Source organism: Rufibacter immobilis (genome assembly GCF_003721565.1).
In the GTDB taxonomy this organism is placed as follows: Bacteria; Bacteroidota; Bacteroidia; order Cytophagales; family Hymenobacteraceae; genus Nibribacter; species Nibribacter immobilis.
On the sequence record NZ_RJJE01000017.1, the window covers coordinates 1,471,887 to 1,529,557 of the forward strand.

General features: G+C 52.0%; 47 protein-coding genes (2 of these 47 cut by a window edge). 18 read left to right on the plus strand and 29 right to left on the minus strand.

Annotated features, from left to right (window positions below):
* The 6 genes from kdpA to EFA69_RS19160 form a co-directional block, all read right to left on the minus strand.
* A protein-coding gene (kdpA, locus tag EFA69_RS19135; protein ID WP_123134656.1) for a potassium-transporting ATPase subunit KdpA crosses the window boundary here: on the minus strand, positions 1-660 show its 5' end (the start). It extends 1,056 nt beyond the left edge of the window; only the first 660 of its 1,716 coding nucleotides appear in the window; it begins with the start codon at positions 658-660; its stop codon lies beyond the left edge, outside the window.
* 49 nt (positions 661-709) lie between these two features.
* Complete coding sequence (gene kdpF / locus EFA69_RS20720) at positions 710-790, minus strand: K(+)-transporting ATPase subunit F (RefSeq protein ID WP_074987983.1); 81 nt, start codon at positions 788-790, stop codon at positions 710-712.
* A gap of 27 nt (positions 791-817) precedes the next feature.
* Complete coding sequence (locus EFA69_RS19145) at positions 818-1,195, minus strand: DUF7674 family protein (RefSeq protein WP_148041419.1); 378 nt, start codon at positions 1,193-1,195, stop codon at positions 818-820.
* Between the two features lie 607 nt (positions 1,196-1,802).
* On the minus strand, positions 1,803-2,555 hold the full coding sequence (locus EFA69_RS19150; RefSeq protein ID WP_123134658.1) for a DUF3800 domain-containing protein: 753 nt from the start codon (positions 2,553-2,555) through the stop codon (positions 1,803-1,805).
* A 247-nt stretch (positions 2,556-2,802) separates the two neighbouring features.
* Positions 2,803-4,176, minus strand: a complete 1,374-nt coding sequence (locus EFA69_RS19155; protein WP_123134659.1) for a sigma-54-dependent transcriptional regulator — start codon at positions 4,174-4,176, stop codon at positions 2,803-2,805.
* Positions 4,177-4,534: 358 nt separating this feature from the next.
* Complete coding sequence (locus EFA69_RS19160; protein WP_123134660.1) at positions 4,535-5,926, minus strand: aspartate kinase; 1,392 nt, start codon at positions 5,924-5,926, stop codon at positions 4,535-4,537.
* A gap of 849 nt (positions 5,927-6,775) precedes the next feature.
* On the opposite strand from EFA69_RS19160, the gene EFA69_RS19165 reads away from it, so the two are divergent.
* The 5 genes from EFA69_RS19165 to EFA69_RS19185 all read left to right on the plus strand — a co-directional run bounded on the left by EFA69_RS19165 (position 6,776) and on the right by EFA69_RS19185 (position 10,517).
* Positions 6,776-7,192, plus strand: coding sequence for a hypothetical protein (locus tag EFA69_RS19165; RefSeq protein WP_123134661.1), 417 nt, complete (start codon positions 6,776-6,778; stop codon positions 7,190-7,192).
* A gap of 51 nt (positions 7,193-7,243) precedes the next feature.
* The gene (locus tag EFA69_RS19170) at positions 7,244-7,915 is read left to right on the plus strand and encodes a hypothetical protein (RefSeq protein ID WP_123134662.1); all 672 of its coding nucleotides are present in this window, start codon (positions 7,244-7,246) and stop codon (positions 7,913-7,915) included.
* A 4-nt stretch (positions 7,916-7,919) separates the two neighbouring features.
* Positions 7,920-8,705, plus strand: a complete 786-nt coding sequence (locus EFA69_RS19175) for a sensor histidine kinase (RefSeq protein WP_123134663.1) — start codon at positions 7,920-7,922, stop codon at positions 8,703-8,705.
* A 5-nt stretch (positions 8,706-8,710) separates the two neighbouring features.
* Positions 8,711-9,361, plus strand: a complete 651-nt coding sequence (locus EFA69_RS19180; protein WP_123134664.1) for a response regulator transcription factor — start codon at positions 8,711-8,713, stop codon at positions 9,359-9,361.
* A gap of 811 nt (positions 9,362-10,172) precedes the next feature.
* The gene (locus EFA69_RS19185; protein WP_123134665.1) at positions 10,173-10,517 is read left to right on the plus strand and encodes a hypothetical protein; all 345 of its coding nucleotides are present in this window, start codon (positions 10,173-10,175) and stop codon (positions 10,515-10,517) included.
* 125 nt (positions 10,518-10,642) lie between these two features.
* Here EFA69_RS19185 and hemA read toward each other — a convergent pair whose 3' ends face one another.
* From hemA to EFA69_RS19210, 5 genes are all read right to left on the minus strand, one after another.
* Positions 10,643-11,905 carry a glutamyl-tRNA reductase gene (gene hemA / locus EFA69_RS19190; RefSeq protein WP_123134666.1) on the minus strand — a complete coding sequence of 421 codons (1,263 nt, stop codon included), beginning with the start codon at positions 11,903-11,905 and terminating at the stop codon, positions 10,643-10,645.
* Between the two features lie 261 nt (positions 11,906-12,166).
* Entirely contained in the window at positions 12,167-13,228 is a 1,062-nt protein-coding gene (locus EFA69_RS19195; protein WP_123134667.1) for a response regulator, read from the minus strand.
* Entirely contained in the window at positions 13,225-14,457 is a 1,233-nt protein-coding gene (locus tag EFA69_RS19200) for a hybrid sensor histidine kinase/response regulator (RefSeq protein WP_123134668.1), read from the minus strand. Before EFA69_RS19200 ends, EFA69_RS19195 begins: the two co-directional genes overlap by 4 nt.
* 14 nt (positions 14,458-14,471) lie before the next feature.
* A complete protein-coding gene (locus EFA69_RS19205; RefSeq protein ID WP_123134669.1) occupies positions 14,472-14,927 on the minus strand; it encodes a response regulator in 456 nt (151 codons plus the stop codon).
* Positions 14,914-16,488, minus strand: coding sequence for a sensor histidine kinase (locus EFA69_RS19210; RefSeq protein ID WP_123134922.1), 1,575 nt, complete (start codon positions 16,486-16,488; stop codon positions 14,914-14,916). The genes EFA69_RS19205 and EFA69_RS19210 overlap by 14 nt, the downstream gene beginning before the upstream one ends.
* Positions 16,489-16,651: 163 nt before the next feature.
* Here EFA69_RS19210 and EFA69_RS20165 point away from each other — a divergent pair, with 163 nt between their 5' ends.
* From EFA69_RS20165 to EFA69_RS19230, 3 genes are all read left to right on the plus strand, one after another.
* Complete coding sequence (locus EFA69_RS20165) at positions 16,652-17,527, plus strand: universal stress protein (protein ID WP_183906869.1); 876 nt, start codon at positions 16,652-16,654, stop codon at positions 17,525-17,527.
* A 206-nt stretch (positions 17,528-17,733) separates the two neighbouring features.
* Entirely contained in the window at positions 17,734-18,714 is a 981-nt protein-coding gene (locus tag EFA69_RS19225) for a 2-hydroxyacid dehydrogenase (RefSeq protein ID WP_123134671.1), read from the plus strand.
* 20 nt (positions 18,715-18,734) lie between these two features.
* On the plus strand, positions 18,735-19,925 hold the full coding sequence (locus tag EFA69_RS19230; protein WP_123134672.1) for a L,D-transpeptidase family protein: 1,191 nt from the start codon (positions 18,735-18,737) through the stop codon (positions 19,923-19,925).
* A 103-nt stretch (positions 19,926-20,028) separates the two neighbouring features.
* On the opposite strand, the gene hemN is transcribed toward EFA69_RS19230, so the two are convergent.
* The 8 genes from hemN to ccoN all read right to left on the minus strand — a co-directional run bounded on the left by hemN (position 20,029) and on the right by ccoN (position 29,428).
* Positions 20,029-21,489 carry an oxygen-independent coproporphyrinogen III oxidase gene (gene hemN, locus EFA69_RS19235; RefSeq protein ID WP_317125638.1) on the minus strand — a complete coding sequence of 487 codons (1,461 nt, stop codon included), beginning with the start codon at positions 21,487-21,489 and terminating at the stop codon, positions 20,029-20,031.
* A gap of 154 nt (positions 21,490-21,643) precedes the next feature.
* Positions 21,644-22,513 (minus strand): universal stress protein, encoded by an 870-nt coding sequence (locus tag EFA69_RS19240; protein ID WP_148041421.1) that lies wholly within the window; start codon positions 22,511-22,513, stop codon positions 21,644-21,646.
* Positions 22,514-22,552: 39 nt separating this feature from the next.
* A complete protein-coding gene (locus EFA69_RS19245) occupies positions 22,553-23,260 on the minus strand; it encodes a sulfite exporter TauE/SafE family protein (protein ID WP_123134674.1) in 708 nt (235 codons plus the stop codon).
* 1 nt (position 23,261) lies between these two features.
* Complete coding sequence (locus EFA69_RS19250; protein WP_123134675.1) at positions 23,262-23,735, minus strand: FixH family protein; 474 nt, start codon at positions 23,733-23,735, stop codon at positions 23,262-23,264.
* A 56-nt stretch (positions 23,736-23,791) separates the two neighbouring features.
* Positions 23,792-25,192 (minus strand): cytochrome c oxidase accessory protein CcoG, encoded by a 1,401-nt coding sequence (gene ccoG, locus EFA69_RS19255; RefSeq protein ID WP_123134676.1) that lies wholly within the window; start codon positions 25,190-25,192, stop codon positions 23,792-23,794.
* A gap of 540 nt (positions 25,193-25,732) precedes the next feature.
* Positions 25,733-26,926, minus strand: coding sequence for a c-type cytochrome (locus EFA69_RS19260; RefSeq protein WP_123134677.1), 1,194 nt, complete (start codon positions 26,924-26,926; stop codon positions 25,733-25,735).
* The gene (locus EFA69_RS19265) at positions 26,923-27,117 is read right to left on the minus strand and encodes a hypothetical protein (protein ID WP_123134678.1); all 195 of its coding nucleotides are present in this window, start codon (positions 27,115-27,117) and stop codon (positions 26,923-26,925) included. The genes EFA69_RS19260 and EFA69_RS19265 overlap by 4 nt, the downstream gene beginning before the upstream one ends.
* A gap of 127 nt (positions 27,118-27,244) precedes the next feature.
* Positions 27,245-29,428: a cytochrome-c oxidase, cbb3-type subunit I gene (gene ccoN / locus EFA69_RS19270; protein WP_123134679.1), complete on the minus strand. Its 2,184-nt coding sequence runs from the start codon at positions 29,426-29,428 to the stop codon at positions 27,245-27,247.
* A 184-nt stretch (positions 29,429-29,612) separates the two neighbouring features.
* On the opposite strand from ccoN, the gene EFA69_RS19275 reads away from it, so the two are divergent.
* From EFA69_RS19275 to tyrS, 4 genes are all read left to right on the plus strand, one after another.
* Positions 29,613-30,035: a DUF5655 domain-containing protein gene (locus EFA69_RS19275; RefSeq protein ID WP_123134680.1), complete on the plus strand. Its 423-nt coding sequence runs from the start codon at positions 29,613-29,615 to the stop codon at positions 30,033-30,035.
* 390 nt (positions 30,036-30,425) lie between these two features.
* Positions 30,426-31,085, plus strand: coding sequence for a hypothetical protein (locus EFA69_RS19280; RefSeq protein WP_148041422.1), 660 nt, complete (start codon positions 30,426-30,428; stop codon positions 31,083-31,085).
* A gap of 267 nt (positions 31,086-31,352) precedes the next feature.
* Positions 31,353-32,660 carry a hypothetical protein gene (locus EFA69_RS19285; RefSeq protein WP_148041423.1) on the plus strand — a complete coding sequence of 436 codons (1,308 nt, stop codon included), beginning with the start codon at positions 31,353-31,355 and terminating at the stop codon, positions 32,658-32,660.
* A 326-nt stretch (positions 32,661-32,986) separates the two neighbouring features.
* The gene (gene tyrS, locus EFA69_RS19290) at positions 32,987-34,213 is read left to right on the plus strand and encodes a tyrosine--tRNA ligase (protein ID WP_123134683.1); all 1,227 of its coding nucleotides are present in this window, start codon (positions 32,987-32,989) and stop codon (positions 34,211-34,213) included.
* Between the two features lie 68 nt (positions 34,214-34,281).
* Here tyrS and EFA69_RS19295 read toward each other — a convergent pair whose 3' ends face one another.
* Positions 34,282-35,739 carry a potassium/proton antiporter gene (locus EFA69_RS19295; RefSeq protein ID WP_123134684.1) on the minus strand — a complete coding sequence of 486 codons (1,458 nt, stop codon included), beginning with the start codon at positions 35,737-35,739 and terminating at the stop codon, positions 34,282-34,284.
* Between the two features lie 331 nt (positions 35,740-36,070).
* Between EFA69_RS19295 and EFA69_RS19300 the strand changes: the two genes are divergently transcribed.
* A complete protein-coding gene (locus tag EFA69_RS19300; protein ID WP_123134685.1) occupies positions 36,071-36,466 on the plus strand; it encodes a hypothetical protein in 396 nt (131 codons plus the stop codon).
* 350 nt (positions 36,467-36,816) lie between these two features.
* Here EFA69_RS19300 and ccoS read toward each other — a convergent pair whose 3' ends face one another.
* Both ccoS and EFA69_RS19310 read right to left on the minus strand, forming a co-directional pair.
* On the minus strand, positions 36,817-36,987 hold the full coding sequence (ccoS, locus tag EFA69_RS19305; RefSeq protein ID WP_123134686.1) for a cbb3-type cytochrome oxidase assembly protein CcoS: 171 nt from the start codon (positions 36,985-36,987) through the stop codon (positions 36,817-36,819).
* Between the two features lie 7 nt (positions 36,988-36,994).
* Positions 36,995-39,463, minus strand: a complete 2,469-nt coding sequence (locus EFA69_RS19310) for a heavy metal translocating P-type ATPase (RefSeq protein WP_245964638.1) — start codon at positions 39,461-39,463, stop codon at positions 36,995-36,997.
* 149 nt (positions 39,464-39,612) lie between these two features.
* Between EFA69_RS19310 and EFA69_RS19315 the strand changes: the two genes are divergently transcribed.
* Positions 39,613-40,086 (plus strand): hypothetical protein, encoded by a 474-nt coding sequence (locus EFA69_RS19315; protein ID WP_183906872.1) that lies wholly within the window; start codon positions 39,613-39,615, stop codon positions 40,084-40,086.
* Positions 40,087-40,103: 17 nt separating this feature from the next.
* On the opposite strand, the gene EFA69_RS19320 is transcribed toward EFA69_RS19315, so the two are convergent.
* Both EFA69_RS19320 and EFA69_RS19325 read right to left on the minus strand, forming a co-directional pair.
* Positions 40,104-41,189 carry an FUSC family protein gene (locus EFA69_RS19320; RefSeq protein ID WP_123134688.1) on the minus strand — a complete coding sequence of 362 codons (1,086 nt, stop codon included), beginning with the start codon at positions 41,187-41,189 and terminating at the stop codon, positions 40,104-40,106.
* A 99-nt stretch (positions 41,190-41,288) separates the two neighbouring features.
* Positions 41,289-41,939 carry a hypothetical protein gene (locus tag EFA69_RS19325; RefSeq protein ID WP_148041424.1) on the minus strand — a complete coding sequence of 217 codons (651 nt, stop codon included), beginning with the start codon at positions 41,937-41,939 and terminating at the stop codon, positions 41,289-41,291.
* A 242-nt stretch (positions 41,940-42,181) separates the two neighbouring features.
* Here EFA69_RS19325 and EFA69_RS19330 point away from each other — a divergent pair, with 242 nt between their 5' ends.
* Positions 42,182-43,111: an alpha/beta hydrolase gene (locus EFA69_RS19330; RefSeq protein WP_123134690.1), complete on the plus strand. Its 930-nt coding sequence runs from the start codon at positions 42,182-42,184 to the stop codon at positions 43,109-43,111.
* Positions 43,112-43,220: 109 nt separating this feature from the next.
* Here the strand turns inward: EFA69_RS19330 and EFA69_RS19335 are convergent, their stop codons facing one another.
* The 5 genes from EFA69_RS19335 to EFA69_RS19355 all read right to left on the minus strand — a co-directional run bounded on the left by EFA69_RS19335 (position 43,221) and on the right by EFA69_RS19355 (position 53,927).
* The gene (locus tag EFA69_RS19335; RefSeq protein ID WP_183906873.1) at positions 43,221-46,190 is read right to left on the minus strand and encodes a PAS domain-containing sensor histidine kinase; all 2,970 of its coding nucleotides are present in this window, start codon (positions 46,188-46,190) and stop codon (positions 43,221-43,223) included.
* A gap of 771 nt (positions 46,191-46,961) precedes the next feature.
* On the minus strand, positions 46,962-48,269 hold the full coding sequence (locus tag EFA69_RS19340; protein WP_123134924.1) for an amidohydrolase family protein: 1,308 nt from the start codon (positions 48,267-48,269) through the stop codon (positions 46,962-46,964).
* Between the two features lie 57 nt (positions 48,270-48,326).
* The gene (locus EFA69_RS19345; protein WP_123134692.1) at positions 48,327-51,380 is read right to left on the minus strand and encodes an amidohydrolase family protein; all 3,054 of its coding nucleotides are present in this window, start codon (positions 51,378-51,380) and stop codon (positions 48,327-48,329) included.
* 198 nt (positions 51,381-51,578) lie between these two features.
* The gene (locus EFA69_RS19350; protein ID WP_123134693.1) at positions 51,579-53,039 is read right to left on the minus strand and encodes an amino acid permease; all 1,461 of its coding nucleotides are present in this window, start codon (positions 53,037-53,039) and stop codon (positions 51,579-51,581) included.
* A gap of 303 nt (positions 53,040-53,342) precedes the next feature.
* Positions 53,343-53,927: a hypothetical protein gene (locus EFA69_RS19355; protein WP_148041425.1), complete on the minus strand. Its 585-nt coding sequence runs from the start codon at positions 53,925-53,927 to the stop codon at positions 53,343-53,345.
* Between the two features lie 220 nt (positions 53,928-54,147).
* Here EFA69_RS19355 and sbcD point away from each other — a divergent pair, with 220 nt between their 5' ends.
* The 3 genes from sbcD to EFA69_RS19370 form a co-directional block, all read left to right on the plus strand.
* The gene (gene sbcD, locus EFA69_RS19360; protein WP_245964639.1) at positions 54,148-55,401 is read left to right on the plus strand and encodes an exonuclease subunit SbcD; all 1,254 of its coding nucleotides are present in this window, start codon (positions 54,148-54,150) and stop codon (positions 55,399-55,401) included.
* A gap of 335 nt (positions 55,402-55,736) precedes the next feature.
* The gene (locus tag EFA69_RS19365) at positions 55,737-57,344 is read left to right on the plus strand and encodes a catalase (protein ID WP_123134696.1); all 1,608 of its coding nucleotides are present in this window, start codon (positions 55,737-55,739) and stop codon (positions 57,342-57,344) included.
* Between the two features lie 154 nt (positions 57,345-57,498).
* Positions 57,499-57,671, plus strand: the start of a protein-coding gene (locus EFA69_RS19370) for a threonine ammonia-lyase (RefSeq protein WP_123134697.1). The gene runs 763 nt beyond the window's last position; only the first 173 of its 936 coding nucleotides appear in the window; its start codon is at positions 57,499-57,501; the stop codon falls past the right edge of the window.

The following is a 57,671-nucleotide window of genomic DNA, read 5'->3' on the forward strand; positions in this document are numbered from 1 at the left end:
CGGACCTCGGGACACTTGCACCGAGTCGCCTTGCAGCGTCACGATATCGGCTTTGCCGTCAAAACTGGTGGGCGTGCCGTTGAAGGCCAGAATAGCGGCAATGACCAAACAAATGGGCAGCAGAATGCGGGTGCAGCTCAAGACCAGGTACCGGAAGAAGTTGCCCAGTTTCTCAGAGCTTTTCTCCTTGAAGGCGTTGAACAGCACCACCACGGCCGCCATACCCGTCGCCGCCGACACGAACTGCAGGAAGGTGATGACGGTGAGCTGGGAAAAGTACGTGAGGCCAGACTCGCCGGAGTAGTGCTGTAGGTTACAGTTCACCAGAAAGGAGATGGCGGTGTTGAAGGCCAAATCTGGGGACATGGAAGGATTGCCGTCGGGGTTGAGCGGCAGGCTGCCCTGGGTAAGCAGAATCACAAACGCCAGTACAAACCACACCAGGTTAATGGTGAGCAAAGCCAGCAGGTGCTGTTTCCAGTTCATTTCGCGGTTGGGGTCAATGCCCGAGACGCGGTAGAGCCCGCGCTCTAGCGGCGCCAGAAAGTCCAGCAGGGTTTTCTGACCCTGGTACACGCGGGCAATGTATTTCCCCAGCGGAATGGCCAGCGCCAGGGTGAGCAGGTACGTCACCAGGACGCCTAGTAGTTCAGTTGACATGAATTGATTTGTCTTTTTATTTCAGTGGATAAGGAAAGGACCGGCACGGTTAGAATTTCTCTGGCCGCAGGAGCACGTAGCACAGATACCCGAAGGTGGCCAGGCTCAAAAGGAAAAGAAGGAGCATCATAGCGTTGAATTAAATAGCTAGAAATGGTTAAGGCAGCTGGGCATAGGTGAGCTGCTGGGCACAACGTGTTAAGGCCGGCCCCAGCAGAATCCTGAGCTGCATGGAAAGTTGGGAGTTCTGGTACAGGTGCAGCGCATAGAGATAGCTGTTCTGCAGGGCCGCCTGCACGCGCTGGTCGACGTGTTGCCACAGGTGGTTGGCATGCTGAAAACACCGCCGCACCTGCGCCAGGTCCTGTTGGTCAATAAACCGGTTGGTGAACCGCGCGAAGCAGGACAGTTGCCGGTACATGTTGCGTTTGCACTCGGTGTCTTCCAGCTCCGGCGTGAGCTCGGGGAACTCCCGCTCCAGCTCGGCCAGTACTTGGTAATGCTCAATCATGGCCGCCGGATTAGACGTGGTCAAAGAAATCAACCGCCCTGAAGAAGAGCCAGAAGCACAGCAGCCCGGAGGCCAGCAAAAGAGAGATAAGCAGTAAAGGGTCCATAGAAATTTTTAAATGGTTCTGCTCCCCTATTGCCAAGCCGTGTGCCAAAACCAACTGTTGCTTAGGTGTTCTATGTAAACCCTTGATTTACAGTCGTGTTTTTAGCCTGATTTCCAAAAAGGAGCCGCAAAACGGCAAGGGCACCCTACCAAAATGGTAGGGTGCCCTTGCCGTTTTGAAAAGAAGTTTGTGCTAAGTGAGTTAGATTTCAGGTGGTAATTGGATGCAGTGAAACCTACCCCTACCCCCCCAAGAGAGGAATTATCAGCTAGAGAAGGGATAACGTTGAGCATCCCTTTAAAGGAATCCCTACATCTTTTTGCCCGCATTCGGTCCCCCTTTGCAGCTACTATTTGCATCTTGGGATAAGAGAACCATCTTATACAGTAACTTTCAACCAGTATAAATGTGGATAACTTTATAACAATTGTGGATTATTTTCGTATATTTGCATGTGACCTACTTAGAGCCTGTGCTCTTTGTCGGGCCACGAAAAGTCCTCGGTTTGAAACCGGGGCATTTTTTTTAACGGCGTACAATTCCTAATGGATCGGCGGTACTGGCCTGTTTAAGTAAGATAGGTTCCAATAGATTAAAAGCCCTATCTAACCCGTACTTCTTTAGACTACCCTTTGGATATTCCTTTCTATAGAGGGTATGAGCCACGAAATCTGCAGCCTGTATTATGTGGGAATGAGCAGAATCCCTATAAAATACGTCTTCAATTATGTTGTCGATTACTGGGTTATGGTAAGAAGCATTGAAGTGAGATGCTACGGGATTGTACACTCTCATTTTCCTTAAAAGACTTCTTATAATCGCCTCTCCAGTATCATCACTAATAATTATTCCTTTGCTATTATCTGCCTTTTTAAGATACGTGTCATATCTCTGTATCAGCCTAGACCAAGCTAATGTTTGAAAGTCGGTGCAGTGTGGAAGTGCTTCTTTTCTTAGGCAAATGTTAAGGATTTTCCCTTTGGAGAACAAAGCCGGCATTTCTCCTACGAAAGATGTAATTAAGGCAAGCCTAGTAAATTTGGGGATTGCCTTGTACTCTTCTATCTTTTGAATCCTGATTAACTCAGAGCAATGTAGTTCCACCCTAGTTTGCAAACCTACGGTATCACGTAACATTTTTCTATACTTAATAATCCTTTCTAAGGAATCCTTCCAATCATCTACATGGATGATGATACCACTGAGTATATAGTGAGGGGAGTTATTGCCTGTAAAAACTCCAGCGTCCCCACTTTCATCCACATACATTAAATACATACTAATATTTTATAGCATTTTTTTTAGTGCAATGTACTTTTTTGTATGCGCATAGACAAGTAACTCCACTTAGAGGAAACAATCAGATCCAGCGTCTTTGATTGTTGTATTTCCTTTAAAGATGAAAGTGTTTGAAAACTCTTCACTTGAGGATAAGAAGTCAAAGCTGTTTTTGGCTTGATTTCAGAAAAACAGCCGCTAAACGGAAGCCCCAACAGATACTAGCGCCAAAAACATCAAGCAAGTTTTAGTGAACATCTCCCAAGCCGTATTCCTGAATCTTGCGGTACAGCGTGGTCAAGCCGATGTGGAGCAGGCGGGCGGTTTCGGTTTTGTTGCCGCCGGTCTGCGCCAGAATCTTGCGGATGTGGTTTTTCTCTACCGTGCTCAGGGCAGTATCGCTTTCCACGGCTCCCGCCGATGAGTTCAACGACCAGAACTCGGCGGGCAGGAAATCTGGGGTAAGGGTAAGGGTATCGCCCTCGGCGAGGATGACGGCGCGCTCCAACACATTCTTCAGCTCCCGGATGTTTCCTTTCCAGGGGTAGGCCTGCAGTTTCTGCACGAACTCGGGGCTGAGGTGCTGTAGCCGGGGGTTGAGCTTGGCGGCGAAAACTTGTAGGAAATGTTTGGCCAGCGTGGGAATGTCCTCTTTGCGTTCGCGCAGCGTGGGCACCCGCACCTTGAACACCGAGAGGCGGTAGTACAAATCCGGGCGGAAATGCCCGGCCTCGGCCTCAGCGGCCATGTCGCGGTTGGTGGCGGCCACCAGCCGGAAGTTCACCTGGATGGGTTTGGTGTCGCCTAGCTTGGTGAAGGCCTGGGTTTCCAGCACGCGCAGGAATTTGGCCTGCAGCTCGGCGGGCATCTCGCCTACCTCGTCCAGAAACAGGGTGCCGGTGTGGGCTTCCTCCAGCAGGCCTTTTTTATCTGTCATGGCTCCCGTGAAAGCGCCTTTCCTGTACCCGAATAGCTCCGACTCCAGCAAATCTTTGGGGAAGGCGCTGCAGTTAAGGGCCATAAACGGTTTGCCGCGCCGGCGGCTGGCCTGGTGAATAGCCTGCGCGAAGAGTTCCTTGCCCGTGCCCGTCTCCCCTTCCAGCAGCACCGTGGAATCAGTAGGCGCGACTTTGGCGGTGAGGTCCTTGGCTTGCCGCAACGCGGGCGAGGTACCCAAAATGCTGTCCAGGCTGTACGTCACGCCCACCTGTTTCTCCAGCTCCTGGATGCGCCGCTGCAAACTGGCTTTCTCCATGGCCCGTTCCACCACCACCAGCAGTTGGTCGTCTGAGTCGCCTTTGGTGAGGTAGTCAAACGCGCCCATCTTCATGGCCGTGACCCCGTCCTGAATGGTGCCGTAGGCGGTCATGAGAATCACCTCGGCCTGTGGGTATTTCTGCTTTACTTTTTGCAGGATGTTCAGGCCGTGGTCATCGGGAAGCTTCACATCAGAGAGCACCACCCACACGTCTTGCGCGTGCTGTTGCAGCATTTCCAGCCCCGCGTGCGCCGTGGCGGCCTGCCGCACGTGGTAGCCTTCCAGTTCCAACACCCGCCCCAGCACGTGGCGCAGGCGCTCTTCATCGTCAATCAGCAGTAGTTCTCCCGGGTATTTAGCCATGTGTGGTGGTTTGTGGCTGCGAAGCTATGAGTAATTTCCATAAATGATTCACTGTGCCTGACACTAAAAGGTTCTGGAGGACGTGATTCTATCACTTCTATGGAAAATGGATTAGGCCTGCATCTAGGAGATATGAGAAAGCTATACACCCTCTTCCACCTCTCTTTCTACCCGGCACTTCGTGCCGCAACCGCATTATAAGTTGGACTCCCTTATGAACCTGAGCTTTGAGTAGGGCCGCTTTCACAGCCTCCTAATAGGTATAACATAAAAAATCCGTTTTTGGCCTGTTTTTAAGAAAACAGGCCAAAAACGGATCTCCTCCAATATATGAGTTACACGCCCTCACCTTAAGTGCTCAGCAGGGTTCATGAGCAAACATGGCCTTGTTCAGGGCGATGATAGCCTGTCTGTAGTGGGGGCGGGCGACGACGAACTGCAGGTTCACCTTCCGCAGGGAGACACCGGCGGCCATGATGTTGATGCCCTTCTGGGCCAGAGCCTGGGCTGCTTTCCCCAGCACCCCAGGCTGGTCCAGATTGGACCCGATGGTGCACACCATGGCCGCCGGCTCCGCCCGCACCTCCTGGAACCGGAGCTGGAGTTCCCGGCTCAGCGGCTCTTTGTAGTCCTTCTCCCAGAGAACGAGCGTAATGCTGTTCGCGCTGCTGGTCTTCAGGATATAGCTGACGGCATGTTTCTCCAGCACCTGCATGAGCCTCAGGTCGGCGCCCACCTCCCCCACCATCAGGCGGTCGAACACATCTACGGCCACCACCCTGTCGGTTCCCGTGACCATCTCCACCTTCTTGCGGGGGCAGACATACTCCTTCGTGATCAGGGTACCCGGGTGGCGGGGCTCAAAGGTGTTCTTGATCCGCAGGTTGATGCGGTGCATCTCCAGCGGCTTGCTGGCCTTGGGGTGGATCGCCTCCATGCCCACGTCCGCCAGCTGGTCGGCCACCTCGTAGTTGGTGAACTCCACCGGCACGCAGTGCTCCACGCCCACCAGGGCCGGGTCGGCCGAGGAGAGGTGGTACTCTTTGTAGATGATGGCTTCCCGGGGCTTCAGGGCCACGGCGATCTTGCTGAAGGTGACCTCTGAATAGCCCCGGTCAAACTCGCGCATGATGCCCTCCACCCCCTTGGTGTAGCCCGTCACCACGCCTATGGTCTGGCCCAGATCAAGGTCCTTGAAGACATGCGCGATGCGTTCGTCTATGGTGTAGGGCTCATGGTCATGGAAACCGCTCAGATCAAGGAAGGTCGCCGCCATCCCGTTGCGCTGCAGCACGTTGGTGAAGACGAAGCCCGCGTGCGCCTCCCCTATGGAGGCCAGAATCTCGCGGGCGGCCAGCAGGATGCTCTCGGCGCTCACGTACCCGGAGGCCAGCACGTTGGCCAGGCTGGCCAGGAAGGCCTGGGCCTCCGCCACCCGCTGGGTCACGAACCCGTCCGCCGCGGCCAGGTCCAGCCCCAGGGGCTCGTATGCCTGGTGGATTTCCTTCAGCCGGGTAGCCACCCCATCCAATGGGGCCTGGAAGTCGTTGTATTGGGCGAAACGGTGGTACACGCCGGGCTCCCCGGTCTTTTTGTTCTCCAGCAGCAAGTCCGTCACCCCGGCGAACGCCGAGACCACGAAGACCCGGTTATAGATCACCTCCCCGGACTTGGTGAAGAACTGGAAATCCCGCAGGATACGGTCCAGCGCGCGCATGCTGGTGCCGCCTATCTTCTCAAGGGTCAGCATACCGGGCTAGGAAAGAAGGTTAACGGTGCTGAGGATGATGCCGAAGCAGAGCAGCGAGAGGAGCAGGTTCAGCAGCTGTTGGTCTTGTTCTGTGCGCATGGATGTTCGCGTTTAAAGGTTATGATGACACCACCTGATGCCATTTCTGACCCTGTAGCCAAAAAAGGGCCAAGAAAACCCGCTGAACCATAAGCACCTGATTATAAAAACCGTATAGCCACTACTTCATGTCTACAGGCTCTCGCATGAACGCTTCCTATTTCCTAAATGGAAAAAGACCTTACCATTATGATAGGCTCCCCCTATGTAAATACAGAAAATGAAGACGTTCATTCCACTGGAAGACGCATCTGGATAAAAGCTTCTCCAGTTGAGAATTCGTGTTCACGCCATATCTCCTTACCCTTCATACTCCCGGGATTGAATACCTTCTCCAAGGCCTCGAACAGGAATATTACCTTTCACACTTTCAGCTAAATACAAATGGCACAACTTTCATTTCAACCATACCTCTGTTTTAGCCCTGATTCTGGAAAAACAGCCCCTAAACGCAATTTCCAAGACGCAAAACACCCGCTTTTAAGCAAATGATACAAATCAAGAGATTTCAGCCGTTGGCCTCCCTTTCTGCATGTGATTTTTCACAGAAATTATCAAAAAAAACAGATTCACTTCTTATCTTCACCCAAGCTTAAAGGAAAGCTATTCTCTTCACTTAAGCGGCAAAACAACCTACTATACTTATATACTTATTTAATCTATCCCCCAAAATGCACCTGTCATCTTTACTATTACTATTCACATAGATTCTTTTCAAATACATATAATCCAATCCATTTATCTAAACCCATGCCTAAATTATTAACACCCACCTCTAGAGAGGCGCAGACACCGCTTTGTCAATTTTCCCAGCCTACCCAAAACGTACTAGAGGAGCAGCAGGTGCCCGTGGAGGAACTGAAAGCCAGATGTGACCGCTATTATGATCATCTTTCAGCGTTGCAGCCTCCTCAGGAAGCTATCATGCTGCGGGCAGCCAACTTCACGGTGGCCTCTATCCAGCAAATGATTCAAGCAAGCCCAGACAGTGCCTTTATCAGGGTGTACTACGGGATCAAAGAAAACGGAGAGCATGAGCTTTTCATGGTTCCTGTCAACCCAGACGGCACCCCAAACACCAATGCTGACACCGTGTATGTAGATAACTGCTGCGCCTGTCCGCCCATGGGGAACTGCTCAAATGATGAATTACTTTCAGATTCTTAATTCCCACTCCCCAGAGGCACAGATTGACTCTGTGCCTCTCCCCCAATGTATATGTGGTTCATTTATATCTATTTCGCCTTTTTAGCCTTGAGCGTGGTTAGTTGGGGCATACGGTTCAAACACCTGGAGACCCCGCAGAAAATCTTGGGGTTCAGCCTGGCCATTACCCTAACCGTGGAGATTTATGCCGCGCACCTCATGATGCAGAGCACCAACAATTCCTTTCTGTATCATTTCCTGATTCCGCTACAGTGCCTGCTGCTCTCCAGTGTCTTTTATACAGCCTTGAGCGGTAAAAAAGTACGTAAAATCATTCTTTTCTCTTTGCCGGTCTTTGTACTGGCGGTGTTGGCCATTATGCTCACGTTGCAGACCATCAGAGAATACAACTCTTTCGCCAGGCTTATGAAAAACGTGCTGGTGGCCTGTTGGGTGCTCTTTTACTACCGCGAAGTCTTTATAAGCGTAAAAGTCTCCCGGCTGGAGCGGGAACCCATGTTCTGGATCAGCACGGGGCTGTTGTTCTATTCCTTAGGCAACGTATTTGTGGATGGGCTCATGAATTACCTCATCCATCAGTCTAAAAGCTGGGCGCTTCCTATCTATTACATCAATACCTTTCTGGGGATTTTATTGAATCTCACCTTTTTTATATCTTTCCTGGTGAAGAAAGAAGCCCCTTTGGCCTCTCCTCCCCTAAAACCCTACTCCAGACCTCTGTAACGGCATGCCCGATGTAGTTTTAATAGTCACCGTGGGCACTGCCCTCTTCCTGCTGTTGGCCTTGTTTATTGCGTTTATGGCCTTCTACTACCAGAAGAGGAGGCTGGAGCACCAGGACGAGATAAAAGATCTAGCCGAAACTTATCAGAAAGAAATCCTGAAGGCGCAGCTGGAGATGCAGGAGCAGACCTTTCATTCCATTGCGCAGGAAATCCATGACAATGTGGGGCAGATCCTCTCCCTGGCCCGGCTAAACATGAACTCGCTGGAGAATGCGCTGCAAGACAACCACCGGCAAAAAATTACCACCAGCAAAGAACTGGTAGACCAGGCCATTGGCGACCTTCGCGACCTCTCCAAACGCCTGAACAGCAAATACGCCACCCAGCAGTCGTTGACTACCCTCCTCAAAACCCAGCTAGACCTGATCAGGAAGACGGGGGCCGTGGAAACTTCTTTTGACGTGTCTGGTCAGGAAGCCGGGCTTCTGCCAGAGAAGAAGCTTATCCTTTTCAGAATTGCCCAGGAGGCCTTGAACAACAGCCTCAAACACGCAGAGGCCTCTTGCATTTCTGCCCAACTGGAATTCACCCAACAGCAAATGGTGTTGCGCATTATGGATGACGGAGGAGGCTTGGCCGTAACCGCTGAGGGTTCTTCTGAGCCGCCGCTGAACGGTACAGGCCTCCAGAACATGCGCTTTAGGGCCGGTTTAATTGGGGCCTCCTTTTCCATTGCGGGCCAAGCAGGCTCCGGTACTTTGGTACAAGTAGATTTACCTTTAAATTAGAACGCATGCACGCTCCCCATCCCGCCAATGTGGCGCTGGTTGATGACCATAAACTCTTCCGGAAAGGAATGGCCGAAATCATCAACGGTTTCAGTGGTTTTTCCATCATGCTGGAGGCCGAAAACGGCAGAGACTTCATCCAGAAACTTGCGCCAGGCAACTTACCTTCTATTGCGGTGCTGGATATCAGTATGCCCGTGATGGATGGTTTTGAAACCGCCCGCTGGCTCCAGGAACACCACCCTGACATGAAAATCCTGGCGCTCTCCATGAGCGACGAGGAGGAAACCGTGCTCCGGATGCTCAAGTGCGGAGTGGATGGTTACGTTCTCAAAAACGCCGATACCTCTGAGCTGCGCATGGCCCTGGAGGCGCTGGAGGCCAACGGCAGCTACTACTCCAGCAGCGTCACTGAGATTCTGAAACAAAGCCTTTCCTCCAAAACGCCCGCTGAACCGGAGCTTTCTGAGCGGGAAATCGCCTTCCTGAAACTGGCCTGCACGGAGCTTCCGTACAAATCCTTCGCGCCGCTCCTGAGCGTGTCTCCCAGAGCGGTGGAAGCCCTCCGGGAAGGACTGTTCAAAAAACTGGAAGTAGCCTCAAGGGTAGGCCTGGCCATGTACGCCATCAAGAAAGGCTACCACAAGGTAGCCTAGCGTCCAAAAGGCCTTCTCAATTATCATTTCACAAGAAGTGTACATGCCCTATAGCAGTGAATATTCCCTCCAAAGCTATAGGTAAGTACTTCCCTCTATTTTCCGTTTAGGGGCTATTTTTTGAAAAACAGCCCCTAAACGGAAACATTTCTCCCGCCTCCGCAGAAAATTCACCCATACCTCATGTGATTTTTCACACCCTTAGAAAATAGCGCACAGCAGACAGATCCGGTACCTTTACATCAGCAAACTGAAATAGCTCAAGCACAGATTTATTTACTTAAAACCTTTATTTACTGCATTTCTAATAAGTACCACAATAGAATAAACTCCTTTCCCGTCAATATCCGGCACTGAAGAAGCTGCCATATTGAAGAAGCCAGACACTTACCTTTACGAATGGTGAATCTGGATTTTACAGGCCCCTGGTTGTATCTACTATCTTTCAAACACATCTATCATTCAATCTTAATATTTTATAAAATACTTCACCCCCCGTTGGTAAAGCCTGCCCTCTAAAGGGGTTGGATTCCTTCACCAGCCCTAGATACAACCAGGGGCTTTTTTTAAACCTACTTCTAAAAATAATCACGGCTATTCCTGTGATAAATCACAGTTAAGGAAGACTCTCTTTCAGCCTAAGTCCTCTTAAATTGCCTTGGCTTTGGAACAAAACTACTATTGAACTGAAGAACACCTTTTGAGTCATGTGATGACAAATTTTATCAGACTCAATATTCAAGTTACAGACCGAAAAAGACAACTTTACCTACTTATATAACCCAGTACAATTATTCAAACGTCTCTACCTATGGAATTTAAAGTGATCAGAATACACGAAGGAGATGGCCAGCACCCCAACACTGAATATGTTTTTCTACAGGCTCTTACAGACGAAAATCTGAAGAACTTAAGTTTTCATCTCCACTCCCCCCATGATGCTTTCATAGACTTCCCTTCCTTACCAGATGTAGAAGTGAAAAAAGGGGATTTTGTGATTCTATACACGGGCTTAGGGCGTTATCTGCGGGCCACCATTAACACGGGCGAACCTTTGCACAAGGTCTATCTGGAACAGCCAACCTGTCTCTGGACCAACCTGGGATTATCCCCGCAACAGCTGTGTCTTTCGGCCCTTGAAGGCGTTTTAGTGTAATCAGCGTTACTTCCTGTTCATAGGCAGAGAAGACATCTTCCGGCAAAAACAACAAGAGGCGTTTAGGGGCTGTTTTTTCAAAAACAGCCCCTAAACGCCTCTCTGTTAAAAAACTTAACAGCTACTTACGCTTCTTGCTTCTCCAGCTGGAACAGGCTGCTCAGGCCTTCCAGCAAGGCATCAGACTCGCCGCGTTGGCAGGCGGCTTTCAGCTCCAGCACCGGAAGCTTCACAATTTTATTCAGGATATTCTTGGTCACCGACTCCAGCAGCTCGCGCTCTTGGCCGCTGAGTTTTTTCAGGGCTCTGGCTACCTCCTGCTGACGGATTTCCTCCAGACGGTTCTTGAACTGTTGCACGGTGGCGGTAAAGCCGGTTTCCTGCACCCAATTCTGGAATTCTTCAATAGACTCTGTGATGATCTGCTCCACCGCCGGCACAGACGCCAGGCGTTTCTCCAGCGCCTCAGTGGCTCTGTTCTTGATGGTGTCTATGTTGTAAACGGCGGCATTAGGCAACGTGGCTACTTCTTTGGCAATGCTGCGGGGCATGGAAAGATCCAGGAAGAACTTGGGGCTTTCAAAACCATTGGCCGGAAGATTTTCCGGACTGATCTGGAAGCAGTCGCCGGGCACAGAGGAGATCACCACATCTGCCAGGGCTATCTCTTCCTGAATGGCTTCCCAGTAAATGGAGGTGGCATTTGCTCTCTGGGCCAGTTCCACGGCTTTGTGGTGCGTGCGGTTAGCCACCACCACGTTCTTGATTCTGGTTTTCTGGAAGTTGAGGCACACGGTGCTTCCCATTTCACCTACCCCTAGCATGAGCACCCGCGGGTTCTCCATCTGCTGGGTCAGTTCCTCCACCAGCTCCACGGTTGCATACGCCACGGAGGCTGCCCCGTCTCTGAAAGCTGTCTCATTGGACACCCGCTTGTTGGTAAAGAAAATAGTGTGCAGCAAACGGTGCAGGAACGGGCCCACGGTATCGGCTTGGGTAGCCCACTGGTACGCGTTTTTCACCTGGTTCAGGATCTGGAAATCGCCTACCACCTGAGATTCCAGCCCAATGGCCACGTTGAACAGGTGACGCACCGCCTCGTCATGGTTCTGCAAAGAGATAAAATATGGGGCGATGGCGCTGGTGGCCAGAAAGCCCTTCTCAATGGCAATCAGTTTGATGATCTCCTTGCTCAGGTCAGTCTCCGCGCTGTAGTATACTTCAGTGCGGTTGCAGGTAGAGAGCACCAACACCTCCTGGGCAGAAGTGAATTCCTTCAGTTTATCTAAAAGGTTCTTGCATCCAATCTCGTTGAGAGACACCATCTCCCGCACAGCAATGGGGGCGGTTTTATAAGATAAAGACAGGGCTTTGAATGAAGTCTGCATGGAGGATTTTGATTACCCTGCAAATTTCACCATTCTGGGCGCGGGAAAAGATGACCTTTGTCACCTCAGCCACAGATCCTTATCAGGTTCTATCACTCCTGGCACCGCCACCCGCCCGTTTTTGCGTTTAAGGGCTCTTTTTCCAAAAACAGGATGAAACCAGCCGAAGCACCGGCAGCCGCTTTTGCAAGAGAGATTTCTTGCGTTTAGGGGCTCTTTTTCCAAAAATAGCCCCTAAACGAAAAAAAGTATTTTTAAAAGCTAGTTCCGCATTTTGGCCAGCTTCTCCACGTTGAGAATGGTGATTTTACCGCCGTTGATGCTGATGAGCTTTTCGTCTTTAAAGTCTGAGAGCGTCCGGATGACGGTTTCCTTGGAGGCGCCCACAATGTTGGCCAGGTCTTCGCGCGACACCGGTACTTTGGCCTCCTGCCCCTGGTTTTGCTGGTACTGCTTCTCCACTAACAGCAGGGCCTCGGCCACCCGCTTGCGCACCGAGTTATAAGCCAGTTTCAGGAGCCGTTCCTCGCGGTCGGCGAGGTTGCCGGAGAGGATCTTGATGAACTTGTTGGCCACGTCGCGGTTCTGGTACAGCAGCGAGTTGAATTCCTCTTTGTTGATGATGCACACCTCACAATCTTCCAGCGCCTCCGCCGATTCGCGGTACGTCTGGTCTTCCAGCAGGTCTAAATACCCAATGAACTCGCCCTCCTTGTACAGGTTGGTGATGTACTCGCGACCCTCCTCGTTGGTCTTGTAGGTTTTCACCTTGCCTTTGTTCAGGAAAAACAGGGCGTGCGGGTACTGGCCTTCGGCGAAGAGCTGCTGCTTTTTCTTGAACACAGAGATTTTGCGCTCATTGGAAATGAGGCTGTTGAGGTCTTCCAGGCCTTTGGCCTCCTGGATGAACTCGTTCAGCCCCTGGGTGTTTTTCTGGAAATCGGCGCGCAGGATCTCGTTTTTCTTCAGGCGCATCTCCACCGCATCCAGCAGTTCCAGGTCATCGAAGGGTTTGGTAAGGTAATCGTCGGCCCCCAGGTTCATGCCTTTCCTGAAATCGTCTTTCTCAGACTTGGCGGTAAGGAAAATAAACGGAATGCCCGAGGTGGCCGGGTTCTTGCTGAGCATGTGCAGCACGCCATACCCGTCCAGTTGCGGCATCATGATGTCACAGATAATGAGATCGGGTTTCTCGGTTTTGGCCAGTTCCACACCGGCTTTTCCGTGCTCGGCCTCCAGCACATCGTAATTGGCCAGAGACAGAATCTCGGCTATGTTCTCACGTATTTCGGTGTTGTCTTCTATGAGCAGTATCTTTTTCATAGGCTGGGGGTTTTATGAAACTGTACCGTAAAAGTGGTGCCCTCGTTCTGCTGGCTGGTGTAGGTAAGTGTTCCGTTCATGATGTCTACGTAGCGCTTCACAATGTTAAGCCCTAAACCGGTGCCTTCATAGTTGACGGCGTTATGCGCCCGGAAGAAAGGCGTGAACAGGTGGGCCTGGTCGGCTTCTGGAATTCCTATGCCCTGGTCCTGCACCTGCACCATTGCCTGCTGGGCGTCTACCTGCGTGGTAATCATGATTTCCTTGCCCTCTGCCGAATATTTGCTCGCGTTGGAAAGCAGGTTGAGCACAATGTTCTTGAGCAATTGTTTGTCTAAGGTCACTATAGACGGTTGCCCCTCATGCCGGTAATGGATCTGCTGACCCACTTTTATGTAGCCCTGCATCTCATCAATGATTTCTTCTATAAACGGCACCAGGTCAAAAGCGGTGGGCACGTTGTAGATCTTGCCTTCCTCAATACGGCTCAGAGACAGGAAATCATTGAGAATACCCGTAAGATTATGCACCGCCGATTTAATGCGGTTCACGTGCTTCTGCCGCTTGTCGTCTTCCTCCGTGAGCTTGTACTTGCCAATAAGTGAGGCCGAAGACAGCACCGTGCTCAGCGGGGTCCGGAACTCATGCGAAGCAATGGTCACAAAGCGGGACTTGAGCTCGTTCAAATCTTTCTCTTTCTGGAGGGCTTTCTTGATTTCCTGCTGGGCTTCAAACAGGCTGCGGTTGGTTTCCTCCAGTTGCGTGATGGCCCGGGCCAGTTCCTGCGTTCGGTCTGCCACGCGCTGCTCCAGGCCGGCGTTCAGCTGCTGGATCTCCAGTAGGTTGTTGGCGTGTTCTATGCTGTAGCGGATGGAACGCTCCAGGTCAAACGGCGTGAGGCGGCCTTTGATAAGGAAATCAGAGGCCCCCAGGCGCATGGCCCGTTCATCGGTCTCGCGGTCGCTTTGGCCGGTGAGCAGGATGAACGGGGCTTCCGCCCCGCTGGCCAAAGCCTGGGTGATAAGCTCCAGTCCGTCATGGGCGCCTAGCCGGTAATCTACCAGGTACACGTCATGCTGTTTCAAGGCGATTTTTTCCAAAGCAGCCCCAAACGACGAAGCCCACTCCAGCAGGTACGTGCGCGCCGGAATGTCAGAGATAATGTCGCGGGTAATGATGAAATCATCCTCGTCATCGTCTACCAGCAACACCCGTATGGTCTCAGTCATTTCTTCAGGTTAGGTTATTTATGGCTGCTGTTGGGCAGTTGCACCAGCTCAAACCAATATTCGGTGAGGGTTTTGGTCATGTCTACCAGAGAGGCAAACGTGACGGGCTTGGTGATGAAGGAACTCACCCCCAGGTCATAGGTCCTGATAATGTCTTCCTCGGCTTTGGAGGTAGTGAGCACCACCACCGGCAGTAGCTTTAAATCAGCATCTTGCTTGATTTCCTTAAGTGCCTCGCGGCCATCTTTCTTAGGCATGTTCAGATCCAGCAAAATGAGCCCTGGTAAGGGGTATTTCTCTTTGTCTGCGTATTTGCCCCGGTGGTGCAGGTAGTCCATGAGCTCCTCGCCGTTTTCCACAAAGTGGAGCGTGTTTTTGAGGTGGTTCTCCTCCAATGCCTCTTTCAGGAGCATCCGGTCTTCGGCATCATCATCGGCAATGAGAATGGCTATGCTTTTACTTTGCATCATAATTCTGTTCTTGAGGTTGTTTCAGCGCCAGGGTAATAATGAAGGTGGTGCCCACGCCCGGCTGGCTGCGGGCGGTAATGTCGCCGCCGTGCCTAATGGCAATCTTGCGGCAAATGGCCAGCCCAATGCCGGAGCCTTCATACTTCTGCCCTTCCAGGCGCTGAAAAATATTAAAAATACGGTCCAGGTATTTCTCCTGAAACCCAATGCCGTTGTCTTCTATGTAAATTTCCACCACTTCATCGCCGGGCGTGGCGGTGAGGTGGGCGGTACGCTGCACCACCTGCGCCCAGATGGAGATAACGGGTTGCTCCCCCTCCTTCCGGAACTTGATGGCGTTGCTGATGAGGTTCTGGAACAGCTGGCGCATCTGGGTGGGCTCGGCTTCAATGACGGGTAGCCAGGAGCGGTTAATCTGTGTACCGGTCTGCTCAATGGTGATCTCCAGGTCAGAGAGCACGCCGGTGAGCACGGCATCCAGGTCTACGCGCACAAACGGCGTGGCCTTGCTGGTAACCCGGGAAAACGCCAACAGATCATTGATGAGGTTCTGCATGCGGCTGGCCGCGTTGAGCATACGCTCCACGTAGTCTTTGCCCTGGTCGCTGAGGTTGTCGTATTCCTTGGTCATGAGCCGGTCCCCGAAGGCCTGGATCTTGCGCAGCGGTTCCTGCAAATCATGCGAGGAAACGTAGGCGAAATCCTGAAGCTCTAGGTTGCTGCGCATGAGCTCGGCGGCGTAGCGCCGAAGCCGTTCCTCGTTCAGTTTCTGCTGGGTGATGTCATGGATGAAGCCGGTGTACACTTTGCGGTCTGCCAGCTGCACTTCACTGATGCTCAGGTAAAAAGGAAACGTGCTACCGTCTTTGCGCAGCCCGGTCACCTCCCGGCCAATGCCAATGATCTTGCGTCTGCCGGTGGTTTCATAGTTGTGGATGTACCCGTCATGGCGGCTATGGTCGGGCTCAGGCATGAGCACGTTGATGCTGCGGCCCAGCAGTTCCTCGGCCTGAAAACCAAACAAACGGGCCGCCGAGGGATTCACCATTTCCATGATGCCGCGGGTGTCAATGGTGATGATGCCGTCTACCGCTGCCTGTATAATGGAGTTGATCTTGTTCTCGCTCTCGCGCAGGGCGGCTTCGGCTTTCTTGAGGTTGGTGATGTCATGGATAATGCCCGTGAAAATCTGCTTGTCCTGCAACTTCACCTCACTGATGCTGAGCAGGAACGGGAACACGGAGCCGTCTTTCCGGCGCCCCAGCACCTCACGGCCTTTGCCAATGATCTGCCCCACGCCGGTGCGGTGGTAATTTTCAATGTACTGGTCGTGCAGGCTGCGGTCTGGCTCGGGCATCAGCATCCTGATGTTCTGCCCAATGATATTTTCTGGGAGATAGCCAAAGATGCGGGCTGCGGCTGGGTTTACGCTTTCAATAGTGCCGCGCGCATCAATGGTGATGATGCCGTCAATGGCGGTTTCAATAATGGCCTGTAGCCGGTTTTTGTCATCAATACTCTGCTGGCGGGCAGCGGCAAATTCATTCAACTCTTCACTCATGCGGTCTTTTTTTCTCTCCCAAGCCAAAGATAGCTTTTCTACCATCAATACAAGAATGACTAATGTCATCTTCCTTCCTGCCCAAGGTCATTTAGGGTGCGGCCATATTGCCGTAATCTTGCACTGTCTTATCCAGTTCCACCCACAAAAACCCTCTACAGCTATGATAACCATTCTAGTCCCCACTGATTTCTCTGGCGTTGCCGCCAACGCCCTGGAATACGCCGTTGCCATGGCCTCCGTTACCAAAGCCCATATTCTGCTGGCCCACGTGGTGGACATTCCGGCCATGGCCGCCGCCTATGAGGTGAACATGGGCTACATCAGCTCCCAGGTACTGGCCGACTGCGAAAAGGAAATGCAGACCCTGGTGCAGCGCCTGCGGGCAAATGTGGCAGTAGAGGTAGACGGAATCTGCACCTCCGGCAAGCTGGTGGCGCAGGTGAATGAAGTAGTGTCTAAATACAAAGTAGACCTGGTGGTGATGGGATCGCACGGTCAAAGCGGCTTGCTGGACCGTTTATTTGGCACCAACGCACTGGCGTACATGAACAATGCCCATTGCCCGGTGCTGGTGGTACCGCCGACCGCTACGTTCAAGGGCATCCACAACATTGCCTTTGCCTATGACCTGGACAGCGAGAGTACGTTTGTGTTACAGCAGCTTTTCAGGTTGAGTGCTCCTTTCCAGGCGAAGGTGTCTATTATTAACTGCCTCTCAGAACGCCAACTCAACATTGTGCCAGACCAGCCGCTGCTGCAATACATCACAGAACACTTCGCTCAGGAGAACTATTGCCTGGTGCAGCGCAGAGAAGACGACGTGGTCACCGGAATTCTCAGTTTTGTGCAGGAAAACCAAATGGATGTGCTGGCGGTGTCTACTCATGAGCGCATTTTGCTGGAACAAGTACTGCACACCAGCGTGACCAAACAATTGCTCTTCAAAACCCAGGTTCCGCTGCTCGCCATTCAGGAAAATCCTTATGCCGCAGAAGTCAAGCACAAATTTCTTACGCAACTGGAAGAAAGCAACTAAATCTGTTTCTACTTTCCATTTAAAGCCGTTTAGGGGCATTTTTTCCAAAATAAGCCTCTAAACGGCTTTCTCTTTCAAGCGCACTCCTGCCCAAAGGAACCGTTCTGGTTTAAGTCCGTTTTAGGAAAAAGAGCCCCTAAACGCATTTACAGGACTTTTGGCAGGAAATCAAGGCAGCTCTGTTGCCTCTTAACCACGCACGCACCATGCAAGTAACCGTTTTCAGCGCCCACCTTTTTGAGCAGGAATTTCTACTGGCCGCCAACCAACAGCAGCACCAATTGAAGTTTGTGGAACAGGCCCTCACTCTGGAGAACGCCCACGAAGCCGCCGGAAGCCAGGCCATTGCCCTGTTTACCTCAGATGATGCCTCCGCGCCCGTGCTTGAAACACTGCACCGTCTGGGGGTGCGGCACGTGGCGCTCCGGTCTGCGGGCTATGATTACGTTGATCTGGCCAAGGCGCAGGAACTGGGTATGAACGTTGCCCGCGTACCCGCCTATTCACCGTATGCCATTGCCGAGCACACCGTGGCCCTGCTCCTGGCCCTGAACCGCCACCTGCTGGAGGCCCACGCCCGCATCAGGCAAAACAATTTCTGTCTGGACCACCTCATCGGCTTTGACCTGAACGGGAAAACCGTGGGCATCATAGGCCTGGGAAAAATTGGGGCGGTTTTCGGGAAAATCATGCACGGCTTCGGCTGCCGTATTCTGGTGCACGATGTTGTACAGCCGGAGCCGCAGGAATTTCCCCTGGAACTCGTTTCTCTGGACACGGTGCTGCGCGAAGCCGATGTGCTCTCCCTGCACACGCCCCTCAATGCCGCCACCAAACACCTCATCAACGCCAGCACGCTAGCTAAAACCAAGAAAGGCGTAGTTCTGCTCAACACCAGCCGCGGCGGCCTCATTAAAACCGAAGACCTGATCCAGAGCCTGAAAACCGGGCAAGTAGCCGCCGCCGGATTAGACGTGTATGAGCACGAGAAACACCTGTTTTTCCAGGACCGCTCCCAGGAGACGCTGCAAGACGAGCTGTTCGCCCAACTCCGGGAACTGCCCAACGTGCTCATTACCGGCCATCAGGCTTTCCTCACCAGAACGGCCCTCAGCAACATTTCAGACACCACGGTGTATAACTTAAACTGTTTTGAGGCCGGGCAAGACTGTGTAAATAAACTGTAAGGGCAGAAAGACTAGTGGAGATGCGAAGATGGTTCTATCTATGGCTTGCGTTCTTTGGTTTTTGGTGGGCTTCTGGAGCAGTACAGGCCCAAACCAGCACGTTTGCCCCTGCCCGGCAGGTGGAACTGCTCCAGGAAGCCCGGCAACGGTTTCTTTCGCTGGCCAAGTCAAACCAATGGCAGCCCGTAGACAAGCACCTTTGTTTGGTCGCCTGCGAGAAAGCTCCTGAAGTACCTGGCCTGAAGGTGCTTCTCCAACTCACCGGCGATCTCCCGGCCCATGTTTCAGAAAAAGACTCTCTGTTTGACGATACGCTTATAGAGGCGGTGCGCAGGTTTCAGCGGCGGCACGGTTTAATCCCAGACGGAGTGGTAGGACCCCAAACCCTGGAAGCCCTTAATGTTTCGCCTGCGCAAAGGCTGGCACAGATTGAACTGAACCTGAAGCGCTGGCAACTGGCCCTGGCCCAACCTGCCCAACGCATGGTCTTTGTGAACTTGCCAGATTTTTCCCTGCACCTGCTCAATGAAACGGGCCAACCGGTCTGGAGAACCAACGTGATCATTGGGCAAACCAATAAAGACTTTCAGACCATCCCCATGGAAAGCCAGATCACCTACCTGGTCCTGAACCCCACCTGGACGGTGCCCCAAAGCATTCTGCGCCGGGAGATCATTCCCCTGCTCAAACATGACCCTAACTACCTTACCCGCAACCGGATGCTGGTGTACCGGCAGGATGGCGCCCAGCGGGTGCAGGTTTCTCCCAAGGAGCTTTTCAGCAATCCGGCTGGGGTAGCCAAAGGTATCTATTGGGTAGTGCAGCAACCCGGCCCCACCAATTCCCTGGGAAAGATCAAGTTCATGTTCCCCAATTTACATGACATCTACCTGCACGACACCCCCAACCGAACTTTGTTTGCGCACCCGGTGCGGGCCTACAGCCACGGCTGCGTGCGGGTACAGAACCCAGAGCTGTTGGGCAGCTACTTACTCAACCCAGACTGGGCAGAGACAGGCAAGAGCTCGCCGCTCCTGAAAGACAACAGCCTCAACAAGAAAATCACCCTCCCGGCCCCGGTAGCCGTAACACTCGCCTATTATACTGCCTGGGTAGACGAGAAGGGCGATCTGCAATTCAGGAATGATTTGTACGGTATTGACAAACAGGAGCGCAGACGATTAGATATTTCTCTTGACACTCTTCATTGAAGGCCCGGCTTGCTCTAAAAAAAAGAGGAGGTATTGCCAGAGAAAACCTCCGCAATACCTCCTCTTTCATACTTCACAAATTTTAAAGGAATTAAGTATCCTTCTAGATTGCTTTGCTGAACGTGGTGCTGAACTCCTGCTGCGTTTGCTTCACCTTTTGGTCAAAAAGCATGCAGATGTTCCGGATGAAGGGCTGGCCCTGCGGCGTTACCACCAATGACCGGGCTCTGAAAGTAATTAAACCTTCATCTTCCATTTCCAGCAGAGCCTCACGGGTTTGGTCATCCAGCAGAAATGCGATGTCTCTGTGCAGTTCCAGCTCTCCTTTGCAGGCAATGTCCAGAATGGCTTCTTTTCTGATCAGGTCTTCCGGGGTAAGCAAATGTCCTTTGAGAATAGCCAGATCTCCGGCGGCAATACCGGCTTTGTACTCCTCCACTTTTTTCAGGTTCTGGAGATACCCATATTTTGCGTCACTAATGGAAGAGGCGCCCAGGCCAATCAACAGATCTGTGTGGCAGGTGGTGTACCCCATGAAGTTACGGTGTAGCGTACCATTCTGCTGGGCCAGGAACAGGGCGTCATGCGGTAGCGCGAAATGGTCCATTCCTATGTCATGATACCCTAAGGCTTTCAACTTCTCAAGCCCCAGTTCATACAGAGCCCTTTTGGCTGCGCCCGAAGGCAGGTCTTTCTCTGAGTAGCCGCGCTGGCTGGGCTTCACCCACGGCACGTGGGCGTAAGAGTAGAACGCAATGCGGTCTGGCTTGAGCTGACCCGCCAGATCAATGGTCTCGGCCACGCTGGCCAGCGTCTGGTGCGGAAGTCCGTAGATCAAATCAAAGTTCACCGATTCATAGCCAATGCGGCGGGCGTCTTGAGTGGCCCGCAACACATTCTCAAACGGCTGAATGCGGTTAATGGTCAGCTGCACCAAAGGATCAAAATCCTGGATCCCGAAGCTCACGCGCCGGAAGCCCAGATCATAGAGGGTCTGCAAGTGCTCGGCGGTGGTGTTGTTGGGATGGCCCTCAAAACTGAATTCCCGCTCCGGATGAATCTCCGCGGTGGCCAAGATGCCTTCCATCAACAGTTTCAGGTTCTCTGGGCTGAAGAACGTGGGCGTTCCGCCCCCCAAGTGCAATTCTCTGATGATCGGCTTCTCAGAGAAATGGTTCAGGTATTGCTGCCACTCGGCCAGTAGGGTTTCAATATATCCTTGCTCCACCCCATGGTTTTTAGTGATGCGGGTGTTGCAGCCGCAATACGTACACAGAGATTCACAGAACGGCAGGTGCAGGTACAGACTGATCCCCTTGGTAGCGTTTGACTCTGTGAAGGTCTTCTCCACCACCTCAAACCACTGTGCTGCCGTAGGGGCTGCTTTGTCCCAGAACGGAACGGTGGGATAGCTGGTGTAACGGGGGGCCGATACATTGTATTTCTGGATAAGCGCTTCGGGGGAAATCACAGGGGACGTATCACTAGTCATTTTCATTTTTGCCGTCTCATTGGTAATGATAGAACAAAAGTACTGGGTCTCCCCTCCTTCAGAAATGACCATAGCGGTTCAGAAAGATGATAAATGTCATCTTTCTGAACCGCTTGCTTTTTTAATGGAACGCCCTCCCGGCCCATCTCTGGAGCGGGAATCTCCTTCTGTTTAGGGGCTGTTTTTGGAAAAAGAGCCCCTAAACAGAAAACTTGCTTTACTTGCCTTAGGCCATGATCTCCGTTTCTGCCTGCTTCTCATGCTGCTGGCAATGGAAACAACTGCCGGCACAGGGTTTCTTTTTTGCCTGGTAGAGGTTGAGCAGCGGAATGCTGGTCTGGCAGGCATCGGTTTTGCGGTACGTCTGGTTCAGGTACTGCTGGGTCAGGTGCGTGTCTCGGGTGGCAATGAGGAACAGATCCACGGGGTATTGCTCAGCGTATTCCTGCAGGCCTTCCATCATGTCTTCCTCCTCCAGCATGCGGCAATTGCAATTGCTGCCCAGCACCCAGTTCAGCTCCGCGCCTTGCTTTTTGATTTCCACCAGCGGAGCCCTTTCGGCACTTGGGTAAAAATGCACGGGAGAAACCTCGGCCTCAAAGGCCTGAGCATACGCTTTTACCATCTCCACCACCTCTGGGTCCTGGTCGGTGAAATCGGTCACAAACACCAGATGCTTCACCGGTTGGTACTGCGCTTTCCCCGGCACCCAGAGGATGGGGCTGCCCGCCAGTTGCTCCAGCGGAAGCGACTGACCTTTGGCTTCAATGGCGGCCAACAGCTCAGAACCCGCAATGATGAGGTCTGGGTTATGCACCGCAGACATGGTGGGCAGCAGGGACGTCCAGGCATCTCCGCTGATGAGGCACTCCGTGTGGTGCGGGTTCATCTGGCGGCGGGTATCGCAGGCGTACCGCTTGGCAAAACTGTGCAGCTGCTGCGAGTACTGCAATTGGTTCGTGAGCGACAACGGGGCTCCGTTAGTGCTGAACAGCAGCAGGATTTCGGCTTTGAGCTGGCAGGCCATCTTCACGGCGTACCCGTACGCATTGATGCTGTTCTGGGAGAAATCGGTGAGGACGAGTATCTTTTTCATGGTAGCTGAGAAAATCAAGGAATGGGTATGTGGGGTTTCTTAATGGCAGGAAGACATGGCAGAATGCGCCATGTGCGTGGTGTCAGTGGCGGGACTCACGTACGGAATCCCCAGATTTAAACCTCTCAAAATAAATAAAATAGCCAGACAGGTGGCCGCGTACGGAATGGCCCGGGTAAAGAATCTTCTTACCCCCAGTTGCAGATATTTGCCAGACAAAGACAGCAGGAACATGAGCGGAAACGTACCTGCGCCAAACAGCAACATGTACCCCATGGCCTGCGGCACAGTGGGCATGCTCACCGCCCCCGCCAACGCGAAATACACGAACCCACAGGGCAACAGTCCGTTCAGCAGCCCAACCCCGCCCAAAGCCCACACACCTTTCTTCTGGAAGAAGAGGCCCATGGTCTTTTTCACCTGGGTCAGCACCGCTTCCAGGCCGGTGGCCTTTCTGAACTTAGCTGACGCCGTGGCGGGCACCACCACCAGGAGCAGAATCAGGACTCCGGAGAGAATGGACAGGGTTTGCTGCAGGCCCGCCAGTTGCAGGCTTTTGCCCAGTAACCCGGCGCCCGCGCCCAACAGACTGTAAGTGACCATGCGGCCCAGGTTGTAGAGAAACCTGCTGACCACAAAAGACCAGCCGCTTCCCTTGCCCACCGGCAAAGACAGGGCAATGGCCCCGCACATGCCCACGCAGTGGAAACTGCCCAGTATCCCCAACAAAAACCCGGTCCAGATCATGTTATTGAACGGTGATGTCTTTCTGTAAAAAGTAAGGTTTGCCTGCCTCTTGCCAACTCAGCTGCACGCGCCACAGGCCTTTGGCCAGCGCGGCAGTTCTAATGTGCTGTTGCCCGTCCTCGTTCAGTTTGAGGTCTAAGGTAAAATCCTGCTTTGCGTCTGACGGCCGGAAGAAGTTCACCTGCCCCTTCACATCAGTGGCCTTCACTCCTGCCGGGAACACAATGCTGAACTGCTCGGCGGCCTCAGCGTGGGTGAGAATTACCTGTGTCTCCAGATTCTGCGTGGCCTGCACCTGGTTCATGTGCTGCTGGTAGGCAATCTCTTTCTGGTAATAGTCTTTGCTCACTAGATCCACGTCAGATTTCATGGCCTGGCGCACCATGTTGCCAATGAACAGCCCGAAGAAGACGAAGGTGGCAATAATGACCTTAGGCCACCAGGAAGTTTTTGAGGGAAGTGCTTTCGCGTTCATAATATGAAGTTCTAAGTCTTGAGTTCTGAGTCTTGCGTCCTAAATTCTATTGCTTCTTAGTGGCCCGGACCCAGGAATTTGGTTTTCTCCGTGGCAATGAGTTTATCGCCCACGTACACGCCCACTTTTATCTCAGTGGTGGTGCCGTGCAAATTGGCCTTGGGAATTTCAGCGAAGAAAACTCCTTCGGCCAAGCCTTGTTCCGGCAGTTCCAGTCCACTACGCACCAGCCTAATGGTTCCCTGCGGCTCTATCAGTTTCAAGGTGATGGGCAGCTTTTCAGTGGTTTTATTGATGACCGAGATGTTGTAGAGGTTGCTGATTTGGCCGTCCTGGGTTTTCTGGTACAACATGCCCGGCGTGCGCAGAATGGTGGCATCAATGTTCTCACGGGTGACCAGCAGGGTCACAAAACCGGCCATCAAAAGCACCAGCACCGCAGTATAGCTTTTCATGCGGCCCGTGAACGTCCAGGGCTTGCCCTCGGCGATGGTCTCTTCTGAGGCGTATTTGATCAGGTTCTGCGGTTTGCCAATCATGTCCATGATGCTGTTGCAGGCATCAATGCAGGCGGTGCAGTTAATGCATTCCATCTGCTGGGCTCCGTTCCGGATGTCAATCCCCGTAGGGCAGACCTGCACGCACTGGCGGCAGTCAATACAGTCGCCGGCGGTTCTTACCTGGTTCTTTCTCAGTTTCTCCCGGGGTTCGCCGCGCACGTAGTCATAGGCGATGACGGTGGTTTTCTTGTCCATCATCACGCCCTGCAGCCTGCCGTAGGGGCACACTATGGTACACACCTGCTCTCTAAACCGGGCGAACACCCCGTAGAAAATAGCCGTGAAAACAAGCAGTGAGATGAGGCCGCCCAGGTGGTTGGCCGGAGAGTCTGTGACAATGGCTTTGAGGGCGTCAATGCCTATGATGTAGGCCAGGAAGGTGTTGGCGATCAGGAACGAGATGAACACGAAAATGCCGTGCTTGGCCGTCTTCTTCCAGATTTTCTCGGTGGTCCATTCGGCTTTATCCAAGGCTTTCTGTTTGGTGAAATCGCCCTCAATCCAATACTCAATGCGGCGGAACACCATCTCCAGGAAAATGGTCTGCGGACAAACCCAGCCGCAGAACACGCGCCCGTACACCACCGTGAACAGAATAATGAACACGATAAAGGCCATGAAGCCCACCAGCAGAATAAAGAAATCCTGAGGCCAGAAAATCATCCCGAAGATGATGAACTTGCGCTCCACCAGGTTGAGCATGAGCACCGGCAAGCCGTTGATCTTCAGGAACGGCCCAATGAACAGCAACGCCAGAAAGCCGTAACTTACCAACTTGCGGTATTGGTACAGCTTTCCGTTGGGCTTTTTAGGATAAAGCCACACCCGTTTCCCTTCTTTATCTACCGTGGCGATGGTGTCTCTGAACGACTCCCTGTCCACTACTGCCTGACCCATTTTCTACTTGTATGTTCGGTTTACAATCACCGGCTGCGGGCAGCGCGGTGGGAGGCTTCAACCTTCTCTACAAATTTCAGGGTTACGGGGCGGCAGAAACATGACGTGCGTCATCTGGGGCGGTGATTGTTGTTAAAAGAATGACGCAGTCCAGCGCTCTTGTGATCTATTTCAATCCTGCGTTTAGCAGCTCTTTTTCCTAAAAAACGCCTAAACCAGCAGGTCTGAGAGAATCTGGTGTCCCCCTTTGAAGGGGGTAGGGGGATGACAAGGACGGAGGAAGAACCGTCAGCTTAATGAAAAAGGAATAAAAAGCTGATTCTCGGGAATGCTATGCCTCTGGCTGCATCTCAATGTAATGAATTCGAGAACGTAGCGGCGAGACGCCGCCCATGTTACACACTCGCCAGAGGCGAGCGAGAGGAACCGTCTTTTACCTAGTTTCCGTTTAGGGCCTGTTTTTCTAAAAACAGGCCCTAAACGGAAACGGTCCTTCACTTGCGCAAAGGACCGTTTCTCACACCAAACGTAACACTTTCACTATTTCGCTTTCTCGCCTTGTGGGGCTTTGGCATTAGGCGGGTTACTGCCTTTCAGGCTAAGGATGTAGCTAGACACTTGCAGGATTTGCTCATTGCTGAGTTTACCTTGCCAGGCCACCATGCCTTTGCTGGTTACCCCATATTTAATGGTTTTGTAGATGCCGTTTACGTCGCTGCCGTGGAGCCAGAATTCGTCGGTGAGGTTAGGTCCTACCATCCCCTCGCCTTTCTGCCCGTGGCAGGCGGCGCAGTTCTGCATAAACGCTTTCTCGCCTTCGGCCAGCTGGGCGGCATCTGTGATGGGTTTGAAATCAGTTTTTTCGTTGGCATCTCCGCCGCCGCTTTTAGCGCTGAGCAGGGCTGCCTGCTGCATTTCGGCCTCGTATTCCTGGGTCTGGAGCTGGCCGCCCATTACGTGGTAGTTGAGCAGGTACACCACCCCAAACACGATGGTCACATAGAAGGTATATTTCCACCAAGGCGGAAGGTCGTTGTCAAACTCATGGATGCCGTCATAGCTGTGGTCTTCCATGAGCTCGTCTTTGGCTTTCCCGGTAATGGAGGTGGTGTCACCGCGCATGAGGGCAATGAACTTGGCCATGGAAGAATTCTGCAGCCCTGGTTTTTCATACAGCTTACTCAGCAACGGCAGCGCCTGGAAGAACGTTACCAGCAGGAACACCAGCACCAGCAGCAGCAGGAACCCAACCAGCGTAACCAGAATCTGGGTGACCGGCGGCATGGCTTTCCAGTTGAAACCCGAGGCAGCCGGCGCCGCGCCGTCTATGTTAGGGTCTGCAGGAGTTACTTCCGGGGCTTTGGCCTCGGCGGGTTTGTCACTTTCTTCTTTGATGAACGCCACCACGTCTTTGATGTCACCGTCTGAGAGCGAACCTTCAAAGCTGGTCATGGGCACCTTCCCAAACTTCTCAAACACCTCTACCGCCTGTTTGTCGCCGGAGGCGATGACTTTGGTGGAGTTCTTCACGAAGTTAATGATCCATTTCTCATCGCGGCGTTTATGAACGTCTTTGAGGGCGGGCCCCACCACCTGCTCCTGCACGCTGTGGCAGGCGGCGCAGTTGGCGTCAAAAATGGATTTGCCTTTTACGGCGTCCTGCGCGGCGGCAGGCTGAGTGGCGGCTCCGGCAAAAAACAACGCCGAAGCTAAATAGGGTAATAATCGTTTCATGACCGTAGGTCTTGTGGGTGGGCAAATCCGTTCTCGTTCTGCAGCGGCATGGCTTTCATGCTCTGCACGTGTTCTTTTTTCACCACCACCACGTAGGCAATGAGCCCGATGAAGAAGGCGAAGAAGATGACAAAGGAGATAATAGGATAAATCTCAATGCCTGCGATGGACTGTAAAACGTTCTTGTACATGGCTGTTCTTTTTTAGACACAGGAGATAAGACACAGGATGTAAGACTTTTCCCTTTTACTTAAAGCACCTTTCAAAGCGGTCTTCCACTCCGTCTGGTGTCTCATCTCCTGTGTCTTATGCCTTTCCTTACTTTTCCTCTTTCACTTTAATGTCGGTACCCAGGCGTTGCAGGTAGGCAATGAGGGCGACAATCTCTTTCTCCGGTTTCACCTCAATGCCTTCTTTGGCCAGCTCAGCGGAGATTTGGGCCGCCTGCTTTTTCAGGTCTTCGTTGGCCAATTTGGCGTAACCAGCCGGGTAAGGAGTACCCATTTTCTGCATGGCCTCAATTTTGGCCTCAGTGGAAGAAATATCCAGATCCTCTTCAAAGAGCCATGGGTACGCTGGCATGATAGAGCCTGGTGACATGCTGGTTGGGTCTAACATGTGGTGGTAGTGCCAGCTATGCGGGTACTTACCTCCTACGCGGTGCAAATCTGGCCCGGTACGCTTAGAACCCCACAGGAACGGACGGTCATACACGAACTCACCGGCTTTGGAGTACTCGCCGTAACGCTCGGTCTCTGAGCGGAACGGACGCACCATCTGGGTGTGGCAGTTCACGCAACCCTCTTTGATATAGACATCGCGGCCCTGTAATTCAAGGGAGGTGTAAGGCTTCACGGCGGCAATGGTAGGTACGTTAGAATCTACCAGGAACGTAGGGATCATCTCCACCAGACCACCAATCAGGATGGCGACGGTAGCCCATACCGCCATTTGGATAGGGCGGCGCTCAATCCAACGGTGCCAGTGGCCGCCGCTGTGCTCAATACCTTTGAAAACAGGCAGCATAGGGGCCGCATGGGCTTCCTCGTTGGCCAGCAGTTTACCGCTTTTCACGGTTTTCACTACGTTGTAGATCATCAGGAACACCCCGGCCAGGTACAACACCCCGCCAATGCCGCGCAGGTAGTACATAGGCACCAGTTGCAGCACGGTCTCCAGGAAGTTAGAGTACTGCAACAGACCTTCCTGGTTGAACTGTTTCCACATGAGGCCTTGGGTAAAGCCCGCCCAGTACATAGGAATGGCGTAGAACAGGATACCCAGCGTGCCTAACCAGAAGTGCCAGTTGGCTAGTTTATTGGAGTACAGTTTGGTTTGGAAGATGCGGGGCAGCAACCAGTACAGAATACCGAAGGTCAGGAAACCGTTCCAGCCCAGGGCACCCACGTGCACGTGTGCTACTATCCAGTCAGTGAAGTGGGCAATGGCGTTCACGTTTTTCAAGGACAGCATAGGGCCTTCAAACGTAGCCATACCGTAGGCCGTGATGGCCACCACCATGAACTTGAGCACCGGCTCTTCCTTCACTTTATCCCAGGCACCGCGCAGGGTTAACAGACCGTTGATCATACCGCCCCAGCTGGGCGCAATCAGCATCACAGAGAATACCACCCCCAGTGACTGTGCCCAATCTGGCAACGCAGTGTACAACAAGTGGTGCGGACCAGCCCAGATGTAAATGAAAATCAGGGACCAGAAGTGGATGATGGATAATCTATAGGAGTAAACCGGGCGGTTGGCTGCTTTGGGCAGGAAGTAGTACATCATGCCCAGGTAAGGCGTAGTTAAAAAGAACGCGACCGCGTTGTGGCCATACCACCACTGTACCAGCGCATCCTGCACCCCGGCGTAGCCAGAGTAGCTTTTCATGAAGCTTACCGGAATCTCATAGGAGTTCACAATGTGCAGCACCGCCACGGTCAAGAAAGTGGCAATGTAGAACCAGATCCCCACGTACAGGTGACGCTCACGTCTCTTGAAGATGGTCCCGAACATGTTCCAGCCGAAGATCACCCACACCAGCGTAATGGCAATGTCAATAGGCCACTCCAGCTCGGCGTACTCCTTACTGGTGGTATAACCCAAAGGTAAGGTTATCACCGCCGACACGATGATTAACTGCCAGGCCCAGAAGTGCAGGTTACTCAAAAAGTCTGAGTACATTCTGGTTTTGCAGAGGCGCTGCAAACTGTAGTACACGCCCATGAAAATACCGTTGCCCACAAACGCGAAAATAACGGCGTTGGTGTGCAGCGGCCGCACCCGCCCGAAGGTGGTGTAGGGGGTACCCATGTTGAGCTCAGGACGGGCCAGCTGGAAGGCGATGATGACGCCAATAAGCATGCCCGCCACGCCCCAGAACAGGGTAGCGTACCCGAAGTTTCTCACGATCTTGTTATCGTAGAAGAAGGTGTCCAGCCAATTGTCGTCTCGGGTGGGGACGACGGGCTGCGGTGCTTGAGTAAGTGTCTGCGTTGACATGAGCGTGCATTGTTTTTACAGTTTCAAAATTCCGCAGAATCGGGAAGGGAAAAGATGACGCTGGTCAGTTTAGGGGGTGATTGTTGTCAGGGCGGGTGCCGGCGGAGTACAATTTTACCATTTGCGCAAGTGCCTGTTTTAAGCTAATTTTCAGAAAAAGAGCCCCTAAACGCACTACCGCCCCATGTGGACCTGCCCCACCTGCACCCAGTCTTTCTTACGAACGAACCAGAGCCACTCCTGTCTGGAGAAAACCGAGGCCGATTTCCTGCGCGGAAAATCTGCCGTGACCGTAGACCTGTACCACCATTTTCTGGCGCAGTACCGCACCATAGGTGATTTTAAGATTCACCCAGCCAAAACCATGATCTCGCTGGCCAAGAACACGCGCTTCTGCTCTATCTTCCAGTTCGGGCGAAACTTCCTGGACGTATACCTTCCCCTGGACCGGGTGTATGACAACACGCTCTGCTTCCATAAAATAGGCCAACTAGACAAGCAGATCAACCACTTCCTGCGCTTCTATGATGTAGAAGACATTAATGAGGAAGTGCTCCATTATATGCGGCTGGCGTATGCCTTGGATGCGGAGAGGGGAAGGAAGTAGAGAGTATATCTAAATAATTTTATAAAATTCAGTAACCTTTGGTAAGAAACCTAAACAGGAAGTGCTTGGAAAAACAGTTTATTAATTCACTTTCAGAACTTCCGATGCAAGTAGAAAATGTGTCTTTTGCTTCGGCTTTCTAAAAATATCATGACAAGAGAACTAATATTAAATTCAAAACGACAATCATCGAACTTGATCTAGAATCATTGGATCAACCATTTCAAAAGACTCTGTGAAATGACAACTACTAATTGATTTCCAAAAATAAATATCAATTATTTATAAAGTTCAAAGGTCTATGCAAGGTTAACACTTACCCAAAGATCTTGAAAAAGGAATTCCATTTAAATTTTCCTGCTATCTAGTCTAGAGAAATTCTTTTAAGATTTGAAACATTCATCCCGTCCCCTCCTCAACTCCAAAACCGTTTTCTCGCTCACTCTACTTGTACTAGGTCTCACAGTACTAGGCGTATATCTCTTCGGCCTTGGCCAGCATCATACGTTTTTCCAGAACTCATTGCTCTCCACTACCCTGCTGTCGGTGGCATTTTTCGGGTTTGTGAGCATTGGGCTATACCGTGGCGTGAAGCTCAGAGACACGCTAGGCAACATCACCGACAAAAATTCGTTCAGGCGCAACGGACAGAAAGGTGACCGAACCGGCCTCTTCAACATGGGAGATTTCTTCTCCGGTTTTACGGGCAAAGGGTCCTCCGGCTCCTCAGACAGCGGCTTTGACTTGGGCGACTTGAGCGGTGATGACGGGTGCTCAGCCGTTATTTTGGGGATTCTAGTCTGGGTGGCAGCCGCAGTGGCCATTAGTATTTTGCTTATCCTGTTCGGAGAAATGCTGCTGGTGGCGTTGTTCTCTTTTATAGCCATGCGGTACTGGATTTTCTACAGATCATTGCGGTTAGTGTTCCGGCACAGCCACCAGACCAGAGGTCGCCTGTGGTCCAGTCTGCGTTACGGATTGGTGTACACCTTGCTCTACAACAGTTGGATCTACGGTATCTTCCTGCTCATAGAATATTGGCGGCGGTAACTAAGTTTAGGGGCTGTAGACCAGAGGGAATGTCCTCATGTAGCAGCTCTTCCTCTTAAACTCTTTAAGGTCCCAATCAAATGAGAAATAGCAGGAAGTGGGAGCAACCTTTCTCTCCTTTTCCAGCATTTCACCCAGTTTCTGGTCTTACTCTTTAGCTCCACCCCCTCTACTTAACAACTTGATAATCAATAGTCATTCTTTGCTTTTTTATTATATATTTACATAAGAATATATTTATTTAATACTATTAAATTTAAACTAAATATGAAAAAACTATACTTTTTAGTGCTATTGGTTATTACGCAACGTGCAATTGCCCAGAATCCAGGCACCACCCGCCAAGGTAAAACCCAAGAAATTACTGTGGTGGCAGTAGGTGATAGTACTACCAAATCGATCACACTGGAGGAGGAGATTAAAAAATCTGTAGTCCCGGGCAAAAGTTACCTACTCAAGGTAACACAAGTTAATTCGGCCCATACCTCCCTGAAAGTAACGGCCAAATCAAAAGAGATTTATACTCCTTTGCCGGAGGTCCTGAAAACAGTATTACCAGGAATTTCAGGAAGTATTTCAGGAGTTAAGTTTGTTGATACTACTAACGTTTCAGATGAACAAGTCTTTTTTGACATTAACAATCAAAAATTAGAGAAACTGAATCTGATAAAGAAAGAAGCAGAAAAATTGCATACACTCACCCTCTTTTCACCTGCCCCTGACAAGGCAAAAAGTGCATACACCGAAATAGCCAAGAAGTATAACCTTTTCAATGAAGATAGTTTGGCTGTCGCGGTTACCGCAGATATACACTTTCTGCTTGCTTTGAAAGAAATGGCTGATAAATTTTACGGGGAAGAACCCTCTTTGGAAGCTCAAACGGTTTCTATCTATTCCCAAATTACCGCCATCGGCAACGAGCTTAAAAAGAACGACTATCAGATGTTCTTTGACTACATCAGAAGATCCAGAACAGCGAAAGACTTTGTTACCTCTAAGAATTTTACTGCCAGCAAAGATCTGGTAGAGCTGGATATTGTTTTGGTAGACACATTCACCAAAGACACCCTTGCCAAAGAAACCCGCACCCTTTATACCAAAAGCAAGGGCGTGTTTGACAAGAGATCATACGGACTCAGTTTTTCAACCGGGTTTGTTTATTCAGAAATGTTATCAGATCAGCCGTATTTTTTGAGGGCTCGGCCAGATGAAAATATGGCAGTATTACCAGATAAGCAAGTTATAGGAGATATCTCCATTGGGGGCCTCGCACATTTATACTACAAGGTATCTCCCTTCACCAGAATAGGTCCCTCGGTTGGGCTCTCGGTTTCTCCCTTTGACGGTAAAAGCCGCTACCTGATGGGTGGCTCTTTATTACTTGGCCGGGAAAAGATGCTAGGTGTTGCCGTGGGAAGAGCTTGGGCAAAAGTGAAAGAACTTTCTGCTGCTGTGCGTACAGATTCCCAAGGCCGGTACTTGCCCAAAGGAACCACTACTATCCCCACAGTGGACAGAATTGACAACAAATGGTTTGTTGCGTTGACCTACAATCTTTTTTCCACCAGAAAGTGACCAAGACAGCATTATACTCAGGTAACCTTTCCTATTTAGAGGCTCATTTTGAAAAAACAGCCTCTAAACGGAAATTTGTAATCCTTCTCTCATTACCTTACTTTTGCACAAAATCAAAAACAGATGACGCTTCACCAGCTTACCTTTTATAAGTACTCTGCTTTTTCTACCTATTGCAAAATAGCCGTAGCCTGGGAGTATTATGCTTGATTTGGAATAAGAACACCTTTTCATACAGAAGCCCAGGTTCCAGGACCTGGGCTTCTTTGTTTATACCCCATCTGGTCCTGTGCTTCCCCGTCTTTCACCATTTAAAAAGTAAGCACATGCACACAGAAGATTCAATTGCGCTTCTAAGAGAAAACGTAGAGATTTTCCTGCCCTACCAGGCGTTGGAAGAGAAACTGGCCTTGGTCAGACAAGAGAACAGGCCGCTCAGAATCAAACTGGGTTTTGACCCCACGGCCCCAGACCTGCACCTGGGCCACGCGGTGGTTTTGAAGAAACTAAAGCAGTTTCAGGAGTTAGGGCACACCGTTGTCATCATCATCGGGGATTTTACGGCCCGCATTGGCGATCCTACGGGTAAGAACAAATCACGCCCGCCCCTGAGTGCCCCTCAGGTCCTGGAAAATGCCCAGACCTACGTGAAACAGCTTTCCAAGATCCTGGACGTGGAGAAATGCCAAATCAGGTACAACTCTGAATGGCTGGGAGCCATGGACATGACCGAAACCATCAGGCTTCTGTCACAGGTCACCTTGGCCCAGATCCTGCAGCGCACAGATTTTAGTAACCGCTTCCAGAACAACATGCCCATATCCATGCACGAGCTGGTGTACCCGCTGCTGCAAGGTTTTGACTCCCTCCAGATTCATGCTGATCTAGAAATGGGCGGCACCGATCAGTTGTTCAACTGTTCCATGGGAAGGCAGTTGCAAGAAAGCCAGGGCGCGCCGGGGCAGGCGGTACTGTGTATGCCCCTGCTCAAAGGCATTGACGGTTCGGCTAAGATGAGCAAGTCTGAAGGAAATATTATAGGACTCACAGATGCCCCACAGGAGATGTTCGGGAAAATCATGTCCATCCCAGATGCGCTCCTGCCCGAGTACCTGCACCTGGTCACCGATTTCACGCCATCGGAAAAGCAGGCGTTACTGGCCAAACTGGAACAAGGCGAAAACCCGATGAACCTCAAGAAACGCATTGGCACCAATATAGTGACACAGTACCACTCGGCAGAAGCCGCGGCGGGCGCGCAGGAGTTCTTCCAGAAGCAGGTTCAAAGCAAAGGCTTTACTGAGAAGGAGTTCACTACTGTGGGGTTGGCGTCCCTGCCGCTGGATACTGCGCAGCCGCTCCGTTTGCTGGATCTTTGCAAAGCCCTTAAACCCCAGGAAAGCAATTCAAACCTGAAAAGACTGATTGAGGCAGGCAGCGTTTTGGTGAACGGAGACAAAATCCTTAATGCCCAAAGTCTAGTGCAAGTGGAGAATACTACCCTTAAAATCAGAATTGGCAAGCGAGGCTTCTTTGAAGTGGTACCGCAGTGATCTTTCTTTCTGCAACTGCGTTTAGGGGCCGTTTTCCGAAAAACAGCCCCTAAACGCAGTTCTGTTTCTTACTGAAGCGTTTCGCGCACGCGCACCAGTTCCTGTTCGTTTTCAACCATGACCATGAGCTTGTCATCTGGTTGCAGTATCGTGGAGCCGTTGGGGGTCACGAAGGAGCCGCCCCGGTCAATGAGCACAATGAGGGCGGTTTTGGGCAGCCCCAGCTCCACAATAGGTTTGCCAATGGCCCGCCAGTTCTGGCCCATCTCCAGCTCCACCAGAGAATTCTTGGAAGCATACCCCCTCTCGGCCCCCAGGGCCAAGGTCTTCAAAGAGGTATCTTCTTCGCTCAGATGGAGCCAATCGGCGACTACTTTGAGGGTGGTGCCTTGCAGCATCACGGAGGTAAGCACAATAAAGAAAACGATGTTGAAGATCATGCCGGCTTTGTCTACCCCAGCCAGCAGCGGGTACATGGCAAACACAATGGGCACTGCCCCGCGCAGCCCCACCCAGGACACGTACAACTTGTCGCGCACCGAGGTCTTGAAGAACGACATACCCAGAAAAACACTGATGGGCCGCGCCACGAAGATGAGGAACAGCGAAATGAGGAGCCCCGCCCCCAGCACCGGCACAATGTGCGACGGAAACACCAGCAGCCCCAGCGTGAGGAACATCACAATCTGCATAAGCCAGGCCAGGCCGTCATAGAACCGCGTAAGGCTGCCCTTGTGCAGGAAATTACTGTTGCCCAGCAGCACCGCCGAGATATACACCGCCAGAAAACCGTTGCCGTTGATGAGGTTGGTGAACGAGAACGTGAACAGCAGCATGGCCAGCGTTAACGCAGGATAAAGCCCCTCCTGCTGCAATTTAATCCTGTTAATGACCCAGCCCATGATGCGGCCCATGGCAAAACCCGCCGCCGCGCCAATACTCATTTGCAGAAAGAACATGGGCACCAGTTGCCAGATGCTGGCCCCCTGGTTGGTGAGCAGAAACGTGAAACTGACCGTCAGGAAATACGCCATAGGGTCGTTACTGCCAGATTCCAGCTCCAGCGTTGGCCCCAGGTTGTTTTTGAGCCCGATTCTACTGGACCGTAGGATGGAGAACACCGCCGCGGCATCAGTGGAAGACACAATGGCCCCCAGCAGCAGTCCCTCCAGCAGCGTAAAGTCCATGACGTACGTGGCAAAAAGTCCCACCAGCATGGCCGTGATGAAAACGCCTAAGGTAGACAGCGCGATGCCGCGCCACAGAATGGGTTTGGTGGTTTCCCAGCGCGTGTCAAGACCGCCGGAGAAAAGGATGATGGTGAGGGCAATGGTGCCCAATGACTGCGCCGACCGGAAGTCATCAAAGTAAATACCGCCAATTCCCTCAGAGCCCGCCAGCATACCCACGCCCAGAAACAGGGCCAGGGCCGGAATCCCGAATCGCCCCAGGTTTTTGCTGATCAGGATGCTCAGGAAGAGCAGCAGGGAGGCTCCCAGCAGTAATTCTTCAATGGTAAAGGTCATAAGCGGCGGAGTGCGTGTGCTTCTCTTTACGGCTCATTCGGCGGGCCGTTTGTCTCAGGCACCAGGGTTCTCAGAAAGATTCCCTTCCCATCCTGCACCGCCTTCCTCGCCTAGAAAAATCTCTTCGGGTCACATTGCCAGAGGTTGCTGAAAGAATGTTTTAGCAACAACTTCTATCCTGCGGCAATTATAGTATTAAAGAAAGTGTTAATCGTATTATTCCAAGGAACTGGTTAGAACTTTCTGAACCGTTGCAATAGATATTGGAAGTAGATTCGATCAACTCTTCATTAAATATTTAAATACAAATGCAATTAGATAAATTACGCCCATGAAAAAGCAAGAAGAGTCAGTCCTGCATTATGCTGTTACCACTAGTAAGAAGTTAGCAAGAACAAAAATTGTTTGGTTGTACTTACTAGTTGCAGTTGCCGCTTTTTATCTGAACTATAACAAAGAGGGCTTACTCAGAGCTTTGCAATATTCACTAATGATGGGCGGGTTGTTTTACTTCGTATATTTCTTCTATGAACTAATTCATTTTATAAAGGTCAACACGACTCCTAGATCTAAAATTATATTTCATGGCATACTATTTTTTCTACTTGTTATTAGCTCTATGTATTTGCTAGCATGGACCCAACTTGCAGAAATGATAGTATATAGTTTAGGAGCCGCATCAATATGGCACGTGATACTTTGGATCAAAGAAAAACGCAAGAAATAATCATGGCATCATCTATGATTGTTCAAGTAACAATGCACCTATTTGTCCAAGACCTGTTATCGAGTGCTTATCCTATTATCAATAATTCAAAACACAGCTTTTAATCCTTATGAAAAACGGTGTTGCGCTGAAACGCCACTATTATCATCTGGTAAATTTGTAGTGACGTTACACCGTAGCGTCGCACGCATATTGCCTCAGGTTTGCGGACAAGTGGATAGCATTAACAGGTATGACCTTTTCTTACCTAAACAGGTGCACAGTAAGTTTAACCCCTTTCCAGATTAATCAACCACATCTATCGGTTTGCGTTTAGGGGCTGTTTTTGGAAAAACGGCCCCTAAACGCCATTACCGTTTCCCTCTTTCTTGAGCGGAAGAGGTTTCCTCTTCAAAGAGAATCCGTACGGATGGGGTGTAGTCATCGTCATACTGCCCAGAGCGCACGGCCCACACAAAGGACCCCAGAAACAAAATGGCGACGGTTAAACTGATGGCTATTAACAGATAGATGATGGTCATGATGGGGTTATTTTTTGGGTTGCAACAGCCCCATGCGCATGGCCACGTACCGCACGCCCAGCACAGAGCAAAGAATCACACTTAAAGAACTGATGGGCATGAGAATGGCAGACACCACCGGTGTAAACAAACCGGTCACCGCCATAGAAAGCCCAATAATGTTGTACACGAAAGACACCATGAACGAGCCCAGAATCACGTTGAGCGCCCGGCGGGAGAACCGCAGAAAATGCGCCAACTGCGTGAAAGATCCGGCATCCAGAATGGCATCACAGCCCGGCGAGAAACCATTTACAGAATTAGTCACTGAGATGCCTGCATCACTCATCTGCAAGGCTCCCGCGTCATTTAAGCCATCGCCTACCATGATCACTTTGTGGCCCTCGGCTTTCAGTTGCTCAATATAGGCCAGCTTATCGCCCGGCGACTGGTGGAACCGCAGCGTAGCTCCTGCCCCGAAAATGCGTTGCAGATTTTCCCGTTCCGCGTCGTTGTCGCCGGAGAGCACGGCCAGTTTTTTGCCCTGGCTTTGCAGTTCCTGCACCAACTGAGGCAAGCCCTCGCGGTAATGGTTGGAGAACGTGAACACGCCTCCCTGGTCTTCGCCCAGCTGTACGTACACCCGCGTAGCCAGCCCAGTAGCCAGTTTTGCCTGTTGTCCGCCCCCGGCGTACGACCTTGAACCCACTTTCACCAGCACTCCGTCTACTACGCCCTGCACACCCTCGCCAGAAATCTCCTGGTATTGGCTCACCGCTTTAACGGGAGCTTTCAGGAACTGGTACAATCCCTGGCTCAATGGGTGGGTGGAGTGTTGCAAAACGGCGCGTAAACGGCTTTCGTCCTCTGTACTGAGCGCATCTCCCTGGTAGGTGATGTCGGTTTGGGTGCTCTCAGTGAGGGTGCCGGTCTTGTCAAAGACAATGGTATCGGCTTTGGCCAGGGTCTCGGCCACGTCGCCGTTTTTGAGGTAGAATTTCTGCCCCCCGAAGATGCGCAGCGCGTTAGAAAGCGTAAATGGCGCACTCAAAGACAAGGCACACGGGCAGGCAATCACCAGCACCGAGGTGAAGGCTTTGATAGCCATGTCCACATCACGGGGCACCCAGTACACCAGCGCGCCAGCCGCGATGAGCAAGGTCACGGTAATGAAGTAACCACCCACTTTGTCGGCGTAAGTACCCACCCCAAAATAGCTTTTCTCTTTCCGGAACACGTCATTGTTCCAGAGCTGCGTGAGGTAACTCTGCGACACGTCTTTGATCACCTCCAGCTCAATACTCTCGCCCACTTGCCGTCCCCCAGCATAGATAATCTCGCCCGCCACTTTAGGCACCGGCGCCGATTCGCCCGACACGAAGCTGTAGTCAATAAACGCGGATCCGCGCAGCAGAATGGCATCGGCGGGTACCAGTTCCTGGTTTCTGATCCTGATGCGCTTGCCCGGTGTGAGTTCTTTCACGGCGGTTACCTTCTCCTCGCCTTTCTCCAGCACGGTCACCGAAATAGGAAAATACGCTTTATAGTCTCGGTCGAAGGCCAGGGCGTCATAGGTGGTTTTCTGCACGTATTTGCCAATGAGCATGAAAAATACCAGTCCGGTGAAGGAATCCAGGTAACCGGGGCCGCTGCCCATGAAAATATCATACAAGCTCACGCAGAACAAGGAGGCCAAGCCTAAGCTGATGGGCGTGTCCAGGTTGATGTGCCGCTGCTTCAACGACTGCCAGGCAGATTCAAAGAACCCGCGGGCGCTGTACAGCAACACCGGCAGGGCCAGCGCAATGCTCACCCAGCCGAAGAAAGACCCGAACTGCTGTTTCACCTCCTCGCCAAACGCAAAGTACTCCGGAAAGCTCAGCAACATGGTATTCCCGAAGCAGAAGCCCGCCAAACCCAGCTTAAGGTTAATCCCGAAGTCCCGCTTCTGTTTCTTTCCAGACAAGGTGGAGAGGTTCAGCATGGGGCCGTAGCCAATTTTGTGCAGCAGCGTGACTATGTTGCTCAGCTTGGTCTTCTGCGGATTGTAAGACACAGAAACCTCCTTGCGCGGAAAATTCACCCGCGACTCCACCACGCCCTGGTCCAGCTTAAACAGGTTTTCCAGGAGCCAGATACAGGAACTGCAGTGCATGTTGGGGATCTGGAACAGCACCTTGTGCAGGGTGTCGCTCTGGAACGTGAGCAGTTGGTTCAGTGTGGCGGCTTCGTCTAGGTACACAAACTGGTTGGCCTGCACGTCCTCAGTTGCAACGGTTACGCCCGGTTTCTCGCCGGCTTCCAGGTTATAATAAGTACAGAGATTATTGGCGTACAACAGCTCATACACGGCCTGGCAGCCCGTGCAGCAGAACGCTTTCTCTTCGGTATAAATAGGTTCGCTTTTGCACTCGTCACCGCAGTGGTAACAGTGTTCTTTTTCTTCAACAAGGGTAGTGGCAGATTCCCGCATGGCCTTTATATCTGATTCAAACACAAAGGTAAATGCCCCGCCCCCGGCAGAGGATGATGGTGGTCACCCCGTCACATGACCTATCTCATTGATAGGCTATGTGACGGTACGGATTTTTGCGGAGCCTACCGCCCTTTCTCCGGACGGACAGGTTCAACGTAGCTATTACTGGTATGAGATCTTCTTTTTTAACCCAGGTGGTACTTTTCTCGCTGCTCCTGTGGGCGGGAATGGTGATAGGCATTTCCTTTCTGGAGGCCCCGGTCAAATTCACCGCCCCGCAGGTCACACTAGCCATTGGTTTAGGCATTGGCCGCCTGGTTTTCGGATTCCTGAACAAGTTTGAGCTGGTCTTTTGCAGCCTGGTGCTGATAGGTCTGTTCTACAACCGGGCGTCCTTCAACATCTTGCTGCCCGCCCTGCTGCTGGCCCTGGTCATGGTGTTGCAGACGCTCTGGCTTTTACCGGCCCTGGACGTGCGGGCGCTGCAGATCATTGCCGGACAAGTGCCGCCGCCCTCTAACCTGCACCACATTTACGTAGGCATGGAAGTATTCAAGCTCGGGTTATTGCTGGGCACGGCATCAGCAGTGTACAAAAAGTTGAGCCTGCCCACGGCGCTCCAACCCGCTGAAACGTACTCCTGAGGCCGCCGCGCCCAAACCTATGCTTCCACCGACTTGTGTTCTACCGCCAGGTTCTGCGGCTGGGTTTCTGAAACAATACGCCCCAGATCTGTGAGAATGCTGCCAATGTCTCTGAGGGTGGGCAGGGAACTGATGCTGTGCAGGTTTTGCAGGCACTTGGTTTGCTCTTCCCGAGCCTGGGCGAGGGCTTCCGTTAGCCGGGCTACTTTCTCCGCAGAGGCATTCACAGAGGCTTCTCCGTAGGCCGCAATACAATTGGCCGTAGCTTCCATGGCCCGTTTCAGCTGTTGCCGATACGTTATTTCGGGCAGAGATTCCTGCATCTGGATATCGGCTAGGCTTCTTCTGATGCCCCTAATCTGAATGGTGACGCTTTCCAGCTGAAAGATGCTGTTAGACAATTGCCCCAGCCTGATGCGCTTAGAAGTAAGTAAGAGGTTGTACTTGAGGCTTTGCTCGGCCAGGCTCAGCACCTTCCTGCATTCCTGCGCTTCTTTGATGAGCGCATCCACCTCTGAGCGTCCCGTTTTGCGGTTGGGACCCAGATCATCCAGGAACTTCGCCAATTTAGTAAGAGTAACCGCCGACAGGGCGCTGTAGGTCAGGATGCTCCGCTCCACGTCTGGCACCGCGTTCTGCGGAACAATGAGGGCATTGATCACCACGGCGATGGTGGAACCCAGCACGGTTTCAATGATGCGTTCAAACGCGTAGCCCTCCCGGGTTTGCCCAAAGGCCAGCACCAGCAAAGAACTGATGGCTACCTGTGAAATGATCTGGGGGTTCATGCGGAGGGCTTTGGAGATGCCCATGCCAATCAGGATGATGAAGAAGATGGACACCGCCCCTATCTGAAACCAATGCCCCAGCAACATACTCACCAGCACTCCGCCAATGATGCCTACAATGCGTTGCGTGGCCTTGTCCACAGAATCTGCCACCGTAACCTGCACCGTGATGATAGCGGCCACCGCAGCAAAATAAGGATATTCAGAATGCAGCAGGCTGGTAGCCACAAACCAAGCCAGGGCCGCCGCAAACGCAGTTTTGGCAATCTGTAGGGTAAGCCCGAGCTTGTTCAGTAGTGTTGTAATTCTCTCCACAGACTTCTCTTACTTCTTCCGGAGCCCTTAGGTTAAGATGCCTACCCCGGCAAGGCAAGGAAGCAGGGATGAATTGAGGACTTGTAAGTCAATCATGCGCTACCTCTGCCGGCGGTAACCAAACCCCAACAGCGTGTGCAGCGCCACGTTGGGTACCGTTACAGACCCGCCTCCCGCCAGTGGCATTCTGGCCCAGGCCGCCGTGAGTTTGGCCTCCGGCCGAAAGAACCAGTGGTCGGCCACTCCCAGCTTAGGCCCTACCGCCGCCTGCAGGCAAAACCCCGCAATGTGATAGCCTCCACCCAATAGACTTTTTACCGGATTGATGGGTTTGCCTCTTACCCGTCCCTCCGGATGCCCAATCACCAGTCCCAATCCCACCCTAAACACCCCAGGGGTCCCCGCCAAAGGCACTGCCCTACTGAGCATGACCAGGTTATACCCATGCGACACCTCAAAATGCTCAACTTCCGGCGTAGGGTTTTGCAGATAAACTTTGTGATGCACCAACTCGGCACTCCAGTTGCCATAGCCCAGGCGGTAAGCGTAATACGGGGCTCCGGTCCAGGGCCGGGTGCGGTAGCGCGCCTTTAACCGGATGCGGGCTTCTCCTGGCTGTACAATTTTCAGGGGCATGGGCAGACTCCAGGAAGTGCCCGCAAACACTTCGGCGGTCAGTTCCTGTCCATGGGCAGGCAGGCTACCCCACAGGAATAGCAGCACCCAGCATTTGTACCTTCTCAGCCCCATGTTCATTTCCCATTAAGAACAAACTGTTAACGGTATGGCCTAAAATGAGTTAGCTTTTTGAAGAAGACACAGAAAGAATAAATCCTCTTTGCGTTTAGGGGCTGTTTTTCCAAAAACAGCCCCTAAACGCCCGTTATATCAATCCTATGGGGAATGGCCTTTCTGCTAAACCAAGCGCCACCCGTGCCGTTAGTTAAACCCTGGGGGCGCAAATCTACCCTTATGGTTTAATTGGCAAACACATGAAGAAAAATATCCCTATTGCAGCGGCGGGTGCCGCATCACTGCTCCTGCTCTTGGGCGTGGCGTACGGAGTTGCAAGGAAAAGAACAGATTATGTAAAGGGCTACATCCGGCGGAAAGTGGAGAAAGGAACCTTTAAAATCAAGAACTTCCCAGACCCGCCTAAGAGCCTGCGAAACAAGCACACCTTTGAGAAACTGGATGCCAGCCACGTGAACGGCTACTGGATTGACCGGGAAAAGGCCCCTAATGGGGTGTTGGTATACCTGCACGGCGGCGGCTATCTGTTTGGTCCGGTGGAACTCCAGTGGAAGTACATTGCCCGCCTGAGCCGCCACACTGGCAAAGCCGCCATTGTGGTAGATTACCGGATGGCCCCGGAGCACCCGTTCCCCGCCGGACTGGAAGATGTGGTTACCCTCCTGACCACCCTGCGCTCCACCGGCCAGTTACCGGACAACTATGTGCTACTAGGCGACAGCGCCGGGGGCGGATTGGCCGTCTCTACTGCCTATCGCCTGAAAGAAATGAACCAGCCGCTCCCTAAAAAGCTGTTGCTCCTTTCACCGTGGCTAGATATTACGTTGACCAATCCGGCTTCTGCGTTTACGGCGCCTAAAGACATTATTCTGGGTTTTGACTCAGTGCGGAAGGCGGCGAAGAAATACATGCAGCACCACGACCCGCGCAACCCGCTCATTTCGCCGGTCTTTGGCGATGTCACGGGTTTGCCGCCCACCCTCCTTCAGATCGGCACCGCCGAAATTTTCTTATGGGACAGCCGCAGCTTTGTGCAGAAACTGGCCAATGCCGGCGTGCCGGTTCAGTTTGAGGAGTACGAGGATATGTTCCATGTCTTCCCTCTGGTGCCGTTCCTGCCACAGAGTAAGAAAGCCCTGCAAGCGCAGGTGGCGTTTTTGCACAGTTAGGTTAGGCTTCCGCATCATTTGCGCAAAATGCGTTTAGGGGCTGTTTTTCTAAAAACAGCCCCTAAACGCATTTTGCTTCTACTGCCCCACCCTGGTGCAGTAACAACCATTACCGGAAGTTCTTGATCCAGACCTTGAAAGTGGAGCCTTCGTTCAGGGCGCTTTCCACAGTCACGTAGCCTCCCAGCGCCTCGGCTTGGGTTCTCACCAGATACAGCCCCAGCCCTCGGCCCGAAACGTGGAAATGGAACCGTTTGTACAGCCCAAACATGTTTTTGCCTTCTTTTTCCAGGTTGATCCCCAACCCGTTGTCTGATACGGCCAGGCAAAGCATTTCCTTCTCTGGGTGCAGCTCAGCGGTAATGGCCAGGTGCAGCGGTCGGTCCGGGGACTTGTATTTGACGGCATTGGTGAGCAGGTTATTGATGATGCTGCTCACGTAACTCTTAATAGAGCCAATCTCCTTCACACCGTTCAGGTTCACGGTAAGCTTCTCAAAGCTTTCAGCGGGCAGCACCTGCAAGGCCTGCTCTATGACTTTGGGCAGCTGAAACTTTTCGGCTTCCTCCGTGATTCCGGCTTGCAGGCTCAGCATCTCGTTCAGGTCCCTGATGATCTGGTCCAGATTCTGCGCCGTTAGTTTTAGCCGTGAGACAAGGCCTTCCTGCAACTCTGGTTTGTCTGAAGTACCCAACAGGGAGGTAAGCCCCAGAATATTAGCTACCGGCGACCGGAGGTTATGGGACACGATATAGGTGAATTGCTCCAGGTTCCGGTTACGGGTCAGGAGTTCTTCGGTGAGTTTTTCCCGCACCTCCTCGGCCTTCTTCTCCTCCGTGATGATGGTCTCTATGACGATGTGCTTTTTCTGCCCGTTCTGTTCGTCCCAAAACGGCGTAACATCCAATCTAGACCAGTAGACATCGCCGGTTTTGCTCCGGCACTGCACCTCCTGCACGAAAGGATCATCACCGGCAAAATTTTGGATTAAAAGAGGAACCACCTCTGCGGTAGTTTCTGGGTTTGGAAGCAACTCAATGGGTCTCTGTCCTTTTATTTCTTCTAAAGAGTACCCCGTGATGCGCATGAAACCATCGTTCACCCACTCTACTCGCCCTTCCTGGTCTATGATGCAGACAGAATTAACTGTTTTGCTGGCTACTAAAGAGAGCTTCTTCAGTTCTGCCTCCGCATTTTTGCGAGAGTTAATTTCGCGCATGAAGATAGAAAGGCCTTCTTCAGAGGGGTACACGCTTACATCCAGCCACAGGTTATCTGCCGCCGAGAACTCTTCAAAATGAACGGGGCAGCCCGTCTCCAGCCCTTTTTGGCTGTACGCATAGAAGGTGGCATACTGTTTCTCACTGTACACGTCCCGCACATCTACCCCCAAGATATCTTCTTTGCGCACGCCCATGATGTTTTCAAACACCTGGTTCACATAGGTAAAGCGCAAGTTGGTATCTACGGTGAAAAAAGCATCTTTTATGCTTTCCAGAATGTTATTCATGCGCTTGGAAGATGCCTCTAACTGCATCTGCTGCTCTTTGGCCTGCGTAATGTCTTTCACAATGCCGTGCACCCCCACTACCTGGCCGTCAATTACAATGGGCATCTCAGTGAAGGTGTAGTACATGATGCGGTCTGGGAGAACCAAACTAGATTCTCTGGTAACCGGTTCCCCGCGCAGCACCTTCTGGAACTCCAGCTCATCCTGTTCCAGTGACTCCGGCGTAGACAGTATCCTGAAGTTGAGTTTCTTGGCCTCCTCCAAGGATACTTGCAACAGCCCCAGCCCCGCCTGGTTCACAGAAACGAAATTACCATCCAGATCCAGGGAGTAAACCGGATTGGGATTGTAATGAAACAGCGCCTTATAGCGTTGCTCGCTTTCCCGCAGCAATATCTCCTGCTGTACCCTATCGGTAATGTCACGGCTGTTCACCACAATACCCTTTATAGTAGGAATGTCCAGGCAGTTGGTGATATATGATTCAACCCAGCGCCAATGCCCCTGCGCGTCTTTGAACCTAAATGGCTTTGTGTTCACTTCTTTGGCAGAGAGCACCTGTTCAAAACACTCCCTCACCGCGGGGATATCCTCTGGATGCACAAAGTCAAAGGCGTTTCGGATGAGGAAATCAGAGGCAGGCACGCCAAGAATACGCTCTGTATTGGCGCTGGCGAAAATATAGCCCCCATCCGGAGAAAGAATCGCGATCATGTCAGTGCCCTGCAGCAACAGAGCCTGTAACCTTTGCTCACTCTCCAGTTGGTATTTCTCCTGTTCCAGCACCTGTGAGATTTCGCGCCCAATGCAGTACGTGCGGTTTACCTCTGCTGAATACGCTGAGACCCAGGACAGATGTACCACAGACCCGTTTTTATGGATATACCGGTTCCGGAAGTGAGTAGTCAGCAGTTTTTCCTGCACCAAATCTGTGTGATCTTCGGTGCCCAGGAGGTCTTCTGGGTGAATGAATTCACGGTAGTTTCTGCCCAACATTTCCTCCGGGGTGTACCCCAGAATCGCAATTGACGCTTTGTTAATGTGCAGCAGCGTACCGTCTAGCCGGAACGAGGTGATCAGGTCAGCGGAGTAATCCAGCACTCGCTGAAGGTCGTGTAAATTATCTTGTAGGGTTAACTTTTGATGTTGGATCTGCCGTTGGGCGGCAAAGTAGGAACGCTGGTCCCGCACGTGCACGCTCACCAGTTCCTGACCACTTGGCGCGGCAAAAAGCCTTGAACTCACCTCTACCGGAATCTTAGTCCCATCTTGGTGCACCATGTTCAATTCCCTTCTGGAGTACCCGCTCTGTTCCCGCTCCTGAATGACCAATTGCCATCTGGGATCTTCCTGGTCCCGCAGCGCTTCCCTTCCCAATTGCAGCAAGCTCTCTTTGTCTCTGCCCACCAATTGGCACATAGCTTCATTCACGTACAGGATCTCTCCCTCAGGAGTGAGCAGCAGGATAGGTTCCGGACTGTTTTCTACCAAGGCACTCATGATGCCCATATCCACCTCTACCCCCTTTCCTTTTGGCGCAACCACCCCTTCCACACCTATCTTAATCATATCCATTATTTTATACTCAAGTATGTACTTGCTGTATGAGGGGCTTCAGCAAACATGACCTTGCTACTTACTATTATACAAAATTACAAATTAAGCAGCTACTATTTCGGCTTTCCATTGCAATTTGACAGAATATATAAAATTACCCAGAAAGCTCTAATTATAGCTTTAAATGATTACAAGAGGTAACCACCTAAAACTCCTCCGTTTATTGTCAAAGGTTCCTCAACTAGAACATAACAACCAAACTCAGCGCCAGTTCAATTAAGTTTGAGTAAAATAAACAGCTTAGATGTTCTTTATTCTGTTTCCTTTCTTCATCTTCAGATATTCTTTTTCTTACAGTACGGTAATGTTTTACCAAAAACCAGTTAGAAAAATTGCTACCATAACCACGATCAAGTCTCAAGGTTCTGATTGCAAAATACAATAGTAACTAACCCGCCTCCCTTGCTTGCTTCCACTCTCCTAATAACCGCCAACATCTTCATATGTTACTAAATTTGATACTCCTGATCTTTTCTACCGCTAGTTTGACCGTCAACAAGGCTTACTTTAACCATGGTGTTTAGGGGCTCTTTTTCGGAAAAACGCCCTAAAACATCATTTTAGTAAACAACATGTACAGTGCAACCGTGTTGCTTTCCACAAGAGAGCCAACGCACATGAGCCATAGCGTTTAGCGGCTCCTTTTCCAGAAATAGGCCCTAAACGCAGAAGAGCCACCTGTCTCCAGATGGCTCTTCTACGTGAAGCGAATATGCCTACAGATTACTGCACCTGCTTGCCTTCCTGATTGTATTTGGTGTCAAACTTCTCATACAAATACTTCTGCTTGTCGGTGAGGTTGAGTTTGCGGCCCTGGATGAACGCATAGCTGATTTTATTTGTGCGCATATCCAGAATGTCTCCCTCAGAAACCACCAGACTGGCATCTTTGCCTACCTCTACTGAACCCACCTGCTGGTCAACGCCCAGAATTTTAGCGGCATTCAACGTCACCGAAGAAAGCGCCTGCTCCTTAGGCAACCCGAAGGCAACGGCCGTACCGGCAATAAAAGGTAGGTTCCGGGAGCCGTGCAGGCTGGCGTCATAATCCAGGCAGAACAGAAGGCCGGCTTTCTGTAACATACCCGGCATCTTGTAAGGCAAATACACATCGTCTCCAGAGCGGGCAGGCAAGGCATGTACCCCTGAATAGATCACCGGAATGTTGTTCTCCTTCAGGAAATCAGCGACCACCAAGGCATCTGCGGCGCCTACTATCACCATGTCTTTGATGCCTGCTTTCTGGGCGAAACGCGCTGCCTCCACAATCTCTTTCCCGTAATTGGCATGGATGAACAGCTTTTTGGAGCCGTCAAACAAGCCGGTCAGGGAAGACAGCTTCAGGTTCTCGCGGTCGTTTTTCTGGTTCTTGTACACCTTGGCCTCAGCCAGCAGCGACTCCAGTTCCTGCAAATCAGCTTCCCGTGCCTGTCGGCGCTGCGTGGCCTGCGGAGAAGCGTCGCCGGTCTGTACCATGGCGGGCCAACGCAGATGAACTCCACCATCGGCTTTCACCAAGGCGTCTTCCCAGTTCCAGGCATCCAGCTGTACCACCGACGAGGAACCAGAGATGGTGCCTCCCACCGGTGTTACCTGCGCCATCAATACCCCGTTGGAACGCAAGGTGGGCGTAATGTCTGAATCTGTGTTATAGGCCACCACAGAACGCACATTAGGGTTAAAATCCCCTACTTCCTGCTGGTCAAGGGTAGCTCTCACAGATTCTATCTCCGTTAAACCAAGCTGGCTGTTGGGCAAGATCATGCCCGGGTAAATGTGCTTGCCGTTCACATTCACGGTTTCATAGGCCGTGCCTCCGGCATTGAAACCAGCGGCCGGACCTGCGTACGTGATCTTGCCGTTGTTGAACGCCACGGCGGCGCCTTCCACTACCTGTCCGTTGCCCACGTGCAGGGTGGCACCCGTGAGCAAGGTGGCTTTGGCCTGTTTAACGGCAGGGGCCGGAACTTGCGCCCAGGCCGCGGTGGTGCTTACAAACAAAGCGGCTGCCAGAATGAAACGATGTTGCATGGTTTTACCGGTAGAGGTTCTCCTTGTTTTCTTTAGCTGTAACATGGTATGACCTCCTTATTTTTGATGATACTCAGATTCCAGATAATTCTCTTCGGTGCCGGTCTCCACGTCTTCGCAGTGCAGCACCTGCTGGCCAAACCTCCGGGAAGGCGCATACGTCTGCGTTTTCTCCCCACGGGCTTTGGCGGCCAGCATTTTATTTATAAGACGGAGGCGTTCTTTTTCCTGCTCTTCCTGCAGTTTCTGGTCTTGCTCCACGTCAAAGTAAGCAATACCGTCTACAAACGTTTTCTCTGGGCGGGCATAGATGGAAAGCGGATTTTCGTTCCAGATCACCACGTCTGCGTCTTTACCGGCTTTCAGGCTGCCCACACGGTCTTCCAGGTGCAGGAGTTTGGCAGGATTCAGGGTAACCATTTTGAGGGCATCTTCTTCAGAAACACCGCCATATTTCATGGTTTTAGCGGCTTCCTGGTTCAGGCGGCGGGCCATTTCTGCGTCATCTGAGTTGATGGCCGTGGTTACGCCCACGTTATGCAGAATAGCCGCATTGTACGGAATAGCATCTTTCACTTCCATTTTATAGGCCCACCAATCAGAGAAGGTAGAGGCACCAATGTTACGGGCTTTCATCTTATCGGCTACTTTGTAGCCTTCCAGAATGTGCGTGAAGGTGTTCACTCTGAAATCCATCTGGTCGGCCACCTTCATGAGCATGTTGATCTCAGACTGCACGTAGGAGTGGCAGGTGATGAAGCGTTTGTCGTTCAGGATTTCCACCAGGGTCTCCAGTTCCAGGTCGCGGCGCGGGGCTGGGGTTTTGGCTTTCGCTGATTTGGAGAGCTTGTTGTAGCTGATCCAGGCCTTTTGGTAATCTTTGGCTCGTTGGAACGCATCTACCATCACTTGCTCCACGCCCATCCGGGTCTGCGGGAAACGCACGTTGTACTGCGGGCTGCGGTTAGAGTGCTTCACGTTCTCGCCAAGGGCGAATTTGATGAACGGATCTGCCCCTTCAAACATCAGCTTCTCAGGTGCCTGTCCCCAACGCAATTTGATGATCGCCGACTGCCCCCCGATTGGGTTAGCTGAGCCGTGCAATAACTGTGAAGTGGTCACGCCACCGGCCAACTGACGGTAGATGTTCACTTGCTCATGGTTCACCACATCGGCCATCCGTACTTCGGCGGTGACAGCCTGGGTGCCTTCGTTCACGCCATCTAAGGCAATATGCGAGTGTTCGTCAATAATGCCTGGCGTCACGTGTTTGCCGGTACCGTCAATCACCTGGGCGCCACTGGCCGAGAGATTTTTGCCTACCTGCGCAATCTTGCCGTTTTTCAGGAGTACATCGGCGTTTTGCAGTTTGCCTTCTTTCTCATTGGTCCAGACGGTGGCATTTCTGATAAGAACGGCTTCCGCTTTGGGCAACTCGGTTCTCCCGAAGGCTGCAAACGGATACATCAGTTGCCCCAGGCCCAAAGCCTCATTGGAGCGGGAACGGGCGGTGTCGCGTTTGGCTTGCTGGGTGGCAGCCTCAGAAAGTAGCGCGGTCCATTTCACGGTCTGGGCATCGGGTAACTGGGCCTCGCCCTGAAAACCTTTCCCCGAATACCAGCCCGTTAACCGGATGCTTTCTTTTCCGCCCTTCGCCGGAGCGAAAGCCATGGTCAATAATTCACCACTCAAAGACAGGGAACCTTTGATGGTGTCTGTGGCTACTACTTTTAGTTCTGGTTTCTCTGGGGTACCCGTAATGAGCATGCGGCGCTCCGGCTGCGAACCTACTTTCAGGGTGTACACGCCCCGGAAATCTGCGGGGGTTTCACTGATTTTGTAACCCCGGCCCTGCACCCAGTTTTCCAGCAGCACGGTGGTGGCATCAAAGAGATTACCTGAGGCTACCACAAAGTTGGCCTGCATGCCCTCGCGCAGGCTGCCCACATATTTATCGGCTTTCAGGAGTTGGGCGGGTGTGTAGGTCAATGCTTTAAGCGCGTCTTTTTCAGACAAACCGTACAAAGTAGCCTTACGCAGGTTGGGGAGGAATTTGCTTTTATCCTTGAGGTCTGCGGTGGTGAAGGCAATGGTTACCCCTTCTTTGGCAAGCAAAGCGGGGTTGGCCGGAGCCATTTCCCAATGTTTCATTTCCTCAATGCCAATGCGGCGGGCATCATACGGGTCTTCCACGTTGTAGGCGTCCGGGAAGTTGACATTCAAGATATACGCCCCTTTGGTAGCCTTGATCTGCGGCAGCATCTGGTACTCATCGCCCTGGCCCTTGAAGATGTACTGGTACCCGAACTCATCGCCTACTTTGTCGGCGCGCACGGCGTTCAATTTGTTGCTGACCTCAAAAATCTGGGGCAGGCGGTTGGCTTCGGTAAAGGCTTTGAGGGAGATGTTCTGCTCTTTGTCCTGGTTCTTGGCGTTCCACTGCGCATCTAAGTACGTCTGGCGGAGCAGCGCAATTGAACCCATGAGGGAGTTAGGGTATTCCTGGGTAGAAGAGCCTTTGTCTAATGACAGGGCGGCGGCTGCTTTGTCCAGCAGGATCACCTGGTTTTCGCGTTTGTCGGCGAGGGCGATGAGCGAGGCCGTACCGCGGGCAATCCCGTCTGGGTTAACGGCCAGCACCGCGCCAAATCCCTGCTTACGCAGTTCTGCGGCCGCTTTGGCATCTACTTTGAACAGCTCTACGGCATTGGTCTCCGGCTTAATGGCCTGGTTCCAGTTGTAGGCACCTTCCTTTTTAGACTCGGCCTGCGGCGGACTGTTGAATGAGCGTGTGCGTTCTGGCAAGGCTGGCATGCCGTAACTGGTGAACGGGTCCACGAAGCCCGGATAAACGGTTTTGCCTTTCAGATCGGTGACCATGGCACCTTGCGGAACGGAAACCTTGGTGCCTACGGCCACTACTTTTCCGTCTTTGATCACGAGGGTGGCGTTCTCCAGTTTGGTCTGGTAATCGACAAAAATGGTGGCATTGGTGAAGGCGCGCAGCCCGGTGCGTTCATCGTACACCCCATTGCGCGGAAACGTCTCCTGTGCCCGCACGTGCAACGACAACGCCGCCACCGCCAACACGGAGAGAAATGTTTTTTTCATGGATGTTTGTTTGTAAGATTGGTTTGCTTGTGGAAGGGAAAATACGTTAAATGTGACGCTTCACAAAATTAAACTCGCAATAATGGCCGTAGAAGAAGATATTTCTTTTAACAAATCCCGTTACTTGTTATCCTTCTGCCAACAAAAAAGCCTGCCGAGGGGCGGGCTTTTTTGTTGGCAGAAGCGCAAATACGCTACTTATTGAATTTTCTCATCTATTACCTCGCGCACTTTAGAGTGCTTACGGCCGTAGAACATATAGATAGCAACACCCAGGGCCATCCAGATGAACAGACGAACCCAGCTTTCTCCCGGAAGCGAGTACATGAGGTAAACGCACACCACAATTCCCAAAATAGGCACCAGCGGCACCAGCGGCGTTCTGAAGGGACGTACCGCATGCGGCAATTTCTTTCTCATCACCATCACGCCCAAGCATACCAACGCAAAGGCGAACAAAGTACCAATGCTCACCATATGCCCTAGATCAGCTACCGGCACGAAGCCCGCGAAAATGCTCACGAAGAACATGAAGAAGATGTTGGTCTTCCAAGGCGTGGAGAATTTAGGATGCACGGCGCTGAAGAATTTAGGCAACAAACCATCTTTGGCCATGGTGTAAAATACCCGTGACTGCCCCATGAGCATTACCAGGATCACAGAAGTATAACCCGCCAGAATGGCGATGATCAAGGCGTCTTGCAGGAAGCTGTATCCGGTTACCGCAAAGGCAGTAGCGGCAGGCTTGGCATCACCGGCAAAATCTTTATAGTTCACCAGACCCGTCATTACGTGGGCAAACAGCACATACAGGATAGTACAAACCACCAAAGAGCCCAAGATACCGATAGGCATCCCTTTCTGCGGGTTCTTGGCTTCCTGGGCCGCAGTGGAAACGGCGTCAAAACCAATAAAGGCGAAGAACACTACCGCCGCCCCGGTGGAGATACCCGTCCAGCCATACTGGTGGAAAACGCCGGTGTTCTCTGGGATATAAGGATCATAGTTAGCCGGGTTAATATGGCTCCAGCCTAAGGCAATGAAAATCAGCACCACGGCTACTTTCAGAATTACCAGAATATTGTTCATGGTGGCAGATTCTTTGGTTCCTCTGATGAGCACCAAAGAAAGCAACATGACAATGATGATGGCGGGCAGGTTGATCATACCGCCCTCAATGATGGTACCGTCGCCCAATTTTACGCTTTCCCACGGCGAGGCGACCAGCTCATGGGGCAAGCTCATGTCATATTTATGCAGGAACTCCAGCAGATAACGTGACCAGCTCACAGATACCGTAGCCGCCCCTAATGCATATTCCAGTACCAAGTCCCAACCAATGATCCAGGCCACAAATTCACCCATGGTGGCGTAAGAATAGGTGTATGCGCTACCCGCTACCGGAATCATAGAGGCGAACTCGGCGTAGCACAACCCGGCGAAGGCACAGGCAACTGCCGCCAACACAAAGGAGATGGTTACCGCCGGCCCCGCGTTCTCTGCCGCGGCAATACCAGTGAGTGAAAACAAGCCGGCACCAATGATGGCCCCAATACCCAGGGCAACCAGGTTCCAGCTAGAGAGCGAGCGTTTCAAGGCTCCCTCGCCACTTTGACCAGCTTCAAACAACAGCTGCTCAATCGACTTTTTATGAAACATAAAGTAAAAGTTAGGGATTAGTTTGTTTTTAAGTTCGTTGATGTAAGGGTTGAAGGGGCTAATATAAGTACTTTTCGCAAGAAGCCATGCAACCGCTTTTCTCAAGAAAGGAAAGATTTAGCGGCAATGCAGAAGGACAGGGCGGTTTGGGGCTAATTCCGGAAAAAGAGCCGCTAAACGGCACAGGCGCCGTTTATACTCCTGCACACCTACTGCCATTAACCTCAGTTAGGTGCTCACTATTTCCTGAAAAAGCCAGACAAAAGCAGGACCACCTAAGCTTAAAATCTGACGTTAAGCTACTTACAGCCGCAGCGCCACCCCACCCTGCAGTGTACCATAGAAGCCTACCCCCAATTCACCGAAGGCGCAGACTTTCTTGCCGTATTGGAAACCAATTAAATTAATGTGAAATGCCAGGTTGCCATGGGTGTTTCTGTAGCTTGGCTCCTCTTCATGCCACCCTTCCTTCACCACAATTGATTTGCCCACCGCGGCGCTGCTATACAGGACAAATTTCTCCTCCCGCTTCCAGTTTACGGTTACCTGCGGCGTGATGGTATAATACCTCACCCGCTCGCCCGCAATCACCTTCTCGTAATCTACCGGCGGGGCCGAAGGACTACCTCCTGAGGTGGGTTTATACCGCCTCCCTTCCTGCGCCAAGGTAGTGTAGGCGGCGGCCAACCCTATCTCCACCCGTTGGTGAGGCGCATAGCTGTAAAGAAATGTAATGGGCCCCACGTCCTTACCTCTGTCCCTTTGCCAGTCAACTTGACTAAATAAACCTTTGAGAAATCCATAGAAAACTCCCTGCACAGAGCCTATGCCGTAGCCCACCCGTAAGGTGTGGCGGGGAAGCTGTGCCTTGGCCGAAGTCAGCGCCAAGAGAAAACAACCTAAGCACAGGAACGCTTTCCTAAAATCCATATTGAGAATGAGTTAGGGAGAAGACTCTTGAAAGATACTATTTTCTCATGGTGTTTAGCGGCTCTTTTTCAGGAATTAAGCCTAAAACAGTCGGCGGCTTTTGTAGCGCGCAACTCCTGCTTTTTCCTAAGCCTTTTGTATCTTGGGGCACCATAACGTTTAGAGGGAGAACCGCGGCATGATGAGGGTATTACACACGGCAGACTGGCACCTGGGCCAGCGTCTGGCTAATTTTGAACGTACAGAGGAACACCGTGCTTTTTTGAGCTGGCTCTGCCAGACCATCTGCGACCATAAGATTGACCTGCTCCTCATTGCCGGCGACGTCTTTGACACGGGCTTCCCCTCCAACACCGCCCTCAAACTTTATTATGACTTTCTGCGTGAGGTAAAAGATACCTGCTGCCGCGAACTGGTCATCATTGGCGGCAACCATGACTCCGTCTCCACCCTCAATGCCCCCGCCGAACTCCTTCGGCACTTCAACGTGCACGTGGTGGGCGGTGCCCCTGCCAATGCCCAGGACCAGGTAATTATCCTCCGCGACCAGCAGAATACGCCCCAGGCGGTGGTCTGCGCCGTGCCCTTCCTGCGCGACAAAGACGTGCGGCTCTCGGTGCCCGGTGAAACCGCGGAGGAGCGCGAGACCCGCCTCAAGCAAGGCATCTGCGACCACTACCGGCAACTGGTACCGCTCATTCAGGAGTACAAAGAGCAGGGCGTGCCGGTGCTGGCCACAGGGCATCTGTTTGCCGCCGGCGGCAGTGCCTCAGACAGCGAAAAGGAAATCCACGTGGGCAATCTGGGCCAGATAGCCGGTGATCAGTTCCCCACGGAGTTTGATTACGTGGCCCTTGGTCACCTGCACCGCCCCCAGGTTGTGAACAAAATGAACCACATCCGGTATAGCGGCTCGCCCATTCCCCTGAGCTTCTCTGAGATTAGTGACCGCAAGCAGGTGGTGATTCTGGACTTTGAAGATGGCAAGTTAACCAAGCTCCAGGAAGTGGACATCCCGTGCTGGCGCAAATTAGTACGCTTCAAGGGCACCATTGACGAGGTGTTCCCCAAGATCATCGCCTTTGACAACGGGGATTTGGCTTTTCCGGCCTGGGCCGAGGTGCAGCTACAGTATGAACACAACCTGCATGACCACACGCTTCGGCTGCACGAGGCTTTTGCCCTGCAGCCCCAGGTGCAGATGCTCATCCACCGCCCGCTCCGCACCCGCGACAACCAAAGCTTAGACCAGCAGTTGCCACCGGAACAGAACCTCTCTGACCTCAAACCCAAAGAAGTTTTCCTCAAGAAGTGCGAAGAAGCCCTAGAAGCAGACACTTACCAAAGCCTGGTCTCCACTTTTGATGAACTGCTGGAACTCATGCCCCAGTTGCAGGAAGAACCAGTTACTTCACAGCCCGTCCTTTCTTAACAGAACCGTTACAAGCAGATAATGCGTTTAGGGACCGTTTTTGAAAAAACGGCCTCTAAACGCATTAATTTTTTCACCCCTCCTGCTGCACATCAATCTTCCTTAAGAGAACGCCAAGCCTCATTATAGTATAAATTGATAACTTCATAAAAACTATCAATTTGAACTATAACCACAAACACCGCACCTTTAACTTATGATAAGGCTGAGAACAGAGAGTAGGGCTTTGGTTAGAGCACTTTTGAAACCGCAAAAGGCCTCTCCACAGAGTAACCTGAACAACAGCCTAAGCGTTAGTAAATAATTAGTTGCGTCTACATCAACTTAAACAATCTATGGAAAACCAAGAGAAACAAACAAACGGCCAGAACGGGTCTAACCAGCAGGACAAGCCTATCCTGACCACGCGTCAGGGGCACCCGGTTACTGACAACCAGAACATCCGTACCGTAGGTAACCGTGGACCGGCTACTATGGAGAACTACCAGTTCCTGGAGAAAATGTCTCACTTTGACCGTGAGCGTGTTCCGGAGCGCGTAGTGCATGCCCGTGGAGCTGGAGCACATGGTGTGTTTGAGGCATACGGCACCGTGGGTGATGAACCCATTGCCAAGTATACCCGCGCCAAGCTGTTCCAGGAAAAAGGAAAGCAGACGCCGGTGTTTGTGCGTTTCTCCACCGTGGGCCACGGCGGTCACTCGCCCGAAACGCTGCGCGACCCCCGGGGTTTTGCCGTTAAATTCTATACCGAAGACGGTAACTGGGATCTGGTGGGCAATAACCTCAAGATTTTCTTTATCAGAGACGCCCTCAAATTCCCAGACCTGATCCACTCCCAGAAACCAGATCCGGTAACCAACATCCAGAGCGGCGAGCGTATCTTTGACTTCATTGCCAGCACGCCCGAGTCTACCCACATGGCCACCTTCCTGTTCTCGCCGTGGGGCATTCCAGCCAACTACCGCCAGATGCAGGGCTCAGGGGTGAACACCTACAAATGGGTGAACGCCGACGGCGAAGCCGTACTGGTGAAATACCATTGGGAGCCGCTTCAGGGCATTCGCAACCTGACCCAAGCCGAGGCCCAGGACATTCAAGGCAAGAACTTCAACCACGCTACCCAAGATCTATTTGAGGCCATCAAGGAAGGCAACTATCCGCAGTGGGAGTTGCTGGTGCAGATCATGAGCGACGATGAGCACCCAGAACTGGACTTCGATCCGTTGGATGACACCAAACTGTGGCCAAGAGAGCAATTCCCGTGGCTGCCGGTAGGTAAAATGACCCTGAACCGCAACCCAGAGAACTATTTTGCCGAGGTGGAACAAGCGGCCTTCGGAACCGGGGTTCTGGTAGACGGCCTGGATTTCTCTGATGATAAAATGCTGCAGGGCCGTACCTTCTCGTACTCAGACACCCAGCGGTACCGCGTGGGAGCCAACTACCTGCAACTGCCTATCAACGCGCCTAAAACCCACGTGGCTACCAACCAGCGCGATGGCCAGATGGCGTACCGTCAGGACATTTTACCGGGCACCAACCCGCACATCAACTATGAGCCGTCAATCTTAGGAGGTTACAAAGAAGCCCCCAAAGTGGCCAAAGACCATACCCCACGCTATGAGGCCAATCTGGTGCGCCAGAAAATTGACCGTACCAATGACTTCAAGCAAGCCGGTGACACCTACCGCAACTTTGAGGACTGGGAACGCGAAGACCTCATTACCAACTTGGTGAACACCCTGGCCACTTGCGACAAGCGGATCCAGGACAAGATGATTGAGCACTTCACCCTAGCCGATGAAGACTACGGTCGCCGGGTAGCCGAGGGCTTGAAAAACACCACCAAGTCTATGGACGACAAAGGCCCTAACGGAGCCATCTCGCCAAAGGCAGGCGTGGAAGAAGCCAAAGAAGTATCTCACCCAGCCAAGCCATACTAATCCGTTTTTTAAAACACACCCCGAAGGGCCACCTCACATGAGGTGGCTTTTTCATTTCTTGGCAGTCTGTAAAGTCTCATAACCACTGTTTCATTATCTTTGGTTTTACTTCCTTTGCCTACTTCCACAGAGATTCTTTCCAGAACCCAGCCCCATGTACCAAGAAGCCTTAGCCGCCACCGCCCAAAGAATTGCCCCCTTCCTCCATCGTACGCCGGTGCTCACTTCACGCCTGTTAAACCAGATAGCCGGGGCCGAGCTTTACTTCAAATGCGAAAACCTGCAACGCATGGGGGCTTTCAAGATGCGGGGCGCCGTAAACGCGGT

Bases quoted from the DNA above. Each gene is read 5' to 3' on its own strand.
- kdpF (WP_074987983.1), bottom strand. From the start codon at position 790: ATGATGCTCCTTCTTTTCCTTTTGAGCCTGGCCACCTTCGGGTATCTG.
- EFA69_RS19150 (WP_123134658.1), bottom strand. From the start codon at position 2,555: ATGTATTTAATGTATGTGGATGAAAGTGGGGACGCTGGAGTTTTTACA.
- EFA69_RS19155 (WP_123134659.1), bottom strand. From the start codon at position 4,176: ATGGCTAAATACCCGGGAGAACTACTGCTGATTGACGATGAAGAGCGC.
- EFA69_RS19160 (WP_123134660.1), bottom strand. From the start codon at position 5,926: ATGCTGACCCTTGAGAAGATAGGCGGCACCAGCATGCGCGCGCTGGAC.
- EFA69_RS19165 (WP_123134661.1), top strand. From the start codon at position 6,776: ATGCCTAAATTATTAACACCCACCTCTAGAGAGGCGCAGACACCGCTT.
- EFA69_RS19170 (WP_123134662.1), top strand. From the start codon at position 7,244: ATGTGGTTCATTTATATCTATTTCGCCTTTTTAGCCTTGAGCGTGGTT.
- EFA69_RS19175 (WP_123134663.1), top strand. From the start codon at position 7,920: ATGCCCGATGTAGTTTTAATAGTCACCGTGGGCACTGCCCTCTTCCTG.
- EFA69_RS19180 (WP_123134664.1), top strand. From the start codon at position 8,711: ATGCACGCTCCCCATCCCGCCAATGTGGCGCTGGTTGATGACCATAAA.
- EFA69_RS19185 (WP_123134665.1), top strand. From the start codon at position 10,173: ATGGAATTTAAAGTGATCAGAATACACGAAGGAGATGGCCAGCACCCC.
- hemA (WP_123134666.1), bottom strand. From the start codon at position 11,905: ATGCAGACTTCATTCAAAGCCCTGTCTTTATCTTATAAAACCGCCCCC.
- EFA69_RS19195 (WP_123134667.1), bottom strand. From the start codon at position 13,228: ATGAAAAAGATACTGCTCATAGAAGACAACACCGAAATACGTGAGAAC.
- EFA69_RS19200 (WP_123134668.1), bottom strand. From the start codon at position 14,457: ATGACTGAGACCATACGGGTGTTGCTGGTAGACGATGACGAGGATGAT.
- EFA69_RS19205 (WP_123134669.1), bottom strand. From the start codon at position 14,927: ATGATGCAAAGTAAAAGCATAGCCATTCTCATTGCCGATGATGATGCC.
- EFA69_RS19210 (WP_123134922.1), bottom strand. From the start codon at position 16,488: ATGAGTGAAGAGTTGAATGAATTTGCCGCTGCCCGCCAGCAGAGTATT.
- EFA69_RS20165 (WP_183906869.1), top strand. From the start codon at position 16,652: ATGATAACCATTCTAGTCCCCACTGATTTCTCTGGCGTTGCCGCCAAC.
- EFA69_RS19225 (WP_123134671.1), top strand. From the start codon at position 17,734: ATGCAAGTAACCGTTTTCAGCGCCCACCTTTTTGAGCAGGAATTTCTA.
- EFA69_RS19230 (WP_123134672.1), top strand. From the start codon at position 18,735: ATGCGAAGATGGTTCTATCTATGGCTTGCGTTCTTTGGTTTTTGGTGG.
- hemN (WP_317125638.1), bottom strand. From the start codon at position 21,489: ATGGTCATTTCTGAAGGAGGGGAGACCCAGTACTTTTGTTCTATCATT.
- EFA69_RS19240 (WP_148041421.1), bottom strand. From the start codon at position 22,513: ATGAAAAAGATACTCGTCCTCACCGATTTCTCCCAGAACAGCATCAAT.
- EFA69_RS19245 (WP_123134674.1), bottom strand. From the start codon at position 23,260: ATGATCTGGACCGGGTTTTTGTTGGGGATACTGGGCAGTTTCCACTGC.
- EFA69_RS19250 (WP_123134675.1), bottom strand. From the start codon at position 23,735: ATGAACGCGAAAGCACTTCCCTCAAAAACTTCCTGGTGGCCTAAGGTC.
- ccoG (WP_123134676.1), bottom strand. From the start codon at position 25,192: ATGGGTCAGGCAGTAGTGGACAGGGAGTCGTTCAGAGACACCATCGCC.
- EFA69_RS19260 (WP_123134677.1), bottom strand. From the start codon at position 26,926: ATGAAACGATTATTACCCTATTTAGCTTCGGCGTTGTTTTTTGCCGGA.
- EFA69_RS19265 (WP_123134678.1), bottom strand. From the start codon at position 27,117: ATGTACAAGAACGTTTTACAGTCCATCGCAGGCATTGAGATTTATCCT.
- ccoN (WP_123134679.1), bottom strand. From the start codon at position 29,428: ATGTCAACGCAGACACTTACTCAAGCACCGCAGCCCGTCGTCCCCACC.
- EFA69_RS19275 (WP_123134680.1), top strand. From the start codon at position 29,613: ATGTGGACCTGCCCCACCTGCACCCAGTCTTTCTTACGAACGAACCAG.
- EFA69_RS19285 (WP_148041423.1), top strand. From the start codon at position 31,353: ATGAAAAAACTATACTTTTTAGTGCTATTGGTTATTACGCAACGTGCA.
- tyrS (WP_123134683.1), top strand. From the start codon at position 32,987: ATGCACACAGAAGATTCAATTGCGCTTCTAAGAGAAAACGTAGAGATT.
- EFA69_RS19295 (WP_123134684.1), bottom strand. From the start codon at position 35,739: ATGACCTTTACCATTGAAGAATTACTGCTGGGAGCCTCCCTGCTGCTC.
- EFA69_RS19300 (WP_123134685.1), top strand. From the start codon at position 36,071: ATGAAAAAGCAAGAAGAGTCAGTCCTGCATTATGCTGTTACCACTAGT.
- ccoS (WP_123134686.1), bottom strand. From the start codon at position 36,987: ATGACCATCATCTATCTGTTAATAGCCATCAGTTTAACCGTCGCCATT.
- EFA69_RS19315 (WP_183906872.1), top strand. From the start codon at position 39,613: ATGAGATCTTCTTTTTTAACCCAGGTGGTACTTTTCTCGCTGCTCCTG.
- EFA69_RS19325 (WP_148041424.1), bottom strand. From the start codon at position 41,939: ATGGGGCTGAGAAGGTACAAATGCTGGGTGCTGCTATTCCTGTGGGGT.
- EFA69_RS19330 (WP_123134690.1), top strand. From the start codon at position 42,182: ATGAAGAAAAATATCCCTATTGCAGCGGCGGGTGCCGCATCACTGCTC.
- EFA69_RS19335 (WP_183906873.1), bottom strand. From the start codon at position 46,190: ATGATTAAGATAGGTGTGGAAGGGGTGGTTGCGCCAAAAGGAAAGGGG.
- EFA69_RS19340 (WP_123134924.1), bottom strand. From the start codon at position 48,269: ATGCAACATCGTTTCATTCTGGCAGCCGCTTTGTTTGTAAGCACCACC.
- EFA69_RS19345 (WP_123134692.1), bottom strand. From the start codon at position 51,380: ATGAAAAAAACATTTCTCTCCGTGTTGGCGGTGGCGGCGTTGTCGTTG.
- EFA69_RS19350 (WP_123134693.1), bottom strand. From the start codon at position 53,039: ATGTTTCATAAAAAGTCGATTGAGCAGCTGTTGTTTGAAGCTGGTCAA.
- sbcD (WP_245964639.1), top strand. From the start codon at position 54,148: ATGATGAGGGTATTACACACGGCAGACTGGCACCTGGGCCAGCGTCTG.
- EFA69_RS19365 (WP_123134696.1), top strand. From the start codon at position 55,737: ATGGAAAACCAAGAGAAACAAACAAACGGCCAGAACGGGTCTAACCAG.